Source organism: Corynebacterium sp. CCUG 65737 (genome assembly GCF_024454115.1).
Classification (GTDB): domain Bacteria; phylum Actinomycetota; class Actinomycetes; order Mycobacteriales; family Mycobacteriaceae; genus Corynebacterium; species Corynebacterium genitalium.
The window spans coordinates 1-54,832 of the sequence record NZ_JAGPZB010000003.1 but is presented as its reverse complement, the minus strand read 5'-3'; the positions used below and the strand labels follow the sequence as shown (position 1 = coordinate 54,832).

General features: G+C 62.2%; 56 protein-coding genes and 1 pseudogene (1 of these 57 cut by a window edge). 27 read left to right on the top strand and 30 right to left on the bottom strand.

Annotation, left to right across the window (positions count from 1 at the left end):
* The 4 genes from KBX17_RS03445 to KBX17_RS03430 form a co-directional block, all read left to right on the top strand.
* Window positions 1-483: the 3' portion of an AzlC family ABC transporter permease gene (locus KBX17_RS03445; protein ID WP_005287747.1), read on the top strand. Its footprint begins 192 nt before the window's first position; 483 of the gene's 675 nt are visible here — the last part of the coding sequence; its start codon lies beyond the left edge, outside the window; it ends in the stop codon at window positions 481-483.
* The gene (locus KBX17_RS03440; RefSeq protein WP_255994626.1) at window positions 483-836 is read left to right on the top strand and encodes a branched-chain amino acid transporter permease; all 354 of its coding nucleotides are present in this window, start codon (window positions 483-485) and stop codon (window positions 834-836) included. Before KBX17_RS03445 ends, KBX17_RS03440 begins: the two co-directional genes overlap by 1 nt.
* Before the next feature lie 69 nt (window positions 837-905).
* The gene (locus tag KBX17_RS03435; protein ID WP_255994625.1) at window positions 906-1,385 is read left to right on the top strand and encodes a hypothetical protein; all 480 of its coding nucleotides are present in this window, start codon (window positions 906-908) and stop codon (window positions 1,383-1,385) included.
* Between the two features lie 160 nt (window positions 1,386-1,545).
* Window positions 1,546-3,024, top strand: a complete 1,479-nt coding sequence (locus KBX17_RS03430; RefSeq protein ID WP_256018520.1) for an HNH endonuclease signature motif containing protein — start codon at window positions 1,546-1,548, stop codon at window positions 3,022-3,024.
* 8 nt (window positions 3,025-3,032) lie between these two features.
* Here KBX17_RS03430 and KBX17_RS03425 read toward each other — a convergent pair whose 3' ends face one another.
* The 9 genes from KBX17_RS03425 to KBX17_RS03385 all read right to left on the bottom strand — a co-directional run bounded on the left by KBX17_RS03425 (window position 3,033) and on the right by KBX17_RS03385 (window position 11,556).
* A complete protein-coding gene (locus tag KBX17_RS03425) occupies window positions 3,033-3,338 on the bottom strand; it encodes a hypothetical protein (protein ID WP_255994623.1) in 306 nt (101 codons plus the stop codon).
* Window positions 3,338-3,727: a Rieske (2Fe-2S) protein gene (locus KBX17_RS03420; protein WP_005287758.1), complete on the bottom strand. Its 390-nt coding sequence runs from the start codon at window positions 3,725-3,727 to the stop codon at window positions 3,338-3,340. Before KBX17_RS03420 ends, KBX17_RS03425 begins: the two co-directional genes overlap by 1 nt.
* Window positions 3,724-4,566 carry a tryptophan synthase subunit alpha gene (gene trpA, locus KBX17_RS03415; protein WP_256018518.1) on the bottom strand — a complete coding sequence of 281 codons (843 nt, stop codon included), beginning with the start codon at window positions 4,564-4,566 and terminating at the stop codon, window positions 3,724-3,726. Before trpA ends, KBX17_RS03420 begins: the two co-directional genes overlap by 4 nt.
* Before the next feature lie 2 nt (window positions 4,567-4,568).
* The gene (trpB, locus tag KBX17_RS03410; RefSeq protein ID WP_256018517.1) at window positions 4,569-5,810 is read right to left on the bottom strand and encodes a tryptophan synthase subunit beta; all 1,242 of its coding nucleotides are present in this window, start codon (window positions 5,808-5,810) and stop codon (window positions 4,569-4,571) included.
* A 28-nt stretch (window positions 5,811-5,838) separates the two neighbouring features.
* A complete protein-coding gene (gene trpCF, locus KBX17_RS03405; RefSeq protein ID WP_256018515.1) occupies window positions 5,839-7,272 on the bottom strand; it encodes a bifunctional indole-3-glycerol-phosphate synthase TrpC/phosphoribosylanthranilate isomerase TrpF in 1,434 nt (477 codons plus the stop codon).
* Entirely contained in the window at window positions 7,262-8,290 is a 1,029-nt protein-coding gene (trpD, locus tag KBX17_RS03400; RefSeq protein WP_256018513.1) for an anthranilate phosphoribosyltransferase, read from the bottom strand. The genes trpCF and trpD overlap by 11 nt, the downstream gene beginning before the upstream one ends.
* Window positions 8,283-8,924: a gamma-glutamyl-gamma-aminobutyrate hydrolase family protein gene (locus KBX17_RS03395; RefSeq protein ID WP_255994620.1), complete on the bottom strand. Its 642-nt coding sequence runs from the start codon at window positions 8,922-8,924 to the stop codon at window positions 8,283-8,285. Before KBX17_RS03395 ends, trpD begins: the two co-directional genes overlap by 8 nt.
* On the bottom strand, window positions 8,921-10,423 hold the full coding sequence (locus tag KBX17_RS03390; RefSeq protein WP_255997246.1) for an anthranilate synthase component 1: 1,503 nt from the start codon (window positions 10,421-10,423) through the stop codon (window positions 8,921-8,923). The genes KBX17_RS03395 and KBX17_RS03390 overlap by 4 nt, the downstream gene beginning before the upstream one ends.
* 704 nt (window positions 10,424-11,127) lie before the next feature.
* On the bottom strand, window positions 11,128-11,556 hold the full coding sequence (locus tag KBX17_RS03385; protein WP_255997247.1) for an SdpI family protein: 429 nt from the start codon (window positions 11,554-11,556) through the stop codon (window positions 11,128-11,130).
* 61 nt (window positions 11,557-11,617) lie between these two features.
* Between KBX17_RS03385 and KBX17_RS03380 the strand changes: the two genes are divergently transcribed.
* The 6 genes from KBX17_RS03380 to KBX17_RS03355 all read left to right on the top strand — a co-directional run bounded on the left by KBX17_RS03380 (window position 11,618) and on the right by KBX17_RS03355 (window position 19,614).
* The gene (locus KBX17_RS03380) at window positions 11,618-12,826 is read left to right on the top strand and encodes a dicarboxylate/amino acid:cation symporter (protein WP_255997248.1); all 1,209 of its coding nucleotides are present in this window, start codon (window positions 11,618-11,620) and stop codon (window positions 12,824-12,826) included.
* Between the two features lie 302 nt (window positions 12,827-13,128).
* Window positions 13,129-13,869: a hypothetical protein gene (locus KBX17_RS03375; RefSeq protein ID WP_005287788.1), complete on the top strand. Its 741-nt coding sequence runs from the start codon at window positions 13,129-13,131 to the stop codon at window positions 13,867-13,869.
* A gap of 138 nt (window positions 13,870-14,007) precedes the next feature.
* A complete protein-coding gene (locus tag KBX17_RS03370) occupies window positions 14,008-15,540 on the top strand; it encodes an HNH endonuclease signature motif containing protein (RefSeq protein WP_005287791.1) in 1,533 nt (510 codons plus the stop codon).
* Between the two features lie 11 nt (window positions 15,541-15,551).
* A complete protein-coding gene (gene leuS / locus KBX17_RS03365) occupies window positions 15,552-18,398 on the top strand; it encodes a leucine--tRNA ligase (protein WP_005287795.1) in 2,847 nt (948 codons plus the stop codon).
* The gene (locus KBX17_RS03360) at window positions 18,395-18,931 is read left to right on the top strand and encodes a VanZ family protein (protein ID WP_005287799.1); all 537 of its coding nucleotides are present in this window, start codon (window positions 18,395-18,397) and stop codon (window positions 18,929-18,931) included. The genes leuS and KBX17_RS03360 overlap by 4 nt, the downstream gene beginning before the upstream one ends.
* Entirely contained in the window at window positions 18,931-19,614 is a 684-nt protein-coding gene (locus KBX17_RS03355) for a DUF3800 domain-containing protein (protein ID WP_005287803.1), read from the top strand. Before KBX17_RS03360 ends, KBX17_RS03355 begins: the two co-directional genes overlap by 1 nt.
* A gap of 107 nt (window positions 19,615-19,721) precedes the next feature.
* Here the strand turns inward: KBX17_RS03355 and KBX17_RS03350 are convergent, their stop codons facing one another.
* Entirely contained in the window at window positions 19,722-20,669 is a 948-nt protein-coding gene (locus KBX17_RS03350) for an acryloyl-CoA reductase (RefSeq protein WP_005287805.1), read from the bottom strand.
* Between the two features lie 30 nt (window positions 20,670-20,699).
* Here KBX17_RS03350 and KBX17_RS03345 point away from each other — a divergent pair, with 30 nt between their 5' ends.
* Together KBX17_RS03345 and KBX17_RS03340 are read left to right on the top strand one after the other, a co-directional pair.
* The gene (locus tag KBX17_RS03345) at window positions 20,700-21,077 is read left to right on the top strand and encodes a YidH family protein (RefSeq protein WP_005287807.1); all 378 of its coding nucleotides are present in this window, start codon (window positions 20,700-20,702) and stop codon (window positions 21,075-21,077) included.
* On the top strand, window positions 21,077-21,406 hold the full coding sequence (locus KBX17_RS03340) for a DUF202 domain-containing protein (protein WP_005287809.1): 330 nt from the start codon (window positions 21,077-21,079) through the stop codon (window positions 21,404-21,406). Before KBX17_RS03345 ends, KBX17_RS03340 begins: the two co-directional genes overlap by 1 nt.
* On the opposite strand, the gene KBX17_RS03335 is transcribed toward KBX17_RS03340, so the two are convergent.
* From KBX17_RS03335 to KBX17_RS03325, 3 genes are read right to left on the bottom strand one after another with little or no spacing between them, the layout of a single operon-like run.
* Window positions 21,403-22,212, bottom strand: coding sequence for a plasmid pRiA4b ORF-3 family protein (locus KBX17_RS03335; protein ID WP_255994606.1), 810 nt, complete (start codon window positions 22,210-22,212; stop codon window positions 21,403-21,405). The genes KBX17_RS03340 and KBX17_RS03335 overlap by 4 nt on opposite strands.
* Window positions 22,209-22,796, bottom strand: a complete 588-nt coding sequence (locus tag KBX17_RS03330; protein WP_255994605.1) for a hypothetical protein — start codon at window positions 22,794-22,796, stop codon at window positions 22,209-22,211. The genes KBX17_RS03335 and KBX17_RS03330 overlap by 4 nt, the downstream gene beginning before the upstream one ends.
* A gap of 19 nt (window positions 22,797-22,815) precedes the next feature.
* Window positions 22,816-23,946 carry an MFS transporter gene (locus KBX17_RS03325; protein WP_256018647.1) on the bottom strand — a complete coding sequence of 377 codons (1,131 nt, stop codon included), beginning with the start codon at window positions 23,944-23,946 and terminating at the stop codon, window positions 22,816-22,818.
* A 113-nt stretch (window positions 23,947-24,059) separates the two neighbouring features.
* On the opposite strand from KBX17_RS03325, the gene KBX17_RS03320 reads away from it, so the two are divergent.
* Window positions 24,060-24,809 (top strand): TIGR02206 family membrane protein, encoded by a 750-nt coding sequence (locus KBX17_RS03320; protein ID WP_256018511.1) that lies wholly within the window; start codon window positions 24,060-24,062, stop codon window positions 24,807-24,809.
* On the opposite strand, the gene KBX17_RS03315 is transcribed toward KBX17_RS03320, so the two are convergent.
* The 6 genes from KBX17_RS03315 to aceA all read right to left on the bottom strand — a co-directional run bounded on the left by KBX17_RS03315 (window position 24,757) and on the right by aceA (window position 29,911).
* Complete coding sequence (locus tag KBX17_RS03315) at window positions 24,757-26,328, bottom strand: bifunctional ADP-dependent NAD(P)H-hydrate dehydratase/NAD(P)H-hydrate epimerase (RefSeq protein ID WP_256018509.1); 1,572 nt, start codon at window positions 26,326-26,328, stop codon at window positions 24,757-24,759. The genes KBX17_RS03320 and KBX17_RS03315 overlap by 53 nt on opposite strands.
* Window positions 26,329-26,347: 19 nt before the next feature.
* The gene (locus KBX17_RS03310; protein WP_256018507.1) at window positions 26,348-26,785 is read right to left on the bottom strand and encodes a type II toxin-antitoxin system VapC family toxin; all 438 of its coding nucleotides are present in this window, start codon (window positions 26,783-26,785) and stop codon (window positions 26,348-26,350) included.
* The gene (locus KBX17_RS03305; RefSeq protein WP_256004083.1) at window positions 26,782-27,024 is read right to left on the bottom strand and encodes a hypothetical protein; all 243 of its coding nucleotides are present in this window, start codon (window positions 27,022-27,024) and stop codon (window positions 26,782-26,784) included. The genes KBX17_RS03310 and KBX17_RS03305 overlap by 4 nt, the downstream gene beginning before the upstream one ends.
* A 50-nt stretch (window positions 27,025-27,074) precedes the next feature.
* The gene (locus KBX17_RS03300) at window positions 27,075-27,878 is read right to left on the bottom strand and encodes an Fpg/Nei family DNA glycosylase (protein ID WP_005287836.1); all 804 of its coding nucleotides are present in this window, start codon (window positions 27,876-27,878) and stop codon (window positions 27,075-27,077) included.
* A gap of 10 nt (window positions 27,879-27,888) precedes the next feature.
* Window positions 27,889-28,392, bottom strand: a complete 504-nt coding sequence (gene rraA / locus KBX17_RS03295) for a ribonuclease E activity regulator RraA (protein WP_255994601.1) — start codon at window positions 28,390-28,392, stop codon at window positions 27,889-27,891.
* A 226-nt stretch (window positions 28,393-28,618) separates the two neighbouring features.
* A complete protein-coding gene (aceA, locus tag KBX17_RS03290; RefSeq protein WP_005287840.1) occupies window positions 28,619-29,911 on the bottom strand; it encodes an isocitrate lyase in 1,293 nt (430 codons plus the stop codon).
* 370 nt (window positions 29,912-30,281) lie between these two features.
* Between aceA and KBX17_RS03285 the strand changes: the two genes are divergently transcribed.
* Window positions 30,282-32,498, top strand: coding sequence for a malate synthase G (locus tag KBX17_RS03285; RefSeq protein ID WP_256018505.1), 2,217 nt, complete (start codon window positions 30,282-30,284; stop codon window positions 32,496-32,498).
* A gap of 50 nt (window positions 32,499-32,548) precedes the next feature.
* Here the strand turns inward: KBX17_RS03285 and KBX17_RS03280 are convergent, their stop codons facing one another.
* A complete protein-coding gene (locus tag KBX17_RS03280) occupies window positions 32,549-32,818 on the bottom strand; it encodes a type II toxin-antitoxin system RelE/ParE family toxin (RefSeq protein ID WP_005287846.1) in 270 nt (89 codons plus the stop codon).
* Between the two features lie 8 nt (window positions 32,819-32,826).
* On the bottom strand, window positions 32,827-33,039 hold the full coding sequence (gene relB / locus KBX17_RS03275; RefSeq protein WP_005287849.1) for a type II toxin-antitoxin system RelB family antitoxin: 213 nt from the start codon (window positions 33,037-33,039) through the stop codon (window positions 32,827-32,829).
* 87 nt (window positions 33,040-33,126) lie between these two features.
* On the opposite strand from relB, the gene KBX17_RS03270 reads away from it, so the two are divergent.
* Both KBX17_RS03270 and KBX17_RS03265 read left to right on the top strand, forming a co-directional pair.
* Window positions 33,127-34,620: a DUF1846 domain-containing protein gene (locus tag KBX17_RS03270; protein WP_256018503.1), complete on the top strand. Its 1,494-nt coding sequence runs from the start codon at window positions 33,127-33,129 to the stop codon at window positions 34,618-34,620.
* 73 nt (window positions 34,621-34,693) lie between these two features.
* Complete coding sequence (locus KBX17_RS03265; RefSeq protein WP_005287854.1) at window positions 34,694-35,587, top strand: rhodanese-related sulfurtransferase; 894 nt, start codon at window positions 34,694-34,696, stop codon at window positions 35,585-35,587.
* Here KBX17_RS03265 and KBX17_RS03260 read toward each other — a convergent pair.
* The 3 genes from KBX17_RS03260 to KBX17_RS03250 all read right to left on the bottom strand — a co-directional run bounded on the left by KBX17_RS03260 (window position 35,575) and on the right by KBX17_RS03250 (window position 37,620).
* Window positions 35,575-36,060 (bottom strand): hypothetical protein, encoded by a 486-nt coding sequence (locus KBX17_RS03260; RefSeq protein ID WP_005287856.1) that lies wholly within the window; start codon window positions 36,058-36,060, stop codon window positions 35,575-35,577. The genes KBX17_RS03265 and KBX17_RS03260 overlap by 13 nt on opposite strands.
* Window positions 36,061-36,092: 32 nt before the next feature.
* Window positions 36,093-37,061: a universal stress protein gene (locus KBX17_RS03255; protein ID WP_005287859.1), complete on the bottom strand. Its 969-nt coding sequence runs from the start codon at window positions 37,059-37,061 to the stop codon at window positions 36,093-36,095.
* Between the two features lie 100 nt (window positions 37,062-37,161).
* Window positions 37,162-37,620, bottom strand: coding sequence for a MarR family winged helix-turn-helix transcriptional regulator (locus KBX17_RS03250; protein ID WP_005287862.1), 459 nt, complete (start codon window positions 37,618-37,620; stop codon window positions 37,162-37,164).
* Window positions 37,621-37,729: 109 nt separating this feature from the next.
* Here KBX17_RS03250 and KBX17_RS03245 point away from each other — a divergent pair, with 109 nt between their 5' ends.
* The 7 genes and pseudogenes from KBX17_RS03245 to rplI all read left to right on the top strand — a co-directional run bounded on the left by KBX17_RS03245 (window position 37,730) and on the right by rplI (window position 44,308).
* The gene (locus KBX17_RS03245) at window positions 37,730-38,092 is read left to right on the top strand and encodes a DUF5318 family protein (protein WP_040423453.1); all 363 of its coding nucleotides are present in this window, start codon (window positions 37,730-37,732) and stop codon (window positions 38,090-38,092) included.
* A gap of 152 nt (window positions 38,093-38,244) precedes the next feature.
* A pseudogene (locus KBX17_RS03240) lies at window positions 38,245-40,472 on the top strand (transglycosylase domain-containing protein).
* A 10-nt stretch (window positions 40,473-40,482) separates the two neighbouring features.
* Window positions 40,483-42,021: a glycosyltransferase family 87 protein gene (locus tag KBX17_RS03235; RefSeq protein WP_005287870.1), complete on the top strand. Its 1,539-nt coding sequence runs from the start codon at window positions 40,483-40,485 to the stop codon at window positions 42,019-42,021.
* Window positions 42,022-42,164: 143 nt separating this feature from the next.
* A complete protein-coding gene (locus KBX17_RS03230; RefSeq protein WP_156774794.1) occupies window positions 42,165-42,638 on the top strand; it encodes a hypothetical protein in 474 nt (157 codons plus the stop codon).
* A gap of 165 nt (window positions 42,639-42,803) precedes the next feature.
* Entirely contained in the window at window positions 42,804-43,094 is a 291-nt protein-coding gene (gene rpsF, locus KBX17_RS03225) for a 30S ribosomal protein S6 (RefSeq protein ID WP_198002210.1), read from the top strand.
* A 125-nt stretch (window positions 43,095-43,219) separates the two neighbouring features.
* Window positions 43,220-43,813, top strand: a complete 594-nt coding sequence (locus tag KBX17_RS03220; RefSeq protein ID WP_005287876.1) for a single-stranded DNA-binding protein — start codon at window positions 43,220-43,222, stop codon at window positions 43,811-43,813.
* Between the two features lie 42 nt (window positions 43,814-43,855).
* Window positions 43,856-44,308: a 50S ribosomal protein L9 gene (gene rplI, locus KBX17_RS03215; protein ID WP_005287879.1), complete on the top strand. Its 453-nt coding sequence runs from the start codon at window positions 43,856-43,858 to the stop codon at window positions 44,306-44,308.
* 129 nt (window positions 44,309-44,437) lie between these two features.
* Here rplI and KBX17_RS03210 read toward each other — a convergent pair whose 3' ends face one another.
* Window positions 44,438-45,214: a hypothetical protein gene (locus KBX17_RS03210; RefSeq protein WP_005287883.1), complete on the bottom strand. Its 777-nt coding sequence runs from the start codon at window positions 45,212-45,214 to the stop codon at window positions 44,438-44,440.
* Between the two features lie 424 nt (window positions 45,215-45,638).
* On the opposite strand from KBX17_RS03210, the gene dnaB reads away from it, so the two are divergent.
* Entirely contained in the window at window positions 45,639-47,111 is a 1,473-nt protein-coding gene (gene dnaB / locus KBX17_RS03205; RefSeq protein ID WP_005287885.1) for a replicative DNA helicase, read from the top strand.
* Between the two features lie 5 nt (window positions 47,112-47,116).
* On the opposite strand, the gene KBX17_RS03200 is transcribed toward dnaB, so the two are convergent.
* The 4 genes from KBX17_RS03200 to KBX17_RS03185 all read right to left on the bottom strand — a co-directional run bounded on the left by KBX17_RS03200 (window position 47,117) and on the right by KBX17_RS03185 (window position 51,478).
* Entirely contained in the window at window positions 47,117-48,427 is a 1,311-nt protein-coding gene (locus tag KBX17_RS03200) for an MFS transporter (protein ID WP_256018501.1), read from the bottom strand.
* Window positions 48,428-48,481: 54 nt separating this feature from the next.
* A complete protein-coding gene (locus KBX17_RS03195) occupies window positions 48,482-50,692 on the bottom strand; it encodes a cation-translocating P-type ATPase (RefSeq protein ID WP_256018645.1) in 2,211 nt (736 codons plus the stop codon).
* A 319-nt stretch (window positions 50,693-51,011) separates the two neighbouring features.
* On the bottom strand, window positions 51,012-51,209 hold the full coding sequence (locus KBX17_RS03190; protein ID WP_256018499.1) for a heavy-metal-associated domain-containing protein: 198 nt from the start codon (window positions 51,207-51,209) through the stop codon (window positions 51,012-51,014).
* A 65-nt stretch (window positions 51,210-51,274) separates the two neighbouring features.
* Complete coding sequence (locus tag KBX17_RS03185; protein WP_005287897.1) at window positions 51,275-51,478, bottom strand: hypothetical protein; 204 nt, start codon at window positions 51,476-51,478, stop codon at window positions 51,275-51,277.
* Window positions 51,479-51,573: 95 nt separating this feature from the next.
* Here KBX17_RS03185 and trxA point away from each other — a divergent pair, with 95 nt between their 5' ends.
* A complete protein-coding gene (gene trxA / locus KBX17_RS03180; protein WP_005287900.1) occupies window positions 51,574-51,948 on the top strand; it encodes a thioredoxin in 375 nt (124 codons plus the stop codon).
* Window positions 51,949-52,080: 132 nt separating this feature from the next.
* Window positions 52,081-52,941 carry a PspA/IM30 family protein gene (locus tag KBX17_RS03175; RefSeq protein WP_256018497.1) on the top strand — a complete coding sequence of 287 codons (861 nt, stop codon included), beginning with the start codon at window positions 52,081-52,083 and terminating at the stop codon, window positions 52,939-52,941.
* Window positions 52,942-52,948: 7 nt separating this feature from the next.
* Here the strand turns inward: KBX17_RS03175 and KBX17_RS03170 are convergent, their stop codons facing one another.
* Window positions 52,949-54,157, bottom strand: a complete 1,209-nt coding sequence (locus KBX17_RS03170) for an NYN domain-containing protein (protein WP_256018495.1) — start codon at window positions 54,155-54,157, stop codon at window positions 52,949-52,951.
* 206 nt (window positions 54,158-54,363) lie between these two features.
* Here KBX17_RS03170 and KBX17_RS03165 point away from each other — a divergent pair, with 206 nt between their 5' ends.
* Window positions 54,364-54,738, top strand: a complete 375-nt coding sequence (locus KBX17_RS03165; RefSeq protein ID WP_256018493.1) for a GntR family transcriptional regulator — start codon at window positions 54,364-54,366, stop codon at window positions 54,736-54,738.
* Window positions 54,739-54,832 lie beyond the last annotated feature (94 nt).

The following is a 54,832-nucleotide window of genomic DNA, read 5'->3' as shown; positions in this document are numbered from 1 at the left end:
GGCTTCATGGTGAACTTCCGGCACATTTTCTACGGCCTCACGTTCCCCCGCCATCTCATCGACAGTCCCGCCGGCAAGGCCTACAGCACCTATTCGCTTACCGACGAGTCCTACGCCATCACCTCCACCACCCCCCACTCCGAACTCACCGGCCGGCACGTCCTGGCCATCCAAGCCTGCTGCCAAGCGATGTGGGTCATCCCCGGCATCATTGGCGCGCTCGTCGGGCAGGTCATTCCGGACAGCGTGCAGGGAATGGACTTCGCCCTGACCGCCCTGTTCATCGTGTTGACGTACGAGGCGTTCCAATCCAACCGCGACTTCTCCCTGCCTCTGACCGCCGCCGGGATCGCAGTGCTCGTGGCCGTGCTCGCCCCGTCGGCGATTCTCATGGCGGGGTTGTCAGCCTACTTCGTGGTGCTGTTGCTGCGGTACGGGTTTCCGGGCGTCGATAAGCGCCTTGAGCTGCGAGGGAACACATAATGGGTGATTCTTTGGGGCTTCCCGACGGCGTGACCCTCACCATGGTCGCAGCCGTCCTGGTGCCCGTCGCAGTGGTGACGGTGTTGCTGCGCGCGCTCCCCTTCGCGTTTCTGCGCGTGCTCAAGGGCAGCGCGCTGATTGAGTTCCTCGGTGCGACGATGCCGGTCGGCGTCATGACCGTGCTTGTCGTGTACACGCTGGCTAGCGCGCTGGATGCCCCAGGTGGACTGGTCCCAGCCCTCATTGCTGGAGTGGTCACCCTTTTTCTCCACGTGTGGAGGCGCAGTGCCGGCCTCTCCATCCTCACCGGCACCGCCGTGTACATGCTGCTGGTGAATGTGGTGGTCGGCTGAACCTGGTGCTCGGGTGAACAACGCGTTAATGCGCTGCTGAAAAGCCTGTGGGGTTTTAGGCTTCGCAGTATGAAGCGCATCCTCCGCACAGCTATCGCATCCGCCGCCGCCGTCTCTCTCACGCTTAGCCTTGCTACGCCTGCCGACGCCCAGGTCAACCGCCCCGTTGACGACACGAGTTCCATCAAGCCGATGTTGGAGTTCAGCTCGCCGTCCTACATCCAGGAGAACTCCAGCACCGCGACCGACGAGGAACTGCGGCAGAAATGGGAGGAGGCCGTGCGCATGGGGCACATCGCTCCCCTCATCGAGGCGATTTACGGCCTGGACATCAACGACGATCAGTTTCTTGAGGACCGCGTAGCCGCCAACGCCGGCAAGTTCGAGCAAAACCACTCCGCAAATGCCGTGCTCGGCAGCTCTATGAAATGGGACGCTGCTCGCGGTTACGAGCTGGGCAACACGCTGAACTGGTTGATCGCGCTTGGCGTTATCACGGCTGCGGTCGGCGGCGCCGTTGCTGCCTACACGTCAGGTGTCTTCGGTTAAGGCACCGTTCGGAGAATGTACTTTTTGAGCCAGCTGACCTGCTCGTTAGCGTGAGCGTTCGAACACAGAGGCTAATGGTTCATGCAAGTTAAGCGTGAGTGTCCACCCCATATGCAATGATGTGTGCATAGCATTCGAACACAACTGCTAAGGGGGAACAATGACGAAGGAGCGCAAGAAGAAGTCGGCCTTTTTTGCAACCGACAATCCGAGCGATCCACTCGCCGCTGCGGGGAGGCAGTTCCGGGAGGGCGAGTACGCGATGTTCGGCAGGTACGCGTCCAGTGACGGTGAGGAGGGGCCGGTCTGTTCGAAGGACTTCGACCGGGAGATTGCGGGCCTGTGCACGTACACGGGCCTACGCCGGGCACCGGCCGAGAGGGCCGTGGTGGGTTACATGAGTTTGCGGGATCTGCCCCGCCTCCGCGCGCTCCAGAAGGAGACCAAACTGCTGGACATCGATCGTCTCGATGCGATTGCCGTCCGCATAGCGGAGCTCGGTATCAACGCCACGGAAGAGGTCTATTCCACTATCGACGAGCTGTTGGTCACCCTATTCACCCCGACACGGATGAATCAGCCCCTCCCTACTCGTACAACTATCACGCGGCGTCTGCGTGAATTCATCGCAGAGCTCGATTCCAAGGTGGCATACAACGAGCAGAAGCGGGAAAAGCGCGAGAAGAAGGATCCTCCCCCGCCGGGTGAATGCGAGATCTCTTTTCAAGAAGCGATGGCAGGCACGGGCACTGCGGGCCTCACCATGGTCGGCGACAATGCGACCATCGCCGCCACCAAAGCATCTATCGACGAGACCGCCCGCGCCCACGGCCTGACCCAATCCGATGCGGCCCTCAAGCTCCTGAATGGTGAGATCACCCCGGCTCCCGGGGCCAAGATCTACGCGTACACTCCCCTGACCGAGGATGGTTCGTTGAACTCGGCGGCCCCTGCCTACTTCCCCGGATTCGGCTGGACCACAGCGCCCGGCACAGAGATGTTCAACCACATGCTGTCTAGCGCCGACAAGAACTCGGTCAAAGTTGTGAATCTCGACGATGCCGCCACCCGCACCGTGAACAGCTACTCCCCACCGGAGGACATCAAGGCGTACGTCCGCGGCCGCGACGGCACGTGCCGCTTCCCCGGTTGCACGGTGTCGGCCTGGAAGTGCCAGATCGACCACCGCGTTCCCTTCGATTTAGGCGGGGAAACCACTGCATCGAACCTTTTCAGCCTCTGCGCGCACCACCACAACATGAAAACTGACCGCAGGGCGTATTACATCCCCGATCCCGTGACCGGCGAGCTTGTCTGGCTTTTCCCCGACGGGACGTACCAGCGCACCGACCCCGAAGGCTTCATTCACTCTCAAGTCACGCCAACGGCCCCAAAGTGGCAGCACTCGCTAGAAGACATCTTGGGGTTGCACCGAAAAAAGACCCGTTTTTTCGCACTCGGGCACAAGCTTATCGACGACTACGACACCGGAACCTCAACCCTCGACGAGTGCCTCACTGCCATCGCCGGTTTGGAGAAAGAGTTCGGCCGGGAGTTCCCGTTCCGACCTAAGGAAGCGCACAAAGACACACTCAAAGAATCGGCCCAAGTTCATGCGGAGGACGCGCCACCGTTCTAACGCTGGTTCTAAAGCTCTGGGAACTTGGCCCGCGCTTCGGCCCACAGACCCTCGAAGTGCTCGGCGGGAAGTCTCTCCGCCTCCAGTCCTTCGTACTGGTCGTAGGTGTCCGGGTGAGGGACGGTGTCGAGGGGTTCGTTGGCCTGCCCGGCGATCTTGCCGTCGATAAATGCGCCCATGATCACGTGGTCTGGGGTGAGCTCGATCATGCGCACCATGCGGCACTCGTGGTCGTTGAGCTCGGCAAGTTCAGCAACGTTGACCACGGATCCCGCGCCCAGGACGGTCAAGGTGGTGCGGACGTAGATCGCCATTATTCCCCGCCCGCCACGACAGTGTCGCCTTCTTGGCGGACGGGCGCGGGGGTCATACCCGATTGGGCCGGGCCCTCGACAGGCTCTCCGGTGGCGATGTCGAAGCTGGACCCGTGCGCCGGGCAGCGCACGGTATCGCCATTGACCTGCGAAATCGGGTTTCCCTGGTGCGGGCAGACCGTCGAATACGCGAGGAATTCGCCCTCCGTCGGCTGCGCGATGATGAGCTTATCGACGATCACAGCGCTCCCCACCGGAACCTGCGTCGCCGCGATCTCAGCCGTGGCGGGCTTGCCGCACGCGGCGAGGAACGCGCCCGCGACGGTAGTGGCGGAGCCGACGAGGAACAGACGGCGTGAGCAACGGGGGGTCTGGGAGTTCTCGGTCATGCCTTAACAGTAGCTGCCTTCATGGAGGCGACGTAGTCCTTCAGCTCGGCGCGGAGGCCATCCATGTCGGTGATGTGGACGGGTTCGTCGTGGTCGCCGCCCACCCACTCGTCAATGATCTTGGCGATGGCGGAGCCGGTGATGGCGCCGGCAGCACCCGCTGCGATCGCGTCGGACACGTGGTGCGGCTCGGAAATGCCGAAGCCCAGCAGGATCGGAGCGCCGCCATACATCGCCACGTTGTTGACCACGTCGGACAGACCGAGGGTCTGGGACTCCCGCTCGGTGCCGGTCACACCGGCGCGGGACGCGCCGTAGATATAACCGCGGGAATTCGCGGCGATGCCCTCGAGAACCTCCGGGGTTGCCCTCGCCGGGGCAATGAAGACCGGGTCAACACCAACCGTGGTCGCGGCGGCGACGAAGGGTGCGGATTCGCGGACGGGGACGTCGGGAAGCAAAATGGCGTCGGCGCCTGCCTCCTTGAACTCGCGGTAGAACTGCTCGTACCCGCGGACGTAGGCGACGTTGGAGTACATGAGCATGCTGATCGGCACGTCCGGGTAGCGGCGGCGGACCTCACGAATCTGGTCGAGCGCCTTGGCCACGGTCGCGCCGGAGACAAGCGCGCGGTGGTGCGCGTTCTGGATCGTCGGGCCGTCGGCAACCGGGTCGGAGAAGGGAACGCCCAGCTCAAGTGCGTCGGCGCCGCCCTCGATGACGGCAGAGATGATGTCGATGGCATCTTCCGGGTTCGGGTCGCCGAGCATCACGAAGGGGACGAACGCGCCCTCGTTTTTCGCCTCGAGGTCAGCGAAGAGTTGTTCAAAACGCGACATGGTTATTTGCCCTCCGTGGCTGCATCGGTGGTGAAATCGACAACGAGATCCGGGTTGTCTTCCAGGGTCTGCTGCACATGCGTGACATCCTTGTCGCCGCGGCCGGACAGGGAGACGAGGATGTCTGTGGGGGTGCGGGTGCTGGCGGCTTCGTCGGCGCGTCGTAAAGCGTAGGCGAGCGCGTGGGAAGACTCGAGCGCGGGAATGATGCCCTCCTTCCGGGAGAGGATCTGGAACGCAGCGACCGCCTCGCTGTCGGGAACGGCGACGTAGGACGCGCGGCCCGTCTGGGCGAGGTGCGAGTGCTGCGCGCCGACCGCCGGGTAGTCCAGGCCGGCGGAGATGGACAGGGAGTCGGTGATCTGGCCGTCCTCATCGCGCATGACGTAGGACTTGGAGCCGTGCAGGATGCCGATCGTGCCTGCGTTGATGGCCGCGCCATGGCGGCCGGTCTCCATGCCCTCGCCGCCAGGCTCAGCGCCGACGAGCTCGACGCCGTCTTCCTCAATGAAATCGGCGAACATGCCGATCGCGTTGGAACCGCCGCCGACACACGCCGTGACCACATCCGGCAGCTTGCCAGTGCGCTCGAGCATCTGCTGCTTCGCCTCCACCGAGATCACCTTGTGGAACTCGCGCACGATCGTCGGGAACGGGTGCGGGCCAGCAGCGGTGCCCAGCAAGTAGTGAGTGTTGTGGAACGTTGCGGTCCAGTCGCGCAGTGCCTCGTTGACCGCGTCCTTGAGCGTGCCAGAACCAGAGTCGACTCCGACGACCTCCGCTCCCATGAGACGCATACGCCACACATTCGGCGCCTGGCGCTCCATGTCCTTCGTGCCCATGTAGATGGTGCAGTCCAAATCCATGAGCGCGGCAGCGAGCGCGGTCGCGGTGCCGTGCTGACCGGCGCCCGTTTCGGCGATGACGCGGGTCTTGCCCATCTTCTTCGCCAGCAGGGTCTGCCCGATCACCTGGTTGGTCTTGTGGGCACCACCGTGAACGAGGTCCTCGCGCTTGAGGAAGATGCGCGCATAGTCGTTGCCCGCGGTGAGGTTTTTCGCTTCCGTCAGCGGCGTCGGGCGGCCGAGGTAGTCGCGCAGCAGAGCGCGGTACTCGGTCATGAACTCCTCGTCGTTCCACGCGTCGACAAACGCCTGCTCCAGCTGGTCCAGCGCCGGGAGCAGCGATTCGGCGACGAATTGTCCGCCGAACTCACCGAAATACGCGGGTAGGAGTGTGCTCATGGGTGTTCCCTTTCGTATTGAGTCAAACTCAGTAATGGAAATTCCTGATTGTGGTGAACGCTTGACGGATCTTGCCCGCATCCTTCCTGCCGGACCACTCTACCCCGGAGTTCAGATCGACCCCCGCGCAGCCCACGGCCAGCGCATCCTCGAGATTATCCAGGCCGATTCCGCCGGCGAGGAGCGAGCGAGACTTGATTCCTTCGGGGATCTGGCTCCAGTCGAAGGTGGTTCCGCTACCGCCGGCGCCAGCGTCAAGCACGAGAGCATCAAGCTTATCGACGACTCCTTCCGCCCACTCTGGGTTTCCATCCGTCATGGAGACAGCGCGCCAGATCTTTAGCTGTGGGTCAATTGAGTGGCATTCAGTACGGACACGATCGATCAGGTCGAGTTCCGCGCCGACACTCCCCTGGTAAGGCGCATGGATCTGCACGGCGTGGATGCCCGGAAAGACGAGTTCCGCCCAGTTCTCGGTACGGCGGCTCACGGCCACATAGTGCAGACCGGGTTCGTGGCAAATGATGTCTTCCGCTGTTTCACGTGAAACATTCCGCGGCGATGCTTCCTCGAAAATGAGGCCGCCGTAGACAGCGCCAGCCGCACGGGCAGCCTGGGCGGCCGACCACGATGTAAGGCCGCAGACCTTATTGGGGCCGTACACGAGCATGCGGGCAGCCCAGTCAATGTCTGGTTCGCCCGTGAGCTGGGATCCGACGAGGAATCCGTCCGAGTGTCCACCGAGCTGGCGCACCGTCTCCACATTACGGATGCCCGACTCGGAGACGACGAGGGCACCTTCGGGCGCGAGCGGAGCCAGGCGGGCTGAGCGGCCCAGATCGATCGAGAGATCGTGCAGGTTGCGGTGGTTGATGCCGAAGATCTTCGCGCCGAGCTTGGTGGCGCGGGCAGCTTCCTCCTCATCGATGACTTCAGTGAGAACGTCAAGGTTGAGGCGATCTGCCTCAGCGTGAAGGCGGGCGTAGGTGTCGTCGTCTAGCACGCTGAGCATGAGCAGGATCGCGTCGGCGCCGAAATAGCGCGCGGCGTGGATCTGGCACTCGTCGATGATGAAGTCCTTGCACAGCACTGGCAGGTGCGTGGTCGAAGCGACGGTGGCCAAATGGTCGTAGTCTCCCCCGAACCGGTCTGGCTCGCACAGTACGGAAATGCCCGCGGCGTAACGGGAGTAGATCGAGGCGATAGCACCCGGCTCGTAATGCGCGCGGATCGTACCGAGCGAGGGCGAGGACGCCTTGCACTCCATGATGAACTGAGCGCCTGGGCGGGCGAGCGAATCGGAAAGGGAGCGCTCGGAGCGGGGAAGGGAGGCGGGATCGACGTGAGCGATGCGGCCGCGAATATCGTCAAGGTGACGTTTTCTGCCCTCTACAATCCCCTCGAGAACGGTGGGGAGACCGTCAGATTGGCTAGGATCGCGTTGTTGCAGGTCAGAGGGCATAGTTTGCACCTTCGTGGGTGGAGAGCCAGTCGCGGACGGTGCCGTCGTTAAGCAACTGCAGTGCGCGCTCGGTTCCTGCCTTGAAATCTGGGGCTTCCCCATAGAGGTAGAACATGGCGCCCGCAGTGGCGGCGACAGCGTCGCGGTGAGCATCTGGGGCGGTGCCGTCGAAGATCGCGCGGATCGCGGCGGCGTTCTCGTCCCCGTTGCCACCCTCGAGATCGGTGAGGGTGTAGGTGGGCAGGCCGAAGTCGGACGGTTCGACGGTGTAGTGCTCGATGTTGCCCTGGCGGTCGAGCTCCCAGATCTCGGTGGGGCCGTGGACGGCGATCTCATCTGTGCCGGAACCGTGGACGATCATGGCGCGGCCGCGGCCCAGCTCGCGCATCGTCTCCGCGATCGTCTGGCCGAGGGCCGGGTTAGCGATGCCCATGATCTGGTACTCCGGACGGCCGGGAGAGAGCAGCGGGCCGAGCGTGTTGAACAGCGTGGAAATGCCCAGCGACTTGCGCACCGGCTGGACGTGCGCGATCGCCGGGTTGTACGCAGGGGCGAACAGGAAGGTGAAGTTGGACGCTTCGAACTGGCGGACAGCGCGCTCCGGGTCGAGGTCGAGGGGGATGTTCAGCGCTTCGAGCACGTCGGCCGAGCCGGACTTGGACGACACTGAACGGTTGCCGCACTTGATCATCTTGATGCCTCCGGCGGCGGCGACCAGGGAGGAGGCGGTGGAGATGTTGATGGTGTTCTTGCCGTCGCCACCCGTGCCGGCAGAGTCCATGAGTCCCTCCCCCGTGATCGGGAACGGACGGCCGGCCGCGAGGAAGGCCTTGGCGGCACCGGCAATGTCGGCGAACGTCTCGCCGCGGGTGCGCACCGCTGCCAGCAGCGCGGCAATGTGCACATCGTCGTAGTCGCCGACGGTCAACGGGGTGAAGACGGCTACAGCCTCCTCCAAGGTCGGGTCCTTCTTATCGATGAAGGAGCGGAACGTCTCCAATGCCTTGTCACTAGCCATCATTGCCACCTTTCTTGGATTTGCCCAACAATTGTTTCACACACCGTTCCAGCAGGATCGGTCCACCGAGAGTAAGAATCGACTCGGGGTGGAACTGCAGCCCGATCGACATACCGTCCTCCGACTCCGCTGCCATGACGACGTCGCCGACCTGTGTTTCCGTGCGCGCCAGGGCGACTAACCCGTCCGGGATATCTACCGTCCCAAGGGAGTGGTACCGCGCTACGGGGACGAGGCGGCCCTCTTCGAGGTGCTCGGGTCCGCCGTCGATGACGAGACCGTCGAAAAGCGAACTCTGCAGCCCGTCATCCGTGAGCCGCATGGGAATGGACACACCGTGGACGGGTCCGCACGGCGAGACGGTGCCGCCGAAGTGCTCGATGAGTGCCTGGTAGCCGAGGCAAATGCCGAGAATCGGGATGCGTCCTAGTGCGCGTTCGATGAGCTCCATCATGCACCCAGCGTCGGCCGGGTAGCCGGGGCCGGGCGAGAGGATGATGACGTCCGGGTCGGCGCCCAACACCGCGTCGACGGACACGGTGTTGCGGAAGACCGTTGCGTCGAAGCCGGAGAGCGCGTCGACCAGGTTGTAGACGAAGGAGTCCTGATTATCCAGGAGAACGAGCTTGCTCATCGGATGACCTCCAATCGGGCGTTCTGCGCGAGACCAATCGCGTTGAGGACGGCATAGGCCTTGTGGAGCGTCTCATCGGCTTCGGCCTGAGGGTTCGAGTCGCGGACGACGCCAGCGCCGGCTTGGACGGTGGCAACCCCGTCTCGGACGTAGGCAGAGCGGATGACGATGCAGGTGTCGAACTCCCCGTCCCCACGCAGGTACCCGACAGCGCCACCGTAGGACCCGCGGCGGGAGCCCTCGATCTCGCGGATGAGCTCCGTCGCGCGAAGCTTCGGCGCACCGGTTAGTGTTCCCATGTTCATGGACGCGCGGTACGCATCGAGCGCGTCGAGGTCCTGCGCGAGAGTCGCCGTTACACGTGAAACAAGGTGCATCACGCGCGAGTAGCGGTCCACTTGCAACAGCTCGCGCACGCGGCGGGTGCCGGGCTCAGCTACGCGGGCCATGTCGTTGCGGGCCAGGTCGACGAGCATGGTGTGCTCCGCGATCTCCTTCGCGTCGGTACGCAGCTCAAGCTCCATGCGCGTGTCCAGTTCGTGAGTTGCCCCGCGCGGCCGTGTGCCCGCGATCGGGTAGAGTTGCACCTCGCGCGTCTGTGCAGAGAACTTCAGGTTGGACTCGGGCGAGGCGCCGAAGAGTTCGTACGGCTCGCGGTTGCGGTCGAAGCCGCGCACGTAGAACATGTACGGCGACGGGTTCGTCTCGCGCAGGCACTGATACGCAGCGAACGCGTCCGGGCACTCCGCCGTGAACGCGCGAGCCGGCACGACCTGATAGATGTCGCCGTTGTAGATATTGTCCTTCAGCTTGTCCACATCGCGGCGGAATTCCGCGTCATCCAAGCTCGTCGTCACCGTGAGCGTTTTCTCTTCGCCGGCGATCTTGGATCTCTCGGTGGAGGCGGCGCGAATCAGGTCTTCGTACTTCCGCAGTTGCTTATCGACGTCCCCCATCCCCGTCAGCTTCGCCGTCTGATTCCTGTGGTCAATCGTGAGGACAATCTCCGCGAGAATGAACTGGAAATCGGGGTAGGTGTTCGTGCTCTCCCCTACCTCAGGCAGTGTCTCGAACGTGGCCAGATAGTCGAACGCAAACCCGCCAACGAGCATCGACTCCGGGCGTTGTGTCAGCGCGCGCAGAACCTCGACGGTGCTGGGGGCGGTGAGACGCTCGCGCTCGTCGTCAGCTGACGACGGCGGGAACGTGAACGTGTTGTCCCCGCTAGCAAACTCCGCCAACTGTTCGCCCAGGTCGGCGGCGATCCTCTCCCCTTCCGGGCTCAGCGGCTCCACCACGACGTTGTAGTCGTTACACGTGACGCGCAGTGAAGCCGCGAGCACCGCCATCGACTGCAACCCCGACTTCGTGGTGATGTCGGCGCTCTCCAGCAGCACCGTGTCCGACAGTTCGGTGCCGCCGATGTGCTGGAAGAGGACGGAGGCGTCCTCGTGGTACCGGACGTCAATATGCGTCACGCGTGGAGGGGATGTGCTCATGGGGGTGTTTCTGACTCGCTGTGGTGGTTGTGCTGGATACAAAAAGGCCCGCTGCGCTTGGAGGGTCAAGCTTGCGGGCCGAGAGGGGTGACTGACTACGGCGCGCAGCTATGCGCGCCACCACCACTGATTCTGGGCGTTGAAGGAAGTCACAAGATTCAGGCTAAGGCAGGGGCGGGCCGGCTGCAACTGGTTTAGGAATATTGCTCGTTTCGGAACGATGTTTCGGAAAACCGGTGTATTTGGACGCATTAGTCTCGCGCAGGCCAGATTCCGACAGATATTTCCGAATTGGTACTGCGGGGTACATGCTGGCCGCTAGAACACCGAGTTTCGGAAGGATTGGAAGGCCATAAAGACTTCCCTTGACGACGAGCTCTCCCTCCTCCTCGCCATCGGTAACGATCTCCCCGGTGACGTTCAAGTTGTTTCACGTGAAACAGCGCCGCCTGTTGCCCCGCCCCTTCTGCGCGGGAACTTGGAGGAACTCGATTTCCGGGCGGCGATGACGGAGGTCGATGGTCAAGGTCGCGGCACTGGGACGAATTCGCGGACTCTATCGGCCTTCCGCTCAAGGCGGCGCACAGCGCCAACCAGATAGCTCTTAAAGCAGCGGCTGAGATCGATTTGTCTGTACTGCCGTTAACGGGATCGCCGCTCAACGGTGCGCTCCGCGAGCTTGAGTCGCGGAGAGTGGAACTCGTCTAATTCTCGTCGGCTTGCTTAGCGGCATTGCGCAGTGCGTTGAGGTTGACGTTCGGGGTGGGTTCGGGCTCGGGGGTTTGAGTGCGGGCTTCGTCGACAAGTTGGGCTGTACGCGCGCCCTGATTGCCGCCGACGGCAACCGCGACCACCGCGGCGATGATCAACAGAACCGGAGCGGCCCACAGCCACCCGTGCGCGATGAACGAGAACGCGGCCCCGAAGGCGAGTGTCACACCGGCGAGAATGAGGAACGGGCCCACGACTTTGTGCGCGGTGTCCCAGACCTCTTCATCCTTGCGGACCTCTGGCACGCGCAGCCCGACGACCGAGTTGCCGGGCAGGCGGCCCACTGTCGCCAGCACTCCGGGAATGAGGAGGGCGAGGGCCGCGATGATGAGCAGAATTCCGATGATTACGCCAGCTGACATGCTTGCATAGTTTACCGGGACGCGATTTTTTCTCGTGGTCCGGGTGGTGGAGAATGAAGGCATGAACACAAAGTCGATCACGAGGTCGCTGCTGTTCTGGATTGTCGTGGCCATCGTGGCCGGCATCGCCTGCAGCTTCTTCTTTCCCGAATGGCTCGCCCGCATTTTTGTCACTTTCAACGGGTTCTTCTCTAACTTCCTGGGCTTCTTCGTTCCAGTGCTGATCTTCGCGCTGATCACGCCCGCGATCGCTAGCCTCGGCCAAGGTGCCGGTAAGTGGCTCGGCATCACGGCCGGTATCGCGTACAGCTCCACGGTGATCTCAGGGCTTACTGCCTGGGGGGTCTCCGCTGTCCTGTACCCGTGGCTGCTGGGCGGCCAGTCGTTGCAGACCGATATTGAAGACGTTGATGAAGGCGCCCTCTCCCCCTTCTTCGAGGTGGAGATCGATCCTCCGTTCGCAGTGATGACCGCTCTGGTCCTGTCGTTCTGCGTGGGCTTGGCTATGACTGCGGTGAAGTCCGACACTCTCTACTCCTTCACCAAGGATCTTGAGCGCGTGATCATGAAGGTGGTCACGTCCTTTGTCATTCCGCTGCTCCCGGTCTTCATCTTCGGCATGTTCTTGAACTTGGGCATGAACGAGAACATGGCCTCCACCATGGCGGCTTTCGGCAAGGTGCTGGTGCTGTCCGTCATCATGACCGTCATCTTGCTGGTACTCCAGTACTTGATCGCCGGAGTCGTCGCGGGCGTCAATCCGTTCACCGCTCTGCGCAACATGCTGCCCGCGTACTTCACCGCCCTGGGCACTTCCTCGTCTGCGGCGACGATTCCGGTCACGCTGAAATCCACGTTGAACAACAAAGTCGATGAGAACGTCGCCGGTTTCGTCGTGCCGCTGTGCGCGACGATCCACCTGTCCGGGTCGATGATGAAGATCGCGCTCTACGCCTTCGCCGTCATCTACATGGCGGGAATGGATGTCAACCCGGGCCTCTATCTCGGCTTCATCCTCCTGCTGGGCGTCATGATGATCGCTGCGCCGGGCGTCCCGGGTGGCGCCATCATGGCAGCCACTGGCCTACTCGCCTCCATGCTTGGTTTCGACGAGAACATGGTCGGCCTCATGATCGCGGCCTACATCGTCATCGACTCCTTCGGTACCGCCGCAAACGTCACCGGCGACGGCGCCATTGCCCTCGTGGTCGATCGCTTCGCCAAGGGCCAGTTTGAGTCCAGGGATGAAGAGGTCAAAGAGCTCGCCTAGCCCTCCCCCGCCTTGAGGCCGATGTTTCACGTGAAACGTCGGCCTTTTTCATTTTCGGATTACGATGCAGTCATGGCCATATCAAAGCGCGCCGCCGTCGCTACCGCAGTTGCGCTCCTTCTGGGTGCTGCAGGTGCAGCATTCGGCTTTTCGACGGTCGACGTACCCACCCAATCCGACGCCGCTGTTTCCGTCGGTGAGTCCTCAAGCACGACCCCGGGCGTTTCTTCGTCCGGATTCTCGTCTGCTGGAAGTTCATCGAGATTCTAAAGCACACTTGTCACAAGAACCTTGGAAGAAAAATGGCCAGCCAAACCGACGTCCGCCTTGTCACCACCACATTCATTTGCAGACCGGAGGATGTCGATTCCGCGTTCCAGCGCTACCGGGAGAGGGTTGAGGGGTTGGGTGAGAGCGTCGTCACGCATTCGCTCGCACCGCGCCGATGCGCCGACGCTGACCGCGCGTTCGAGCTGTGGAACTTGCGCACTGAGGCCGCGTACGAGGGCGAGCGCGACCCGGAGAGCATGGACCTCTACCAGCTGCGCACGATTGTGCGCGTTGATCCAGCAATTGACGACGACGAAGAGCTCTCGGAGCAGCTGGCCAACCATTTCTTCCTCAGTGATCTTGAGGATAATGACCCCTACCCCAGCACCCTTGATGGGTTCGAGCCGCTGAAACTGCGCCATGCGCCGGCCGACGGGATGCGCGTGGCCAACGTGTACTTCTTGTCGCGGTCCGACAACGAGCCTCGAGTGGCCGCGTTGTACCAAGGTGCGATCGAGCGACTCGACCCAGCCGCTCACACACGGTTGGAGCCCTTCGACGTTCTGTCCAACCCTGGCGTCATCGGCCCGCTGTGGATCCGCGATGCTGCGCTCAACGTCTCCGGGGATGGCGACGGTTGGTTCTCCCCGGGCAAAGATGCGTGGGTGGGACACATCTTCACGAGCGCGCCTGACGACGCTATCAACGCCGCTCTCCAGGAAAGCTTGGGCACCAACGCGATTCTCGCGCGGGTGGATATTCGCCCGTTCTAAGACTGTCCCCCTGACCAGCGTTCATTGACAATCGATTCGAACATGCAAGCGAACGAATAGGTTCTTTCGAGCGGTGTTGTTGGGTCCGTATGCAAGTATGTTCGCATACACGTTGAACGCACCTGCAGGGGGGGAACCATGGCTGCACGAACGAGACCTGAACCGTATTTCCTGACCGAGAAACCCGATGATGACGTCGCGCTGGCCGGAGCGGAAGCGCGGGCCGCTCAACTCAAGATCTTCAAGCAGTATTGCTTTGACCCGTCTGAAGTCGAGGGTGGAGAGATCCTCGGCAACCGTGACCACGACCGTGAGACGTCTCGTCTAAGCCAACTGGCCGGGATCAACAAGCGGGCGGCGGAAGAAGGGATCTACGCGTATCAGACGCTGCGCCGCTTGCCCCGTCTACGAGAGATGCAACTCGCAACGGCGCGGTTGGATCTGGACCGCTTATCCGCTGTAGCCGCCGCGATCGGATGCTTGGGGCCCGATGCCCCGGCCGAGGCGTACGAAGCCTTCGACGATGCACTTGTGGAGATGTTCACGCCCGTCAAGACGCGGCAAGCGTTGCCGGCGCGCAACACGATCACGTTGCGGCTGAACAAGATGATCGGTGACTTCGACACCGAGGCCGCATTCGACCTGGCGAAGAAAAAGAACCGAAAGCGCACCACGCCGGGCGCTCCTCAGATCGACTTCGGGCCGGGGGCAGCTGGGTCCGATGAAGCATGGATGACGCTCTCCGCTGACAATGCCTCCATTGCAGCACTCCGCTCCAACATAAATGAAGCAGCGCGAAAAGAGAAGGTCACCCAAGCGGAGGCCGCAATCAAGCTGCTCACCGGTGACATCACCCCAGCCGCGACAGCGACGATCTACGCGTACACGCCAAAAGGTGCTGATGGCGGCGTGGACGAGTCCTCGGCCTCCTTTATTCCGGGGTTCGGGTACACGGGGGCGTCGGGAAGCGCCATGCTTCATCTTTTGGCCGAAAAGTTCGGCACAACCGTGATCGACCTCGACGCAGCAGCCACGAAAGTCGTGGCGGGCCATGATGCACCGGCGGATATGGCTGCGTTTGTCCGCGGGCGCGACGGAACCTGCATCTTCCCGGGATGCACACGGCCCGCGACGAACTGCCAGCTTGACCACCGGATCCCCTCGGACGAAGGCGGCCCCACCACCGCGAGCAATCTCTTCTGTCTGTGCCAACATCACCACAACTGCAAAACCGATCGCGGCGCCTTCTATGTCCAAGACGCACTGACTGGAGAAATCATCTGGTTGTACGACGACGGGACCTACCAGCGCATCGACCCCGACTCCATTACCGGGGCGAACCTCACCCCCACCAACCCGCGGTGGCGCCGCACGCTCGACGACGTAGAACGGTTGAGGAAGAAGGCGACCCACTTTCACGCAAAAAGTCACACCATTCTTGACGGTTACGAAAATAAGGTGGTGGCGTATGACCCCTATCTCGGTGCGGAGCGGGAAGCTGCGTGGTCCGCATACCGCCAGTGCCAAGCGGATTTGGAGAAGTTGGCGGCCCAGTATGACCTGAAGTTCCCGTTCGATCCCGTGCCGCCGAGGTGGATCCCAGATGATGAACTTGATGCACCTGAACCGGAGGCCTACACGATGCCTGAAGAGACGGAGGCCGCCTATTAGACTGACTAACCATGACTAGCGCGACTGGACCGGCGTTCCGCTACACAGCGGGCCTTGCCAACGACATTGAACAAAAGTGGCAAAAATACTGGATCGACAACGGGACGTTCAACGCCCCGAACCCAGTCGGCCCCCTCGCTGACGGTGGCGAACTTCCCGCCGACAAGCTCAACGTCCAGGACATGTTCCCCTACCCCTCCGGTGCCGGTCTACACGTCGGCCACCCGCTGGGGTACATCGCCACGGACGTGTTCGCTCGCTATAACCGCATGCTGGGCAAGAACGTCCTGCACACCCTGGGCTACGATTCCTTCGGGCTGCCCGCGGAGCAGTACGCCATTCAGACAGGCACGCACCCGCGCACGACCACGATGGCGAATATCGAGAACATGACCCGCCAGCTGGACGCGCTGGGTCTCGGCCACGATCGCCGCCGCTCCGTCGCCACGACCGATCCAGAGTTCTACCGCTGGACGCAGTGGATCTTCTTGCAGATCTTCAATTCATGGTTCGACGAGGATCAGCAGAAGGCACGCCCCATCGCGGAGCTTATCGACGAACTGACCTCCGGCAAGCGCACCACGAAGGATGGGCGTGACTACAACGGGCTGGATGACGTCGAAAAGCAAAAGGCAGTAGATGAGTTCCGCCTGGTGTACCTGTCTGATTCGATGGTGAACTGGTGCCCCGGCTTGGGAACGGTGCTGGCGAACGAAGAGGTCACGGCCGAGGGTCGGTCGGAGCGCGGCAACTACCCGGTGTTCCGTAAGCGCCTGCGCCAGTGGATGATGCGCATCACCGCGTATTCGGACCGCCTGCTCGATGACCTTGAGCTGTTGGATTGGCCCGACAAGGTCAAGGCGATGCAGCGCAACTGGGTCGGTCGTTCGCGCGGTGCGGAGGTCGCGTTCCAGTCTGAGGCTGGCCCGCTGGAGGTGTTCACCACCCGCCCCGACACGCTGTTCGGTGCGACGTATATGGTGCTCGCGCCCGAGCATGAGCTTGTCGACGCACTGACGGCCGATTCCTACCCCGCAAACGTGGACTCCCGCTGGACGTACGGAGAGCAAACCCCTGCAGAGGCTGTCGCAGCGTACAAGCGCGCGATCGCGGCGAAGTCCGACGTGGAGCGACAGGAGAACAAGGAGAAGACGGGTGTCTTCCTTGGTTCCTATGCCGTGAACCCGGTCAACGGCGAGCAGGTGCCGGTGTTCATCGCGGATTACGTTCTCACCGGTTACGGCACCGGCGCCATCATGGCGGTGCCGGCCCACGATGAACGCGACTATGAATTCGCCACCGTCTTCGGCCTGCCGATCATCCCAGTTCTCGAGGGCGGCAATATCGAGGAGGCCGCGTTCACCGAGGACGGCCCGCACATCAACTCCGCCAATGAGTCCGGTCTGGACCTCAACGGCTTGGGCAAGACGGAGTCGATTGAGAAGGCGATTGACTGGTTGGTTGAGCAGGGCTCTGGTGTTGAGCGCATCCAGTACAAGCTGCGCGACTGGCTCTTCGCTCGTCAGCGCTACTGGGGTGAGCCGTTCCCGATCGTGTACGACGACAATGGTGTCGCGCACGCGCTGCCGGAGTCGATGCTGCCGGTCGAGCTTCCGGACGTGGAGGATTACAACCCGGTCTCCTTCGATCCGGATGACGCTGATTCGGAGCCTTCTCCCCCACTGGCGAAGGCGACCGAGTGGGTCGAGGTCGAGCTCGATCTTGGGAATGGCCCTCAGAAGTACACTCGCGACACGAACGTCATGCCGCAGTGGGCGGGGTCGTCCTGGTACCAGCTGCGCTACATCGACCCGACGAACGATGAGGCGCTGTGCGACATCGAGAACGAGCGCTACTGGGCCGGACCGCAGCCGTCCAAGCACGGTGAGAATGATCCGGGTGGTGTGGACCTCTACGTCGGCGGTGTTGAGCACGCCGTGTTGCACCTGCTGTACTCGCGTTTCTGGCACAAGGTGCTCTACGACCTGGGCCACGTGACCTCCAAGGAGCCGTACCGCCGCCTGTACAACCAGGGCTACATCCAGGCCTACGCCTACACGGATTCACGTGGCGTGTACGTGCCGGCTGCTGAGGTTGAGGAGAAGGACGGAAAGTTCTTCTACCAGGGCGAAGAGGTCAAGCAGGAGTACGGCAAGATGGGCAAGTCCCTCAAGAATGCCGTGGCTCCCGATGAGATCGCGCGCGATTTCGGTGCCGATACGCTGCGTGTTTATGAGATGTCGATGGGTCCGCTGGACACCTCCCGCCCGTGGGCGACGAAGGATGTCGTAGGTTCGCACCGCTTCCTGCAGCGCCTGTGGCGACTCGTGGTCGATGAAGAGACCGGTGAGGTCGATGTCTTCGATGAGCCCATGACCGACGAAGACGCGAAACAGCTCAACCGCACGATCGCCGGTGTCCGCGACGACTACGCGAACCTGCGCGACAACACGGTCGTGGCGAAGCTCATCGAGTACGTCAACTACCTGACCAAGGCGCGCGAGAAATCCGGTGCGAATGTTTCACGTGAAACGGTGGAGCCGCTCGTGCAGATGGTCTCCCCGCTCGCGCCGCACATCGCCGAAGAGCTGTGGGCGCGTCTCGGCCACTCCGGCACGATCACGTTCGAGTCCTTCCCCACATTCGACGAGAGCTTGCTGACCGACGACACCGTCGAGATCCCCGTCCAGATCAACGGCAAGGTCCGCGCGCGTGTCGACGTCCCCACCGACGCCTCCAAGGACGACATCGAGGCGATCGCGGTTGCGGACGAGCGCGTCGCATCGCTTATCGACGGCAAGAACGTGGTCAAAACCATCGTCGTCCCAGGACGAATGGTCAACCTCGTGGTGAAATGACGGTGACAAGCCGCCGGGCAGCGGCCGGAGCGCTCGCAGCGTATTCGGGCGTGGTCATTGCGTTGACCATGCTCAAGGCGTTCTTTCGGATTGGGTACCTCTGGGATCCCGCGAACCAGATGCGGAGGGGCGTCTCGCTTGTCCCCTTCTCGGACCTGGTTGAGGCGAAATCGTGGTTCGGGCCGCTCTTCGGATACGGAGGCAATATCGCGTTCTTCGTCCCGGTTGGCGTGCTCGCATTCATTCTTTTTGAACGTGCACGCCGACCGGTGCTCACCGCGACTCTCTTCGGTGCCGGGTTCAGCCTGCTCATCGAGGTGTCGCAGTACGTTTTCGGGCTAGGGTACTCCGATATTGATGACTTCCTCATGAACACCCTCGGCGCGTTCATCGGCGCGAAGATCGCCCAGTGGTTCGGCCCACGGCTGCACAAGGTCTGGATCGGTCTCGCGTACGGTGTCGTTTTCCTGTTCATCTCCCTCGTCCTCGCCGGTGAGAGCTTTGGAGATCCGGAGAAAATTAAGCAGGTTTGATGGATTCAGGTACGAGCACATCGACTCTTTTCGTTTTCATTGACGAGTCGGGGGATATGCAGTTCGGCCCTAAGGCTTCGCAGCATTTCGTGTTGTCCGCGGTATGCCTGCGTGATCCGGTCTACACCGCGTCTGTCATGCAGCGATTGAAGTATGACCTGATGGCTGAGGGAAGCGAAGATCTAGAATTCCACGCGACGGAGAACACTAAAGGGACAAGGAAGCGGGTCGTCGATACGATTTGTGGGCTTGACGGTCTACGGGTCCACACTGTGTGGATCAATAAGGCTTTTGCTGCTCCTAATCTTCAGAATGAGATCGAGTTATTTCGCCTCTTCGGCGCAGCTATGGGGCGCTGGGTGGGCAAAGCCTTAGTGGATGACGGGGATCAGCAAGTAATCATGATCTTCGATTCGGTGCTCACGGGTAAGAAACGCAACGCATTCTTGAAGAAAATCAAGCCGATCCTGGGCGAACTTGGGGTGAAGTACAGGGTGCTTTTCCACCCAGTCAAGCAGGATCTGAACGGGCAGATCGCGGACTACTTCTCCTGGGCTGCATACCGAACGTTAGAGCGTCAGGATTCTGCCACGGAAGATCGCCTTAAAGAGGCCGTCCACTGGGATGACTTCAATCTATTCCAGAAGGGAGACCGCGTGTACTGGCGGAGACCCACAAAGTAGCGACCACCCCGCCTACCGTCCAAGACGGAGAGCCGAGGGGCTCTTCTTAGCGGGGTGGAACCTTTGTGATCAGTTTAACTCGCCTTTAGGCCCGAGTCCATGCTGATTTAGATCTTCACAACGGTACGGCCGTGGCGGGCGTTACCCTCCAACAGGTCAGCACCAGCCTGGATAGCGCCTTCGAGATCAACGGTCTCGGTGTAGGTGGCCAGCTTGTCGGTGTCGAGGGACTCCGCAAGCAGGTTCCAGGCTTCCTCGCGGTGCTCGGATGGGGAGTCAACGGAGTTGATGCCGACAAGGTTCACTCCGCGGAGAATGAACGGCATGACCGTCGTCTCCAGGTCCGCGCCGGCTGCCAGGCCGCAGGCAGTGACAACGCCGCCCCACTTGGTCTGAGCGAGAACATTGGCCAACGGTGTGGACCCGACAGAGTCGATCGCACCCGCAAAGCGTGCCTTCTGCAGAGGTTTGCCCTGCTCAGAGAGCTCAAAGCGGTCGATGATGTCAGCGGCGCCGAGGCCGCGGAGGTAATCGCCGTACTCGTCGACACGCCCGGTAGCCGCGACGACCTCGTGTCCGCGTGAGGCTAGGAGCTGAATGGCGATGGAGCCAACACCGCCGGTCGCCCCCGTGACAAGGACCGGGCCGGACGGGTTGTTGTGGGCGGAGAAACGCTCGTAGGCCACAACGGACAGCGCGGCGGTGTAGCCGGCGGTGCCGATGGCGGCGGCGGTCCACGCGTCGAAACGCTCAGGCACGCGGGTGATCTTGTCGGCGTCGATACGCAGCTGCTCGGTGTAGCCGCCGTTGCGCTTCTCGCCAATGCCCCAGCCGTTGACGGTGACCAGGGAGCCGTCGTCAAGCGTGCCCACTGCGTCGATGCCCGGAACGATGGGTAGCTCGCGCACGATGGCTTTGTCGCCCGCGAGCGCCATGCCGTCCTTGTAATTGACGGAAGAGTGGGACACGGTGAGCAGCGTGTCGCCCTCCCCTGCATGCTCGGGGGTGGTGTCGACGATTTCGGGGCCATTGTCAGTAATGAGAAGAGTGCTCATGCGCCCCAGGGTAGCCCTACACTGGACACCATGAGCGAGAAGAACCCGGACCAGCGCGGATGGTTCACGCGCACCGTGTTTCCCGACGGGGACGAGCCTGATCCGCGCTTCACGCTGGCCAACGAGCGAACATTCCTGGCCTGGACCCGCACGGCGCTCGCATTCCTCGCGGGCGGTATCGCTCTGGAGGCCTTCGCGCTACCGGGAATTGACGAGGAGTGGCGCCAGATCGCGGCCATCGTGCTCATTCTCGTCGGATTGCTCATCGCGCTGGGCTCCGCGGTGCGTTGGGTCCACTTGGAGCGGGCGCTGCGCCACAAGAAACCGTTGCCGGCGCCTGCGGTGGTTCCGCTGCTCGGAGTCGGCATCGCGTTGGCCAGCTTGGTCGTGCTGATCGGGCTGTTCTGATGGCCCCTTCCCCCATCCCCGTCGCAGACGAAGGGCTCCAACCCGAACGCACAGCGATGTCGTGGACCCGCACGGCGTTGGCCATGGCAGTCTGCTCGCTCACCCTTTTACGCTGGTCGCGGCCGTATTCCGCGCTCGTGTTCGGAGCTATGGGGCTGCTCGCCCTCCTGGCTATGGCCATCATCGTGCGCAACCGCGCCGAGTATCGTGCGGAGGCCGAGGGATTGAGCCACGAGCGTATCGACGCCAACGTGTTCGGCGTCCTCACCATCACCCTAGGAATGACTGTGCTCGGCGGGCTGGGCCTACACCTAGTGGTACAGGCTTAGTCCTTCTCGTCCCGCTCGTCGCTGTCGGTGTCGGTCCCATCGTCTGGCTCTTCCGTCAGTTCGCTCGCCTGGTCGGCGAAGAACTCCGACATGGCGGCAATGAGGGTGGGGTTGCGCTCCGGATTGGGGTCTAAGTCGAGGATCTGCTGCAGGTCAGGGCGGGACTGCACGAAGGAATCGAACCCCTCGATGATCTCAGGGGCGCGGGGGTCATCCATGAGCTCATCGTCGTTGGTGAGGAAGAGGTTCTCCGCGGTGTATGCGATGCGCTCAGCGACGGAGGGGTGATGGGCGTGCGAGAGACGTTCGACCAAGCGCTCCGGACTCATCACCGGCATGAAGCTCAGGAGCAGGGGTGATACCTTCAGGTCCGGTTCGAGACCGGCGGCGAGCCGGAGAGCCTCGGTGTGGAAGGCCGACATCATGTCCGGGCTGCCGCAGGCTTCGAGGACGTCGGGGCCTAAGGCGTCGACAAGCATGGGCGAGGGCATGTCGACGTCGGTGGTGCCCAGCACATCGATGCTGACCGCCCAGGTCGCGGCTGGGTCATAGAAGTACGTCATGCCGTCGATGTCGGCGACGGTGAGGGTGTGCTCGCTCAGTTCCCCGTCGGTCGGTTCATCGGTGTAAAGGGTGCGGGAGCCACCGTCCTCGCTGGCGAAGAAATGGTCGGACGTGCCGCTGAAGCCGAATGCCGCATCAATGAGCGCGGCCATGCCGGAAAGGTCAATAGCGTCCTCGACGTTCAGGACGCGCGTGATTTCGGGGCGCGAACCCTGTACCGTCATGGACAGCGTGACAATCATTGGGGATCCCCACCAAGCAAGATAGCCAGCGCAGATTCATCGGAATCGTTGACGATGTGGAGCGTCTTCACGCCGTCCTGGGTGCAACCAATCGTGGATGGTTCCAAAGGAATGTTCTCGAGTACAAGGCCGTCCGACAGAGCAAGGACAGCGTGCTCGAACTCTGGGGTGACCATGAACACGAACTCAGCACCCGGGTAGATGCGCAGTTCGGCACCGACCGCCGGGTAGGCGGTCTCGACGGGGCTGTCTTGTCCGAAAAGCGAGCCGACGAAGACGCGCGCTTCACCTGCAGACTTGCCGGAGAAGCTCAGTAGTGTGAACGGTTCAGGGACGAAGCTGTCGAAACGGCGCGGGGCACGCTCATCCTCGGGCAGTGCTAGTGCGAGCTGGATGCCGCGGCGGGTGAAGTCCTGCGCGCCGGAGAACAAAGCTCCGTTGTCCCCCGAACCCTCGCCTGAAAAAAGCCAGGTGAAGGTCTGGTTGTTGGTCTTTCCCGGGCGGGACACTCGCCACGGCCCGATGGCAAGCGGCAGGGAGCGCACCTCGACCTCGGCGGCGTTGTCGTATTCCATGCTCGTCATGCAGTTCAGGGTACCTGTGTTAGCGCAGGATCGGGCGAGCTCGCAAACTGAGTTCAGCCATTGCGAGTGCGCCGAGCACTGCGGTGATTAGAAGGGTGCCCGGGAAGAACCCGGCATCCACTGGGATGGCACCCACGGCCGAACCGCTGGCAATGCCCACTTGGAACGTGACCACGTAGATAGACGATGCGCGGTTCTGGTTGTCCTCCCCCGCAAAGAGGAAGATTGTCGTCGCTGCAGTAGGCAACCCACCGCCAGCAGTACCGAGAAAGACGACGACGAGGAGGGCGGGGATGAGGGCGAGGGCGGGGGAAGCACTGATCAGCCCCAGGGCGAGCGCACCGAGGATGCCCGCAACGACAATGAGACCCGAGAAGATGAAGTTCATGCGGATCATGCGGCGGTCGGAGCGGCGGCCCGCAGAAAGAACACCGGCGATGCCGAAGAGGCCGTAACCGGCGAGCCCGAGCGCCACGAAGGTCTCGCCGATCGTGCGCTCGACGAACAGGCCCAGGTAGGTGTAGGAGCAGAACAGCGCCGTGATCACCAGCGTTAAATAGAGCACGAGGGCAGGTAGCGCAGATTTCTGGTTGGCTTCCCCGCTTTTGCCTGCGGGCGGGATGGCGGGCATGGACGGCAGGAAGAACAACAGCGCCGCGAACGAGCCTGCGACAAGCACTCCGAGCAGCCAGGTAGCGTTGCGCCACCCGATCGCACCGCCGACGAGAGTGGTCAGCGGCGAGCCCATGACCAGTGCCATCGTCGAACCCAGCGACACAACGCCTATCGCGCGGCCGGTCATTCCCTTCGGTGCGAGCCGGGCTGCCATGGGGTTGACGAGAGACCAGAACAACCCGTGCGTGAAGGCAGCGCACACGCGCCCGGCGACAAGCATCCAATAGTTCGCCGCGGTGGCCTGCAGCGCGATGCCGGCGAGCAAAAAGATCAGCGTGGCCATGAACAGTGGTTTTCTGTCCAGTTTGCGGGTGATCTCCATGAGCGGAATGGTGACCACGGCGACAAGGCCCGCGTACACAGTCATGAGCAGCCCGATTTGGCCCTCGGTGACCCCTAGGTCCTCCGCCATCGGGCTGATGAGGCCGACGGCGAACATCTCGAAAGTGACGTACACGAAGGCAGCGAAGCCCATCGTCGACAGCGGAAGCACAGGAAATTGTTGTTGCACAGGGCCACGCTAAACCTCTCCCATAAATTTCGCAGTTCAATGTTTTCAGCCCCACACTTGGTGGTAGAACGTTAAACATGCCGATTCAGCCGCCAGACTGGGAGTCGCGCCACACAGGCCAGTCGTACCCCACGATCACACAGTACGACCGGAAGCACCTGTCGATTCTGGTGCTGTTCATCTTCCTCTGCGGCATCCTGGTCATGGCTGTGAAGAAGCTTCCCGGCTCAGTGGTGAAGGCCTCTCGCAAGGTGGCCTCCGCCATCATGCTGCTGATCTCCACGGCGTATTTCGTGTGGGTGCTCAGTCCGTCACGCATCGTTTGGGACGAGACAGCTCCGTTCCATGTCACCGACCTACTGCGTTACATCACGCCGCTGGCCTTGGGGACCGAAAACCCGACAGCCACAGCGCTGTCGTACTACTGGGGTTTCTTCCTCAACCCGATGGCCATTTTCTTCCCGGACATGGCGTACGTGCAGGACAATTGGCGCCTGCAAGAGCTCGGCTACTGGTACTTCCACCTAGCGGCGACGATCGTTCCTGTCGTGCTCACCTTCGGGCTGGGCTACCGGCCGTCATGGAAGGACTGGCGTGTGGTTTCCGGTATCACCATGGCGTGGGCAGGCCTCTCCGGCGTGGTGAACAAGCTCACCGGCGGCAACTACTTCTTCAGTGCCGGCCACCCGCGCGGCTGGTCCCCGCTGCACTGGTTCGGCCCATGGCCCTGGTACCTGCTCATATGCGTACCCGGTGTACCGGTCGTCTTCTCGCTTATGACCATCGCCTGGCCCGGTAACCGGCGGGAACTCCTTGTAGCACGTTGAGGTTCGCAGTCGCGGCGGGTATTGCCTGCGCAATTTTCGACGCATGCGTCGGCCCCGCCCCGTATTCCGTCTGCGCCGAGATCCACGCCGCCACCGCGTGAACAGTGACCGATTGGTAGATGCCGTACATCCCGTCGCGCGCCATCCGTGCACCCATCAGCCCGGCCAGCACGTCACCTGATCCAGGTGTGGCCGCCCACGAGGTTCCGCAGTCCACAACGATGGCGTGGTCCTGATCCGGGTTGGCGACGATGGTGCTCCTCCCCTTTCGCACAACAGCGCAGTTCAACGTTGTTGCAAGAGCTTTGGTCTCGGTGAGCCGGTCAGCGGGTGCGATTCCGAGCGCGTCCCGCAGCCGCTCGAACTCTCCGTCGTGCGGGGTGAGCACTGTTTCTGCCTCTCTCTGTTCCAGCAGGTCGCGTAGTTCTGGGTCGCGGGTCAGGAGGGTGAGGCCGTCGGCGTCGATAAGCAACGGCTCCTCACGTCCGAGAAGCAGCGCGAGCTCGCTGCTGGCCGCGGAATCTGTGCCAACACCCGGGCCGAACACCCACGCCTGCACGCGCCCGGCGTCTTCGAGCTTGTGCGTGACGACGACCTCCGGCAGCGCCCGCACCACCTCCAACGCCTGAGGCCCGGCGTAACGAACCATCGCCGGTGTCGCATTGACAGCGCCAATAGTGGCGAGGATCGCCGCGCCGGGATATGTATCGCTGCCAGCGCGGATGCCCACGACTCCGCCGCTGTACTTATCGTCCGCCGGGCGGGGCTCCGTGTCCGGTTCATTGTCGGGGCGGAGCGGATCGAGCGCGTCAGGGACGGGCAGCTCGGAGGACACAGCACGGAAGAGGAGGGTGTCGCTCTCCCAAACGCGAAGTTCATCGGCGATCGTGCGGCCGTCATGAATGTGCGGGTGGGCGAGCAGCTGGATGCCGCACTCCGGGGCGAGACCGTGCGCGCGGCGCCATCCGCCGAACGTGACTGTCGCGTCGGCGATGACGTGGACCTCGCCCTTCTCTCCTGTATCCGCGTCAATGCCCGAGGGCACGTCGACCGCCAACACGTGGGCGTACCAGTCGGTGAGGTGGTCGAGCACCTGCTTGACCTCCTCGCCCAGGCTGCCCGCGCCACCGAGGCCAGTGAGCCCGTCGATGGCGAGGCGGTAGTTCTGCTCCTGCATCGGGGCACTATCAAGGACGGTGCCGCCGGCGTTGCGGAAGGCCTCCAAGGCAGGTTCGTGGGCGCTCCCCCACGCCAGCCAGGCGTCCACTTTGTGGCCGGCAAGTGCCAGTTCAGCACCGGCATAGAGAGCGTCGCCGCCGTTGCCGCCCTTGCCCACCAAGAGCACAATGCGGGGGTTCTCGCGGTAGTGTTCCAAGAAGTCCGGCCAGGTCAGCATTGTTTCTGCCGCCAGGAAGACGGCGTGGGCCGCCGATTTCATGAGTTCGTCGGGTTCGCGTTGCGCGTCGAGAAGCGGGCGCTCTGCCGCGCGGATCTGTTCGGCTGTGTAAGCGTGCAGCATGCACCCCAGCGTAGGTGCGTTACGTGTCTTGCGCGTCGAGTGGAGAAAACCAACGCAGGCCCTGAAAGCGAGCAAAGTCGCTATCGAAAGAGCAGATGGAGGTGCCGTGCTCGATAGCGAGAGCGGCAAGATGAGCATCGGTGACAAGGGCCCCACGGGCGTCACTGTCGACGGTGAGGGTGCGCAGGATACTCGCGTGCTGAGGACCAGGTTGGGGCACCCAGGAGTTCGGGTGTCTCAACCAGTTTTCGATGTAGTCACTCGCGCGAGAAGGTGTGAGCGGCATAGCGAACAGTGCAGGGTTCGTGGTGATCCTTTGAAACGCCAGCAAGCAAATCCACGGGAAGCCGACCCGTTCAGGGCCGCGCAGAGCACGATCAAGCCATGACGAGGCTTCAGCGTAATGCGTCGCGTTCTCATCAGACGCGTAGATAAGCACGTTTGCGTCGATGATCATTGCACGCGCCGGCCGAGTCTTTCGCGATCTTCCAGATCCAAGATCTCACTAACTTTGATGCACTCGACCTTCATTCCCATCGGCTCCGACATGGGGATATAGTCCACTGCACTATCTTTTCGGGGCAATCCGGCGCGTGCAAGATCATTGACCGCTTCACCCACGCTGGTGCCTTTCTCAGCTGCGATAGCGCGGGCGGCGGTGTACACCTCTTCATCGAGCCGGATCGTGAGCCTCATGAAACCGACGCTAGCACCAGTGGTGACGCAGTTCAAGACCGGTTTCTAAGTTACTGGCAGCCCGGGCACCAGTAGAGTTTCCGGCCCTCGCTCACCTTCATCTCGATCGGTGTGCCGCAGATGTAGCACGGGTCGCCCGCCCGGCGGTAGACGTAGACCTCTCCGCCATGGTCGTCCTTGCGCGGGTCGCGCCCCATGGTCTCCGGGGTGTGGTCGGGGCGGACGGTGTCGATGCGCCCGTTGTCGACACCGTAGGCCATGAGCTCTACAAGATCGGTCCAGATCGCGTCGAACTGAGCGCGGCTCAGTAGTGTCCCGGGGACCGTCGGATCGATGCCTTGCCGGAAGAGCACCTCCGCGCGGTAGATATTGCCCACACCGGCGAAGAGCTTCTGGTCCATCAGAAGCGAACCGATGGAGCGCTTCGATCGGTGGATTTTCGCGTAGAGCGCGTCCGGAGGGGTCGCCTCCACAATCGGATCGAAGCCAGACCGGGCGATGATCGCGTCGACCTCATCGTCGGTGAGCAGCTTGCAGAACTGCGGTCCGCGCAGGTTAGCGGCAATCGTACCGTTGGAGATGTGGAGACGGATCTGGCCCCAGTTGTCCTCGGCGGGCTCGAAACGCAACGAGCCGATCAGGCCCAGGTGAATGTAGACCACGTGCTCGACGTGGGGCGCGTCGAAGTCGACGAACAGGTGCTTGCCGTGGGCGGTGGCGCGGGTGAGACGTGAGCCGTCGATAAGCGATGCTTGCGTGAAGCGCCCCTGCGGACTGGTCACCTCCACCGGGGCGCTGCGGAAATTCGCGTTGAGTTCGCGGGCGAGACGGTGGAGAACGTGACCTTCGGGCATTGAGCGGAGTTTACTCGGGCTCCACCGGGTTCTCCGAAACGACGACGCCGTCTGAGTCCGCGTAGACGTACTGGCCGGGGATGAAGTCGATGCCGCCCAGGCGGAGCACGATGTTCTCCTCGCCGACGCCGTCTTTGTTGGACTTACGCGGGTTGGTGCCCAGAGCCATGCAGCCGAACTCCATCTTGGCCACCTCCGCGGAGTCGCGGATCGGGCCGTTGATGATCACGCCGGCCCAGCCGTTGTTCACGCCAGCCTCAGCGATCATGTCGCCCATCAGAGCAGTGTGCATCGACGCGTGACCGTCCACCACGAGGACCTTGCCCTCGCCGGGAGAGTTCAGCGTCTTCTTGACCAAGCCGTTGTCTTGGAAGCAGGAAATCGTGTGGATCTCACCGCAGAACTCGATCCTCCCGCCGAAGTTGCGGAACTGGATGTCGCAGCTGCGCACATCCTTGTCGTGGATGTCGGCGATGTCAGCGGTGGCAATGAACTGGATGCTCGAGTCAGTCATGGCGGGATGCTCCTTCGGGTTTGGTGGGTTCTGGTTTACGAGTTTACGCGGTGTCATCCTGCAAAAGATGACAAACCGGATTTCTGTCTGGAACTGTCCTCGCAGGTCACGGTGATGTGGGTGGGTAAATCGAAACCGAGTTTGTCATCTTTTGCAGCGCGCCCGCGCATCGAAAAACCCGCACTGCGCAGCGGCAGTGCGGGTTTAGTCCGTTCAAGCTTTCAGCTTAGAACTGGCCCTCCTCGGTGGAGCCCTTCAGGGCGGTGGTGGAGGAGTTCGGGTCGACGGTGGTGGCAACGCGGTCGAAGTAGCCGGCACCGACCTCGCGCTGGTGTTTCACAGCGGTGAAGCCGCGGTCGGATGCTGCCTGGAACTCGCGGTTCTGCAGGTCGACGAAGGCCGGCATGCCCTCGCGAGCGTAGCCGTAGGCCAGGTCGAACATGGAGTAGTTGAGGGCGTGGAAGCCAGCCAGCGTGATGAACTGGAAGGTGAAGCCCATCTTGCCCAGCTCCTTCTGGAACTTGGCGATCTCTTCCTCGTCCAGGTGGGAGGACCAGTTGAAGGACGGGGAGCAGTTGTAGGCCAGCAGCTGGTCCGGGAACTCCTCGTGGACACCGTCAGCGAACTTCTTCGCCAGCTCGAGGTCCGGAGTGCCGGTCTCCATCCAGATCAGGTCAGCGTACGGAGCGTAGGACTTTGCGCGCGCGATGCAGGGCTCAACGCCGTTCTGGACGTAGTAGTAGCCCTCAGCGGAACGCTCGCCGGTGAGGAACTTCGCGTCGCGCTCGTCGACGTCGGAGGTCAGCAGGGTTGCAGCCTCAGCGTCGGTGCGGCCGATGACAACAGTCGGGACGTTGAGAACGTCTGCAGCCAAGCGAGCGGAGGACAGAGTGCGGATGTGCTGCTGGGTCGGGATGAGGACCTTGCCGCCCAGGTGGCCGCACTTCTTCTCGGAAGCGAGCTGGTCCTCCCAGTGGGTACCAGCGGCACCAGCCTGGATCATTGCGCGCTGCAGCTCGTAAACGTTCAGTGCGCCACCGAAGCCAGCCTCACCGTCAGCGACGATCGGGACGAGCCAGTTGTCCACGGAGGTGTCGCCCTCGACGCGGGAGATCTGGTCAGCGCGGGTCAGGGCGTTGTTGATGCGGCGGACAACGTTCGGCACGGAGTTAGCCGGGTACAGGGACTGGTCCGGGTAGGTGTTGCCGGAGAGGTTGGCGTCACCTGCGACCTGCCAGCCGGAGAGGTACACAGCCTGCAGGCCTGCACGGACCTGCTGAACGGCCTGGTTACCGGTCAGGGCACCCAGGGCGTGGATGTAGGAGCCGTCGCCCTTGGTGATGCCGTCCCAAAGGATCTCAGCACCGCGGCGAGCGAGGGTCTGCTCCTCGACGACGTTGCCCTGCAGGTCAGCAACCTGCTGTGCGGTGTAGTCGCGGGTGATGCCCTTCCAGCGGGGGTTCTCGTCCCAATCCTTCTGGATTTCCTCAGCGGTACGAGCCTGTCCTGTGGTGGTCATATACCTGTCCCCTTTCTATGGGATCTGTTGTTTGAAGCCGCTCACCCAGCGAAAGTGAAGTGAGCCACGCTGTTGGCGTTCAACGACTAGTATCACCATCCGCTCACTAGTCCGTCAATACGGGGCGTGGTTTGCGTTGGTTAGCGGCGTGGCTCGGGGGTCAGGATGACGGGAAAGTCGCAGCTTGAGAGCTTTTTGCTTATCGACGTGCGCGACCAGCCTGACAGTCGTCCGACTTTTGACTAACAATTTCGGGGGTAGCGTGACAGCAATCACTTAATGTTTCGCATAATGCGCACGCAACAATTTAAGGCAACCTAGACTGGTGCCATACATCTTCTGTCTACTTGGCTGAAAGGATCTCTGCCCTATGACTACGCCGCAATTCGAGGACCGCACGGAGCGCGTCGAGGTAGCTGGCCTGCAGGTGGCCCGCCCGCTCTATGACTTTGTCAACGACACTCTGCTGCCGGAGATCAAGCCCGAAACGAACCTGGACGCGGAGAAGTTCTGGGCCGATGTCGCGCAGTACTTCGCGGACCTGGCTCCGAAGAACAAGTCGTTGCTGGCCCGCCGCGACGAGCTGCAGGCCACCATGGATGACTACTACCGCGAGAACCCGGGCCAGCCGGACCCGAAGGAGCACGAGGAGTTCCTGCGTTCCATCGGCTACATCGTCGACCAGCCGACTGACGGTGCAATCCGCACCGAGAACGTCGACGACGAGTTCGCTAACGTCGCCGGCCCGCAGCTGGTGGTGCCGATTACGAATGCTCGCTTTGCCATCAACGCCGCGAACGCGCGCTACGGTTCGCTCTACGACGCGCTGTACGGCACCGATGCCATCCCGACCGACGGTGGTGCCGAGCCAGGCAAGGGGTACAACCCGGTTCGCGGCGACCGCGTGATCGAGTGGTCCCGAAACTTCCTCGATGAGGCTGTGCCGCTCGAGGGCGCATCCCACGCCGAGGTCGACTCCTACGAAATCACCGAGTCCGGCGAACTGAAGATCACCGCTGACGGCAACGAGGTCTCCCTGAAGGAGCCGGAGGTATACATCGGCTACCAGGGTGAGCAGTCTGCTCCGACCGGCATGGTGCTGCGCCACAATGGCCTGCACATCATCATTCAGCTCGACCGCGAGCACCCGGTGGGCAAGACCGACCGCGCTGGTGTTGCTGACGTCGTGCTCGAGTCCGCCGTGACCGCCATCATGGACTTCGAGGACTCTGCCGCCGCAGTTGACGGTGCTGACAAGGCCGCTGCTTACCAGACCTGGTTCGGTCTCAACCGCGGCGACATCTCTGAGACTGTCGCTAAGGGCGACAAGTCCTTCGAGCGCAAGCAGGAAGACGACCTGACCTATACCGCGAAGGACGGCTCCGAGGCCACCCTGCACGGCCGCGCCATGATGCTGTGCCGCAATGTGGGCCACCTGATGACCACCCCGGCCATTCTCTTTAACGGCGAGGAAGTCCCGGAGGGCCTGCTCGACGGCATCATCACTGTTGCCTCCGCTATCCCGGGCCTGCGCAAGGACAACGCGCACGGTAACTCCCGGACGGGTTCTGTGTACGTGGTGAAGCCGAAGCAGCACGGCCCGGAAGAGGTCGCTTTCACTAACGAGATCTTCGACCGCGTCGAGGAGATCCTGAACCTGCCGAAGAACACCGTCAAGGTCGGTGTCATGGACGAGGAGCGCCGCACCTCCGTCAACCTGGACGCGTGCATCATGGAGGCCGCGGACCGCCTGGTGTTCATCAACACCGGCTTCCTGGACCGCACCGGCGATGAGATCCACACCTCCATGCAGGCCGGCCCGATGGTCCGAAAGGCGGACCTGCAGACCGCGCCGTGGAAGCTCGCGTACGAGAACCACAACGTCGACGCAGGTCTGGCGCATGACCTGCCGGGCCGCGCACAGATCGGTAAGGGCATGTGGGCAGAGACCGAGCATATGGCCGCGATGCTGGAGAAGAAGATCGGCCAGCCGCGCGAGGGTGCCAACACCGCTTGGGTCCCCTCCCCGACCGGTGCGACCCTGCACGCTACCCACTACCACCAGGTCAATGTCCACGAGGTGCAGGACGAGCTGCGCGCCGCTGGCCGCCGCGACGCCTACGCTGACCTGCTTACCGTTCCGGTCAACACGGGCGGCGACACCTGGTCCGACGAGGAGAAGCAGCAGGAGCTGGACAACAACTGCCAGTCCATCCTGGGCTACGTGGTCCGCTGGGTTGAGCAGGGCGTCGGTTGCTCGAAGGTGCCGGACATCCACGACGTGGACCTCATGGAGGACCGCGCCACCCTGCGCATTTCTTCCCAGCTCCTTGCGAACTGGCTGGTCCACGGTGTCATCACCGAGGAACAGGTCGTGGAGTCTCTCGAGCGCATGGCGAAGAAGGTCGACGAGCAGAACGCCGGGGACGCCAACTACCTGCCGATGGCCGCCGATTACGACGCTTCTATCGGCTTCCAGGCCGCGAAGGACCTGATCTTCAAGGGCACCGAGTCCCCGGCTGGCTACACCGAGCCGATCCTGCACGCGAAGCGCCGCGAGTTCAAGGCCGCCCACGGGGTTGATTAATCGGGTCTAGATCCGATTGCTAGCGCCGCTACCGTTTCGGTGGCGGCGTTCTAGTCTCCGTAGACCACGCTTCTGTGGCCGACGGTGAAGACCTCAATGGTGACTGTTTCGTCCTTAATGAGTGCGAGAATCCGGTAAGAGCCAACTCGGTAGCGCCATTCCCCGGAGCGGTTCGCTGTCAATGATTTGCCGAATGCGCGCGGGTCAGCGCAGCCGTCGAGGTTGTTTTTGATCCAGGTAGCAAGAATTCGGGCGTCGAATCGGTCCATCTTCTTGAGCTGTTTACGGGCCTTGGCGGTGAGTTCGACTTTGTAGGACATTTGAAGCGTTAGCGCAGCTCGGTGAGCACGTCGTCGATGGTGAAGCGCTCGCCGGAATCGTCGGCGATCGCCTCACGTAGTTCCTGCAGGTCATAAGTATCTTCGATCTTTTCAAGAATGGCGGAGCGGGCGAAATCGGAGATCGTGACGCCGGAGAAGCTCGCGAACTTGCGGACCAGCTCGGCGTCCTCTGCGTTCATGCGGATTGTCATCGTGGCCATGAATACATTGTATTCACTCGGCTTGCGTGAACAAGATTCCCCAGGGCTCTATGTATTCTCTTTAGGGTGCGGCGCTAAGGAGGGCACATGGGGTACACAGTCGGATTCGACCGCGACAAGTACATTGCGATGCAGTCGGAGCAGATTTCGAAGCGTCGTGAAGCAATCGGCGGAAAGCTCTACCTCGAGATGGGCGGCAAGCTTTTCGACGACCACCATGCCTCCCGCGTCCTGCCCGGGTTCACCCCGGACAACAAGATCGCCATGCTCGAAGCGATCAAGGACGAAGTGGAGATCGTCGTCTGCGTCGCCGCGCCTGACCTGGTCCGGCAAAAGGTCCGCGCGGACATCGGCATCACCTACGAGGACGAGGTTTTAAGGCTTATCGACGGCTTCCGCGAGCGCAACTTCCTCGTGGACAACGTCGTGATCACCCAGTACGAAAGCGGCCCTGACCAAGCCGATGCCTTCCGGGACAAGCTGGAGAAACTGGGGTTGACGGTCAATCTGCACCGCGTGATTCCCGGGTACCCGAACGATATTTCGCGGATCGTCTCGGAGGAGGGCTTCGGCCGCAACGACTACGTGGAGACCTCCCGTGACGTGGTGGTGATGACCGCGCCGGGCCCGGGCTCCGGCAAGATGGCCACGTGTCTTAGCCAGGTGTATGCCGACAACAGGCGCGGCATTTCCGCTGGCTACGCAAAGTTCGAGACATTCCCTATCTGGAATCTGCCGCTCGAGCACCCGATCAACCTGGCCTATGAGGCAGCGACGGTCGACCTCGACGACATCAACGTCATCGACCAGTACCACCTGGCCGCGTACGGTGAGCAGGTTTCCAGCTACAACCGTGATGTTGACGCGTTCCCTCTGCTCAAAGCGTTGCTGCTCGAGGCGACGGGGACGCAGCCGTACCAGTCCCCCACCGACATGGGCGTGAACATGGCAGGCTACGGCATCTCCGACGACGCCGCCTGCCGGTACGCCGCCAACCAGGAGATCATCCGTCGCTTCCTTGCCGCGCAGGTCGACGCGCGCCGGGGTGATGTGGCTGAGAACGTGCCGGAGCGCGCCGCGAATGTCATGCGCAAGGCAGGGCTGACTGTGGAAGACCGCCCGGTCGTCGGCCCGGCGCTCGCGATTGCTGACACCACGGGCAATCCCGGCGCGGCGCTGGAGCTTCCCGACGGTTCCATCGTCACCGGCAAGACCTCTGACCTGCTCGGACCATCGGCAGCCGTGCTGCTCAACGCCCTGAAAAAGCTCGCCGGCATTGACGACGAAGTGCACCTGCTCTCCCCCGACTCGATCGAGCCGATCCAGACGCTGAAGACGACGTACCTCGGCTCGCGCAACCCTCGCCTGCACACTGACGAGGTGCTCATCGCGCTGTCCGCTTCCGCCTCGGAAGACGACAACGCCCGGCTCGCGCTGGAGCAGCTGCAGTCGCTGCGCGGTTGCGATGCTCACATCACCACCATCTTGGGTTCTGTGGATGAGGGGATCTTCCGCTCGCTCGGTGTGCTGGCAACAACGGAGCCGGAGTACTGGCGCAAAACTCTGTACCACAGGCGTTAACACGCCTGTCCCCCTGAGGGGACAATCCCGCGTTTGATTTCACCGTTCCCCGCTGACTCCATACACTAGTGGTGTGACCAGCAAAATCCTGCTCTACTACCAGTTCCGCCCGATCCCGGACCCGGAGGCGATCCGGCTCTGGCAGCGCGACCTGTGCGAGGGGCTGGGCCTCAACGGCCGGATCATCATCTCCCCTGACGGCATCAACGGCACCGTCGGCGGGGACATCAACGCGTGCAAAGCGTACGTCCGCAAAACCAAGGAATACTTCCGCGGCATCGAGTTCAAGTGGTCCGAGGGCGGCAAGGAGGACTTCCCCAAACTGTCGGTCAAGGTGCGCGACGAAATTGTCACCTTCGGCGTGCCCGAGGAATTGCGTGTCGACGACAACGGGGTCGTCGGCGGAGGCACGCACTTGAAGCCGGAGGAGGTCAATGAGCTCGTCGAAAAGCGTGGCGACGATGTCGTGTTCTTTGACGGCCGCAACGCGTACGAAGCGGAGATCGGCAAGTTCAAAGGCGCTGTCGTGCCCGATGTGGAGACCACCCACGATTTCATCGCGGAGCTCGAGTCAGGCAAATACGACTGGATGAAGGACAAACCAGTCGTGTCCTACTGCACGGGCGGAATTCGCTGCGAAATCCTCTCGTCGCTGATGAAGAACCGCGGGTTCGAAGAGGTCTACCAAATCGACGGCGGCATCGTGCGCTACGGGGAGAAGTACGGAAACTCGGGTCTGTGGGAAGGCTCGCTCTACGTGTTCGACAAGCGCATGCACACAGAGTTCGGCGCGGGTGCGGACGATGACCCGGAGTTTGTGCAGCTCGGCCACTGCGTGCACTGCGGCGCGCCGACGAACCAGCACTACAACTGCGCGAATGAGCCGGAGTGCCGGCAGCAGTACTTGAGCTGCGAAGCGTGCCGGGCGGAGAACCCGTACTGTGCGGAGTGCTCTCAGGGCGCGTAATCGGCGGCGAGCATGCCAACCGTCACCGTGAGCCACAGCATGGTGAACGGGACCAGCGGTAGCCAGAACACGCCCATCCACGGCATCCATCGCTCATAACGGTTGAGCTTGCGCACCATGATCACCGCGCAGCCGAGCAGAGCGGCGACTGGGTAGATGGAGCTCAGGGTGGCCCACCACGTGCGGGCGGCTTGGGAACACAGCCACGTGGCCTCTCCCGCTTCGCACAGCGGACCGCCGACGAGACGGAAGATCAGCGCCAAGAACCCTGCGATGAGGAACGTGCCCGCAACGGATGCGACACCGAACCAGATGGCTTGGCGGGTGGACGCCTGGTTGCGCTCGTTGAGCTGGGCGGGATCGGGTTCGTTTGCAAGCTCATCGAAAGAACGCGGTTCCGGGCGCACCTTGTTGTAGTAGTCGGCCGCTCCATGCAGGTCATTCTCCGGATGGTCCGGGCGGTCAGAGGGCATACTAGGCATAGCCTCCACCCTAGACTCCCCTGCTAGCGCTGCGGAAAAATCACGACGGGCACGGGAGCGTGCTCCAAGAAGTCGGTCGCGCGCGGACCAGCGAAAACACAGTTGGTTGTGGCCGGCCGGGACGCGAGGAAGAGCACGTCGCCCTTCTTCCACTTCTGCGAGTCCACCACGGTGTCCCAGCCGTCGCCGGCGCTGACCCGGGTTTCCACTTCGAAGTTCTTCAGGCCCTGCACGCCGAGCTTCTCGGCCATGTCCGAGACGACATCACGGGCCCGGTCGAGGAGGGCCAAGGATGTCTCGTTCCATTCGTCGATAAACGCGCGGTGGGGTGCGATCTGCTCGTTGTAGTCGTAGGTTTCCTCCGGGGAGAACGCCATGATGCGCAGATCGACGTCGAGGATCATCGCGATGGCGGCGGCGCTGGCAATGCCGGTGTTCGCGGCTTCATCGTTCTCATCGAGGAACGCGAAGTTGACCCGCGTGATGCCCTTCTTCGACAACTTCACCGCGCGCGGCGCCAACCCGACGGAGACCGGCGACGAGTGCATGAGCGCGTCCGCGGTGGACGTGGCCTTGAACCGTCCTTTGGCTGCCTTCGGTTTGGAACCGACTAGAACAAGATCGGCGTGAAAACGCTCGACCTCTTGCGTGAGCAGCTCGTAGCGCGGGGAGCCGTCGCGGAATACTGCGTAGTCCTCGTCCCACGCACCGCGCGGGACGTGTTCCTTGAGCGCTTCCCGGATTGCACCGCTGCGCTTCTCCTCAATCTCTTTAAGCCACTTCTTGTACTTCTTGCTGGTCTTGTTGCGCAGATGCGACCAGGGCTGCTTCTCGGTGGAAATCACCCGGATCTGTGCAGGCATGGTGCGCGCAAGCCAGCCAGCGAAGTGCACCGCCTCTTCCCCGGATTGATCCCAGCCCACAGCGATGCGCAAAGGGCGCTCCGGACCGACAGAGGTTAGGAGCTCAGGAGTGAGGGGTAAAGGATTCATAATGGCGCGCGAAAGAAAGGGATACCGTTAACGGAATACTAACGGTTCCCTAACTTTACATGTCTGCGAGGGGGTGTCGCGCGCCGTTGCGCCTGTTCGGCTACTCGACGTTGCCGGTGTTGTAGCTGTCGGCCAATGGGCCCAGGATGCGCGAGGCTTGCTGGAGCAGCGGAAGCAGCTCGTTGTCAAGCGTGCCAATCATCTCCGCGACGTACTTCACGCGCTCGTCGGAGACGCGCTCGTATTCCTTAATGCCTGTATCGGTCATCTCCACACGCACACCGCGGCGGTCGTTCTCGTCGCGCACGCGATGGATGAGGTTGCGCTGTTCCAGCTGGTGCAGGGTATTCGATGCCGTCGGCATGCGGATTCCCTCGTCGGCGGCGAGCTGACTAATGCGCATCGGGCCGGACTCGATGAGCCGTTCCAAAATGGAAAGCTGCGGCCCGGTCAGGTCAGACTGCTCGGAAATGCGGAAATAAGCGACGTAAAGCTTGGTGAGAAAAGGGCGGACATCCTTTGCGATTGCATAGGCGTCTTCGGGATTAATTTGTGACATGCGCTCGAGTGTAGAGGTAGTTGTACAAACAAACGAATATCCGATCGTCCTCAAGGTTGTTGTCTCTGTCACATTTTCGCCGCCGGTGGGGACGGATAAACTCAGCGTAATGTTCCGTTTCGAAGGAGAGGTCTCGCACGAGTGGGAGCGGCGCGCGGTGCTGCGCGACTTTCAGGCTGGTCGCGTGCAGCGCGAGGAGCTTTGCGACGCCGATTTTCTCCTCAAGGCCGCCGGCCGACACCACGGAGTCGACTCTGCCCGACCGTGTCCTATCTGCGAAGCAGTGATGCGGGAGGTCCTGTGGATTTACGGGGATAACGTGGGTCGCCGCTCCGGAACAGCACGCAGTATTGATGAGATTGACGGCATAGTCGCAGAGGTCGGCCCCGTCACCGTTCACCGCGTGGAGGTCTGCGAGCGCTGCGGTTGGAACCACTTGCTGACCGAATCCCAGGCCGTCCCCGAGCTGTGAATCGCGAATGAAGACGGGGGGGATACTGGGTGTTTTGTTGGTTGAGCAAGTACCCTGTCCTAGAGGTTTAAAGATTAGGCAGGGACACCCCATTGGCACGAGACACTGAATCCACCGGTAAGAAGCCGGAGCCCAAGAAGCCGACGCAGAAGATGTCGGCCGATAAGGCGACGGCAGATAAGGCGAGTAGTAAGCCCGGCGCTAAGACGGGCACGAAGCCGTCCGAGAAAGACTCCAGCACCCGTGTGACCAAGAAGAAGCGTCGCCGCGGGCAGTGGCTGGCAGCCCTGGCGTTGGCCGTTGTGTTGCTTCTGCTTGTGCCGCTGACGATCTTCGGTGTCAACTACGCCAAGGCGGACCTGCCTCAGCCGGGCGAGATTGACACCCCCCAGATCTCCACCATCTTCTACAACGACGGCCAGAAAGAGCTGGCCCGCCTTGTCCCGCCGGAAGGCAACCGTGAGCAGATCGCGTTGGACCAAGTGCCGGAGCATGTGCAGAACGCTGTCTTCGCCGCTGAGGACCGCGATTTCTGGGACAACTCCGGATTCTCCTTCACCGGTTTCGGCCGCGCCTTGCTCGGCCAGCTGACGGGTAATGACTCTGCTGGTGGTGGTCAACGATCACCCAGCAGTACGTCAAGAACACCATCGTGGGTAATGAGCGTTCTTATACCCGTAAGTTCAATGAGCTGGTCTACTCCATCAAGATGACCAGGAACTGGTCCAAGGAAGAGATCCTCACCGGATACCTGAACACCATTTACTTCGGCCGCAACGCCTACGGTATTGAAGCCGCCGCCCACGCCTACTTCAGCAAACCAGCCGCCGAACTGTCGGTCGAAGAGGGCGCTTTGCTTGCTGGCCTGATTCAGCTGCCCAGCCAGCTTGACCCGTGGAACAACCCGGACGAGGCGCAGAACCGCTGGGACTACGTGCTCGACGGCATGGTGGATCAGGGCTGGCTCAGCGCGGACGAACGCGCCGGGGCCCAGTTCCCGGACACGCGCGACCCGGAGACGTACTCCGCCTACACGGAGGCCACCGGCCCGAACGGTCTGATCAAGAACCAGGTGATCAGGGAGCTCGAGCAGATCGGTATTTCTGAGGCGGACGTGACCAACCGCGGCCTGCAGATCAAGACCACCATCGACCCGCATGTCCAGCAGCAGATCCTCGATACGGCTGAGACGCAAATGGCGACGCTGCAGGAGGATGCCCGTACCGGTGTCGTGGCGATCGACCCGAAGAACGGTGAAGTGCGCGGCTACTATGGTGGCGACGATCCATCCGGTTGGGACTATGCCGACGCTGGCCTGCAGACCGGTTCGACATTCAAGATCTTCGGTCTTGCGGCTGCGCTGCAGCAGGGCATCCCGCTGTCGGCGCCGTACGACTCCTCCCCCGTCACCGTCGGTAGCGCCTACATCACCAACTCCGGTGGCGGTGGCGGCGGCATGACCTCCATGGCTGACGCGCTGAAGAACTCCTACAACACCTCTTTCATCCGCATTCAGTCCGACCTGGACGACACCACCAACGACACCAAGGAAATGGCGCACGCGCTGGGTGTCGCCCGCCAGCTGCCGAATGTCCCGGAAACGTTGACCGAGCACGGTGAGCAACCACTCGACGGCATCATTCTGGGCCAGTACCAGTCCCGCGTTCTGGACATGGCCACGGGTGTGTCCACTCTGATTAACCGTGGTGTGTGGCACCCGACGCACTTCGTCCAGCAAGTCACCTCCGCCGATGGCGAAGTGCTCTACGAGTTTGATCCGGAGTACAAAGAACGCCGCGTGAACTCCCAGGTGGCAGACAACGTCGTCCAGGCGATGCAGCCGGTCGCTGGCTGGTCCCATGCGGCCCTGGCCGGCGGCCGCCCGTCGGCGGCAAAGACCGGTACCGTCCAGCTGGGCAACACTGGCCTGTCCAAGGACGCCTGGATGGTCGGCGGCACCCCAGAACTCTCCGTCGCGGTGTGGGTTGGTACAGCCGACAACACCACGGCCATCTACAACTCTTACGGCGGCACGATGTTCGGTGCGCAGGCCCCTGCCCAGATTTGGAAGGGCGTGCTCGACGGCGCGCTCGACGGCAAAGAATACGGCCAGTTCCCCGACGCCAAGCCAATCAATTGGGGAGTTGACCCCTACTCCGGCGGCACCTACGGCGGACAAAAGGGCTACTCCAGCCAGGATACCTCGTACAACTACAGCCAGCCTTCGCAGCAGCGGTCCGCTGCACCCGAGCCACAAGCACCGGCGGCATCGGCCCCGCCGCCTGCCCCGGCACCGGCCCCGGCCCCGCCGCAAGCGCCAGAACCGGCACCGGAGCCACCGCCGAGCTTGGGTGAGATTCTCGACGAACTGGTCCAGTAAGGGGGGCGAGGTGAGCGTCGATAAGCGTCGCGCTGTGTGGGCGAACGCCGCTGACCGCGTGCAACCCGGAAAAACGGAGCCGGTTGCGCGCGGGGTCGTGGAAACCTTGGGCGGCCCCATGGGCCGTTTCGCGCAGATTGGCCGTGGCCGTTGGTGGACACCCCTGCGTGCCATCATGTCGGTGGCCTGGGTTTTCATGGCGCTCGGTGCACTGAGCAAGTCCAACTGTGCGCGCGGCAAGCTTGTCGACGGCTCCCTGCAACTCAACTGGGACGGCAACCGCCAATACACCTCTTTCTGCTACAACGACATCGTTCCCCTCTACGGCGGGCGCGGCCTTGACCAGCCAGGATTCGTTTACGACTACTCCTGGCAGGAAGGCGACCTCACCCGGTACATGGAGTACCCGGTACTGGGCGGACTGTTTCAAGGCGCGATGGGCTGGCTCTCTCGCAACACCTATCCCCTGGTCAGCTGGGCACTGCCGGATTCCGGTTGGTACTTCTACGTCACCGCATTCGTCATGGCGGTCATCTGGGTCTTCACCGCCCGCATGGTGGCCGAGCTGGCAGGTAACCGCATTTGGGACACCATGTTGGTGGTGGTCTCTCCCCTGCTCATCATGCACGCCTTCACCAACTGGGACATTCCCTCCATCGCGTTCATGGTCGGGGCCTTGCTGGCCGCCCGGAACAAGAAGTTCTGGCTCGCGGGAGTGCTCATCGGGCTGGGCACGGCGTTCAAGATGTGGCCGCTGTTCCTGCTGGGTGCCTACCTGGTCATTGCGCTACGCAAGAAGAAGGCCATGCCGTTCGTGCAGATGCTGGTAGCCACGGTGGTGTCGTGGCTGGTAGTCAACGTGCCAATCATGCTGTACAACTACGACGCCTGGCACGAGTTCCAGCGCCTGAACACCGAGCGCGGCTGGGAGTGGACCACGATCTACGCCGTGGCCTCCCGCGCCTTCGGGTGGAACGGCTTCGATTCCGGCGACGGCGCGCCGGTGATCCTCAACGCGGTCACCCTCGTGCTTTTCCTAGCAGGCTGTCTATTCGTTCTCGTCGCGGGATTAATGGCACCACAGACTCCGCGCGTCGCGGAACTGTTCGTGCTCATCGTTGGCTTCTTTCTGCTGTTCAATAAGGTGTGGAGCCCCCAGTACTCGCTGTGGCTTGTCATTCCGGCAGTGCTCGCACTCCCCCACTGGCGCCTGTTGCTGTCGTGGATGACGGTGGACATGTTGGTCTGGCCGATCCTCATGTGGCACATGATGGGCACCGACAACCTCGGGTTGCCCGGTGGGATGCTCAACCTCATTGTGGTCACGCGCGACGGTCTGATCATCGCGATCATGGTGCTCACCGTCATGCAGATGTACGGTCGCCGCCGCGACAAGGTGCGCGACGCCCACTTCGGGTGCGACCCGCTGCTGACCACACCCGCGGACTGGGAGGAGGCGAAAAAGACGTGGGAACCGCAACAATCCTCGGAATCTGCTCGATCTTCATCGGGTTCGGACTCTTTGCAGGGTGTTTCTTCGCAGTCGTGAAGAAGAAGCCGATGGCGCTCTCTGTCGCCTTAGGTCTCGCGGCGTTCATCTTCATGACGTTCGTGCCGGTCTTCCTGGCGGTGTTCATCGCAGCGCCCAACGCTGGCAGTTAACTGCCAGAAACCTTCTGTAGGGTGGAAACCATGAACATTAAGAGGGTTTCCGCTGCCATCGCTGCCTCCGCTTTGTCCCTCTCCGCGCTCACTGCGTGCGGTGAGACGGACGACGGCACCACCGGTACCGACGCCGGAGCCGAATCCACGGTGGCCGAAGAGGTTGAGACCGAAGGCGACGATCAAGTTCAGCAAGACGACGTAGCCGGCGATGATGACGCGGACGACGCAGACGACGCAGACGATGCCGATGATGGTGACGACGCTGCTGGTCGTGAACTGCCGAAGGAAGTGACTGGTTACACCCCAGAGGCGGAGTCTGAAATGGCTGACGAAGGCCTCAGCGCAGCTGATGTCGAGCGTGCCCTCGCCGCCGCCAACGATAATGAGCCCGGTGTGGAGACCAGGTGGGAAGACGACGGGTTCTGGGAAATCGCCTCCGGTGAGATCGACATCGATATCGACCCCCAGGGTCTGGTCCTCGACGTAGACAAAGACGACTAGTTAGCGCCGCACGTTTCCTAGCGCCGCAGATACGCCGCATTCTGATTTCTTCGCGGTGAGCTGCTGGGGTACGCTGGTGAGGTTGCTTGACGCAACGACCCTCCTGCCACCGTTAAAGGACGGTGGCCGAAACCATAGAAACGACCATAGGAGGTGATGAGGTCCGTGCGTCACTACGAAGTAATGATCATTCTCGACCCGAGTCAGGATGAGCGCACCGTTGCCCCGTCCCTGGACAAGTTCCTCGATATTGTCCGCCAGGATAACGGCAAGGTGGAAAACGTCGATGTATGGGGCAAGCGCCGTCTTGCATACCCCATCGACAAGAAGGAAGAAGGCGTCTACGTCGTAGTCAACCTCGACTGCGCAGCCGAGACCGTCCAGGAGCTCGACCGCCGTCTGAACCTGAACGACACCATTATGCGAACCAAGGTTCTGCGCACCGATAGCAAGTAAGCGCCGAACGTGAACGGGTAATCCCAGCTCAGGGTTTGTGTCCGGGGCGGACTATAGACTGGTTCGTGCAAGGACAACCCATTCCCGCTCATTCATTCAAGGTTTCAAGGTAAGGACGAAAGAACATGGCACAAGGCGACACTCCTATCACCGTCGTTGGCAACTTGGTTGCGGACCCTGAACTGCGGTTCACCCCGCAGGGCTTGGCAGTAGCCAACTTCCGCATTGCATCCACTCCGCGTACCTACAACAGGGACACGAACCAGTGGGAAGACGGCGAAGCTTTGTTCCTCACCTGCAACGTGTGGCGGAGCGTCGCCGAGAACGTCGCTGAGTCCCTGACAAAGGGCATGCGCGTGATCGTCAACGGCCGCCTCAAGCAGCGTTCTTACCAGAACCGCGAAGGTGAAAACCGCACCGTGTTCGAGGTCGAGGTCGACGAAGTCGGCCCGTCCCTGCGCTACGCCAGCGCCAGCGTCAACCGTAACCCGCGTGAGGGCGGGAACCAGGGTGGCGGCGGCTTCGGCGGCAACCAGGGCGGCAGCTTTGGTAACTCCCAGGGCGGCCAGAACGCCCAGAACACCGGTGGCTTTGGTAACTCCCAGGGCAACCAGGGTGGCCAGAACAGCCAGTCCAACAACCAGCCCGCGAATGATCCGTGGAATTCTGCTCCCCCCGCCGGCGGTTTCGGCGGCATGGACGATGAGCCCCCGTTCTAAAGCAATCGACAAACATCAACTTTCAAACGAAAGGTAAGGATTATGAAGCTGATCCTCACCGCTGCCGTTGAGAACCTTGGTGAGCCCGGCGATATTGTCGAGGTCAAGGACGGCTACGGACGTAACCTTCTGCTTCCGCGCGGCCTGGCCATCCCGGCCTCCCGCGGCGCTGAGAAGCAGATTGAGGACATCAAGCGCGCACAGGAGCAGCGTTCCGTGCGCGACCTGGACCACGCTAAGGAGCTGCGTGACCAGCTCGACCAGCTGCAGGGCGTCACCGTGAAGGTGCGCACCGCTGAGAACGGCAAGCTCTTCGGTTCGGTCAAGCCGGCCGACATCGTCGATGCCGTTGAGGCTGCAGGCGGCCCGGCGCTGGACAAGCGCCGCGTTGACATGCCGAAGGGTCTGGTCACCAGCACCGGCGGCTACCAGGTCAAGGTCAAGCTCCACGATGACGTGGAGGGCAAGGTGAACTTCGAGGTCGTGGGCGCGTAACACACGCCTAACGGCGATTGCTCTATAACAAGCAATCCAACGACAACAGCACGAAGGGCGCGGGCCCCGCTTGTGAGGAGTGGGGCCCGCGCCCTTCTTCTTCTTGCTTTGTTCCTGTTTGTGCGCGGGTTAGCGCAGCCCGGCTGGGAGTGGCAGCGAGGCGTCAATCAGCTCAAACGGCCCAACACCGCCGGAGATGACTCCCACAATGTAGGCGCGGCCGTCGCGGCCGGTGATCCACACCGGGGCACCGGAATCGCCCGTGAAGTTCAGCAGGAGAGCCACGATCTCACCAGTGTGAACGTTGGTGGACACCACAGGACCGCAGGTCCTGCTAGAGCGCGCGCCATCCTTGCAGACAATCTGGCCCGGTGCCACGGCGCTGACCGGAAGGCGTCCACCGATGGCGCGATCCGGGTTAATGGACCGAGCGAACTGTGTGAGGTTGTGGTCCATGCCAGAGTCGAGCCCCAACGTGAGGTTCCCACCGCGCGTCTTGCCGGCATCAGTAACGTGCGGGTCGAGGCGGAACCAGCTGTAGTCACGGAACGAGTCGGATGTGAAGCCCTTCAACCCGACGTTCAGGCCGCCCTGATCGAAGACATACCCGGAATCCGCCATGTTGGAGGCAATGACTGCGCCGTCGGATGAGTAGACACGGATAGGACGGCCACCATCGATGGGCATGAGGCAATGCCCGGCCGTGATCCCGTACTTCGCGCCGTCCCGGTGCGCCACGGAGTTGAGGGAGCACAGTGCTTTAGCCCCGTTACTGTAATGGATCTCGATCTTATCGCCGGCATAAACCGGTGCTGCGGAGGCGGGGGCAACGCCGCACGCAACGGCGACCACTGTGGCCATCGCGGAGATTACCGCGCGGCGGAAACGGGAAAAACGGGAGGTCATAGCAGCACAATAGCAGGTGGTTCCAGCAATCAAGCGCCGCATAACAATCTGGTGTCCACACTGCCTGTGGATAACTAGTGGAAAAGTCCAGTCCAATGAGAGAAATTTACGCGGAGGAGAGCGGTTTATAGCACTTTGGTTACCTTGTCAAATGTGCTGGTGGTCGAGTTATTCACTGTTCGTGGAAGACGCATGACGCGGAATGTATCGGGGTTAAGCAGTCACGATGGGCGAATCTGTGAAAAAGTAACTGAATATTCCACAGAGATTCCACAGCCGTGGGAGGCATGTGGGTCACGAATCAGGGAATAACGGGCTTATTCCACAAGGACCTGTGGATAACTCCAGCGTGATGAGTCCACAAGAGTGGTCCGCTCGTGCCCCGGCGGGGTAGCATCACTTCGATGACTGGAGGGAGTTCACGATGACTGCAGGCAATGTCGCTGGAGGGGACAGCTTCGACGACCGGTTTGAGGACCTTGTTCCTCCGCCGCCTGAGCCGGAGGACGGCGGCGGGTACAGGAGCAACCGTCGCAACGGCCGCGGCTTCACGTCTGAGCGCGAGGACTTGAGCGAGTACCGCCAGCCCCCGCATGACCGGAAAGCTGAGCAGGGTGTCATTGGTGCGATGCTGCTCAGCCCCAATACCGTCACCGATGTGATTGAGGAGCTGCGGGAGGAGGACTTCTACTTCCCAGCCCACCAACTGATTTATCAGGCGATTCTGGACCTGTACTCCCAAGGCTCGCAGATTGACGTCCTCATTGTCTCCGGCCGTCTTGACCGGATGGGACAGCTCGAGCGTGCTGGGGGAGCGCCGTACCTGCACACCCTGATCTCCGAGGTTCCCACCTCTGCTAACGCACGCTACTACGCGGATATCGTTGCCGAGAAGTCCACGTTGCGCCAGCTTGTGGACGCGGGAACGCGTGTTGCCCAGCTCGGCTACGACGGCGGCGAGGGCATGGAGATCGAGGCGCTGGTGGATCGCGCGCAACAGGAGATCTTCGCCGTCGCGCAGACCAAGACGGGGGAGGACTACCAGGCACTCGCTGAGCTGCTCAAGCCTACTGTCGACGAGCTTGCTGCTTATGAAAAAGACGGCGGCCTCGCTGCCGGCGTGCCGACGGGCTTCCTTGACCTCGACCGGCTGACAAATGGCCTCCATGCCGGTCAGATGATCATTATCGCGGCCCGTCCTGGTGTGGGTAAGTCGACCCTCGCCCTGGATTTCGTTAGGTCCTGCTCGATCCACAACGACCTGACCTCGGTGATCTTCTCGCTGGAGATGAGCGCCTCCGAGATTGTGATGCGCCTGCTGTCTGCGGAGACCGAGATCAAGCTCTCCGCGATGCGTTCGGGCCAGATGGAGGAGTCTGACTGGGAGAAGCTCACCAAACGCCTCCGCGAGATCCAGCAGGCGCCGATCTTCGTCGATGATTCTCCGAACCTGACGATGATGGAGATCCGCTCTAAAGCCCGCCGCCTCAAGCAGCAGCACGGCCTAGACCTCGTGGTGCTGGACTATATGCAGTTGATGAGCTCCGGCCGCAAGGTCGAATCCCGCCAGCAAGAGGTCTCCGAGTTCTCCCGCCAGCTGAAGTTGCTGGCCAAGGAGCTAGAAGTACCCGTCATCGCCATCTCCCAGCTCAACCGTGGCCCGGAGTCACGCACGGACAAGCGTCCGCAGTTGGCGGACCTGCGTGAATCGGGTTCATTGGAGCAGGACGCGGACATTGTCATGCTGCTGTACCGTCCGGACTCCCAGGACCGCGACAACGAGCGTGCGGGTGAGGCGGACATCATCATCGCCAAGCACCGTGGTGGCCCGATCGACACGATCGCGGTGGCGCACCAGTTGCACTACTCGCGCTTCGTGAACATGGCGCGGGGTTAAGCCGGTTAAGACAGCACTTTCCCGCGCTGTTCGGGCAGGGTGAGCGCAGCGATGCACGCCACGGCGAAGGCGGCTGCGAACACCCCGAACACAGCCGTGGGCCCGCCGAAGCTGAGCACCGGAGGCACAATGAGAGGCGCGATGATCGACCCGATTCGCCCGAACGACGCCCCGGCACCTGTGCCCGTAGCGCGGATCGAGGTTGGGTAGAGCTCCGGGCCGATCGCGTAGAGGGCACCCCACGCACCCAGGTTGAAAAAGGACAGTAAGCAGCCGGCGGCAATGATCTGCCACGGAGCCCCTGCCAAACCGTACAAAACGGCGGCGCCAGCAGACCCGGCGAGGAAGACCGATAGAGTGATGCGGCGGCCCCAGACTTCAATAAGCCACGCGGCCGCGGCATAACCGGGAAGCTGCGCGATAGTGATGATGAGGGTGAACGTGAACGACCGCACCAGGGTGAAACCTTGGTCCACCAGCAGCGACGGAATCCAGATGAACGCGCCGTAGTACGACAGCGACACCCCGAACCACACGAGCCAGAACGCGGCAGTGCGCTTGCGCATCGCTGGCCCCCATATCCCGCCGCTGACCTCCGGCTCTGAGTCGCCGGGCGGGGAGTGGTCGATCTCAGAGGTGTCGGCGGCGGCCTCAAAGGTCCGCACGATCTCCTCGGCTTCATCGTGGCGGCCTTTCGATTCAAGGAACCGCACTGACTCGGGCAAGCCCATGCGCACGTAGATGGCATAGAGTGCGGGTACAGATCCGAGGGCGAATCCCCAGCGCCACCCGGTGTCACCCTGGCTGACTACGAAGGTTCCGATCACGGCCGCCATGATCCACCCCACGGCCCAAAACGCTTCGAGCAATACGACCATTCGTCCGCGGCTTTTACGGGGCGCGAACTCGCTGACCAAGGTGGACGCCACGGGTAGCTCCGCACCCAGGCCGAGGCCGACGAGGAACCGGAAGACCATGAGGGAGCCGACAGACCAGGCGAGGGCGGAGGCACCCGTCGCTAAGCCGTAGACCAGCAAAGTGGCCGCGAAGACCTGCCTGCGCCCGATCTTGTCCGCGAGCAGCCCGCCTAGGGATGCCCCGATGGCCATTCCGATGAAACCAATCGACGCGATCCATGACGTCGTGCCCTTATCCAGGTCCCAGTGCACGGCGAGCGCGGCGAGGATGAACGACACAAGGCCGACGTCCATCGCGTCGAGCGCCCAGCCCACGCCCGAGCCGACGAGCAGCCGACGGTGCTGGGAAGTGACCGGGAGACGGTCGAGACGCTCGTTGCGGGTCAGAGTATTGTCCATGGGCAGTGAGCATAGCTCCTGCCCGGGCAGGTCAACTACTTTAAATTCACTTTTCTAGCGCTCGCTGACCGAAGTGAACCGGTTGAGCCGTAGCGAGTTGCTCACCACGAACACTGAGCTGAACGCCATGGCGATGCCGGCGAACATGGGGTTGAGCAGGCCGATGGCCGCCACCGGGATGAGCAGCACGTTGTAGGCGAAAGCCCAGAACAGGTTGCCCTTGATGATGCTCAGGGTGCGCCGCGACAAGCGGATCGCGTCTGCCGCAGAGCGCAGGTCGCCGCCCATGAGGGTGATGTCGGCGGCCTCAATGGCCACGTCCGTGCCCGACCCCATGGCTAGGCCCAAGTCGGCGGTGGCCAAGGCAGCGGCATCGTTCACGCCGTCGCCGACCATCGCGACAGTGTTGCCCTCTGCCTGCAGCTTTTCGACGACACGCACCTTGTCCTCCGGCAGCACCCCCGCCGTGACATTATCCGCATCGATGCCGACCGCAGTGGCTGCCGCGCGGGCAGCCCCTTCGTTGTCACCGGTGAGCAGGTGCGGGGTGAGCCCCAGCTCGCGCAAGTCCTCAATGGCTTGTGCAGAGGTGTCTTTGACGGTGTCGCGCACAGCGATCGTGCCGGCGGGGGAGCCGTCCACGGTCACGGTGACAGCCGTGGCGCCGTCAGCCTCGAAGGCTTCCGCCTCGGGTCCGCGGCCGCGGCCGACGGTGACGGAGGTGCCGTCGATAAGCGCGCGGACGCCCTGGCCGGCCTCGTTGCTGAAATCTGTCGCCTCGGGGATGTCGCCGTCTGCGGCGGCGACGATGGCGCGTGCAATGGGGTGCTCGGAGCCGGCCTCGACAGCGGCGGCGAGCGACAGGACCTGCTCTTCGGTGAAACCGGATTCAGGCGCGACGGCGTCGACCGCCATTTCACCGGTGGTGACGGTGCCGGTCTTGTCCAGCACAATCGTGTCCACGCGCTGGGTCGACTCGAGGATTTCCGGGCCCTTGATCAGCAGACCCATTTGTGCGCCGCGTCCGGTGCCGACGAGGATCGCCGTGGGCGTAGCCAGGCCGAGCGCGCACGGGCACGCGATGATGAGCACGGCGACTGCGGCGGAGAATGCCGCCGGCGCGTCGTGGCCGATCGCCATGTGCACGGCCAGCGTGATCAGCGCAACCACGATGACGGTCGGGACGAAAATGCGGGAAATACGGTCCACAAGCTTTTCGACGGGCGCTTGCCCCGCCTGCGCCTGCCGCACCAGTTCGCTCATCCGCGACAGGGTGGTTTCGGAACCCACCCGCGTGGCCTCGACGATGAGGCGGCCAGTCTGGTTGACCGTGGCGCCCGTGACGGTGTCGCCGGGAGCGACGTCGACAGGCACGGACTCGCCGGTGATCATCGAGTTATCCACGGCGGATACACCGTCGATCACGATGCCGTCCGTGGCGATCTTCTCACCGGGGCGGACCACGAAACGGTCACCGACAGCGATCTCGGAGGTGGGTACGCGGATCTCTTGGCCGTCACGGATAACAGCGGCGTCTTTGGCGCCCATTGTCGCGAGGTCACGCAGAGCTTCAGAGCTGCGTCCCTTCGCCTTGGTTTCGAACCACCTTCCCAGCAGCAAGAACGTGATCACCACGGCGATGGTTTCCAGGTAGATCTCATCCATCGCATGACCAGCGTTCGCACCGGGGGAGAGGCTCATGTCCATCGTCATTCCGGGTTCGCCGGCGTTGCCGATGAACAGCGCCCACACTGACCACAGGTACGCTGCCGTCGTGCCCAGGGTGATCAGGGTGTCCATGGTGACGGCACCGTGGCGCAGGTTCGCGATTGTCGCCTTGTGGAACGGCGCGCCGCCATTGATGTAGATCAAGGTGGTGAGCGTGAAAACGAGCCACTGCCAGTTCGTGAACTGGAGGGCCGGGACCATCGAGATTACCGTCACCGGCACGGCGAGAATCGCTGACCAGATGACTTTCCACTTGAGGTCGCTTGCTTCAGCTTCGCGGGCGGCTTCAATGCGGTCGGTGTCGGAAGCGGCGTCGTCGGCTGTACCTTCGGAGCCCGCGGTATCGCCGCTGCCGCCGCCGAGCGCGAATGCGTCGTACCCGGCGTCTTTGACAACCTGGATGAGCTGCTCGCGGTCAGTTTTGGACGGATCGTAGTCGACCGTCGCCGTCTCAGTGGAGTAGTTGACGTTGGCTTCCACCCCGTCAACCTTGTTCAGTTTGCGTTGGATGCGGTTGGAGCACGAGGTGCAGGTCATCCCGGTCACACCCAGTTCGAGGTGCTCCAAATAGTTGGTGCTTGTCTGTGGTGTGGGGGCGGGTGCGGGGGCGCTCACTGTAGATGTATCTCCTCCCGGGTAGCGCGGCTTGAACCTTTCTCACCCTATGGAACGGCGAGGTAAGGGAAGATATTCCGAGAGGCGCGCAACGTGGTGCACCTCACCAGAGCGGTCCAAATGCAGAAAAGTTGACAAACCCGATTTCGCTCTAGACCTGAACGTGCAGGTTGGCGAGTTTTCGCCGGTTAAACCAGTGTCGAGTTTGTCAACTTTTCCGCAAGGGATACCGCGGGGGCCTCTAGACCAGCTTGTAACCAGCCTCGGCAACAGCGGCGGCGACGGCGTCGCGGTCGAAGCCTTCGCCCTCAACGATCACGGTGCCAGCTTTGTGGTCGGCGGTTGCGCTGGTCACGCCGGAGACGTCGCTGACCTCTTCGGACACGCTCATTTCGCAGTGTTCGCAGGTCATGCCTTCTACAGTGAATGTCTGTGCCATGGGAGTAGTCACCTTCCAAAAGGAACTTGGTTGTTGTTACGGTTCCCATGGTAGGACGGTTGGCATTAAGCGTCGATAAGCGAAAAGCCTGCGTACTCGACGGCGTACTCGATCTGCTCGTCGGTGAAGCCTTCGCCTGTGACCCGCATGACCTTCGTTTCTGCATTGATGTCGACGCCTTGGGTGCCCAGCACCTGGCTCACTTCAGCTTGCAGAGTATCCACGGAATTGGTGTCTGTCGGGCCCTCGAACCGGTAGTTCTTGGTCACGCTTGCTCCTTTTCTCGCTCGCGGGGAATGTCCGCGCCCTTGATAAGGTTGTACTCATCGACAGACGTTACTAGAGCAGACTCAGGAGAATAAAAATGAGCACCATCAATGTAACCGAGGACACGTTCACCGAGACCGTCGAGAACAACGACATTGTGATCGTTGATGCGTGGGCTGACTGGTGTGGCCCGTGCAAGGCGTTCGCCCCGACTTTCGAGGCTGCGTCTGAGAAGCACGAGGACGTGACCTTTGCCAAGCTGGACACCGAGGCTAACCAGGGTCTTTCCTCTGCGCTGCAGATCCAGGCGATTCCGACGCTCTTCGCGTTCCGCGAGGGCATCTTGCTGGGGCAGACCTCCGGCGCTATGCCGCCGGCTGGGCTGGAGGAGTTCATCCAGGCTGTGCGCGACGTTGACATGGAGCAGGTCCGCGCTGACATCGCAGAGCAGAACGAAAAGACTGAGGGCTAGTCGCTTTTCGACGGCTTCCCGTCACACCGCCCGCGCCGCAGACGGCCGGGCGGTTTTTCGTGCCCGGGTGAGCCGGGAACCGTTCGCGTAGACTCGGGGCACACTTTCCCGACGAAAATCTAAGGAATCACCATGGCTAACCCGTTCAGCAAGGGCTGGAACTACCTGATGCAATCCTTCGACACGGCGATCGATGAGAACGCCGACCCGAAGGTCCAGATCGAACAGGCTGCGAACGCCGCTAGAGAGCAGCACCGCGCTATCACGCAGCAGGCCGCGGAGATCATTGGCCAGAAGAAGCAGCTGGAGATCAAGCTGGGTCGTGTCCGCGAACAGCAGGCGTCTTTGCAGGACAAGACCAAGACTGCGTTGCAGATGGCTGACCAGGCAACCGCTGAGGGTGACACCGCCAAGGCCCAACAGTTCAACACAACCGCAGAGACGCTCGCAGCTCAGCTGGTGGCTACGGAGCAGGAGCTCGAGGGGCTGACCACGCAGTACGGCGCCGCAGAGCAAGCCGCCGCGCAGGCCGAGCAGCAGCAGAAGCAGTCTGAGGCCCGTCTGCAAGAGCAGATGAATGAGGTCAACCGCCTGCGCCAGCAGGTCGACCAGGCCAAGATGCAGGAGCACACTGCCCAGACGATGGACACCATGGGGCAGTTCAGCCAGAACGACAACGTGCCCACGTTGGACGGGGTGCGCGAGAAGATCGAGAAGCGCTACGCTACGGCACTCGGTCAGCAGGAACTGGCTGAATCTGGTGCGAGTGCCGCGATGGCTGAGATCGAGTCCGGCCAGACCGATGTCGCTGCATCATCCAAGCTTGCGGAGATCCGCGCGTCGATGCAGGCGGAGTCCGCTGGGGAGCTGACCCAGGGGTCGGCCCAGGGTGCTGCAAGCGATGATGCGGAGCAGCACCAGGAGGCCCTTGAGCGTTTCGACGATGAAGCCCCGCAGGCTCCGCTCAACGCAGAAGAGGCCGACAACCGCTAGTGAGTGCTTAGCTCTGGGTCCGGCGGATGTTGATCAGAACTCCGCGGATCCCGGAGTGAAAGCCGTCGCGCAGGTTGACGCGCTGGCTCTCGCTGAGCGTGTACTCATGAAGGGTCTCGCAGGCGAACTGCAGTAGCGGCCTGTCGATTTCGGGGGGAAGGCCGCCTCCCGAGAGAATGTGCGCTTTGTCGCGCTGCTCGGAAGAGGCGGCGTTGTCGAACCACCACGTTGCGTACTGCTGGCCCACATCGAACGGCGTTTGGAACCCGGAGGAGGTCCATACTTCTTCCGGCAGCGGAACGTAGCGGGAGCGCAGTTTCCGGCGCGGCGCCATCATCGAGGGTTTCGGCGAGCTGGCTGCTAGTTGGGCTGGCGATGGCGGGCCAGGTGTGGGGCGGGGCTTGGGCGCCACGTGGTCTGTTGGCTCGTGGGCAGCCTCGCGCTTGCCGCGCCCCTGCTCGGGCTTTTGTTCAGGTTCGGCGTGGTCTGCCTGCTCCACCTTCTGTTGCGCGAGTTCCTCAGCGGCGGTATCCGCCTCCGCCTGCGCGACGTGGGAGGATAGGGGCTGTTCGCCGTCGGGGCGGGGAACGCCGCACATGCCGTCTTGGGTGTCGGTCTCGTCGATCGCGTCGACAAGCGGGCGCTCGCGAATGGTCGGCGGAAGCGGGCCCTCGAGCACCTGGAGCTGCATTGCTTCGGCGAAGTCCTCGCGCGGATCGAGGATGGTGGTGGAGTCGCACGCGTGGCGCAGAGCTGAGGACATAGAGTCCCAGCCAAAGCCGTAGAGGTGCATGCGGACGCCTGCGTTGGTAGCTTCCTCGACACCGGGGATCATGTCGGCGTCGCCGCTGACCAGAACGAAGTCGCTGTATTGGCCGCGCATGGCGTTGGCCACGATGTCAGCGACAAGGCGGGTGTCCACGCCTTTTTGGGTGCGCCGCTCGCCCCATTCGATGAGCTGGCCGGTGCGCAGCTGCACGCCGTCGCACGTGCGTAGAGCGCGCTGGTAGCGGTGGGGGCCAGAGTCTGGGATGCCGTCGTACCAGAACTGGCGGTGGATGGGTTGGTGTAGTTGCTGGGTAATCATGGTCCCGAGGTTGGCAACGACCTCGGGGAGATCAATTTCTAATTGTGATCTTGCGCCTGTTTCCCACGAGTTGTAGAAACTCGCAAGTAAATATGACGTATCAACGAAAACGACTGTGCGCTCAAGCATGGCTCCTAAATCCGTATCTATTCATGTAGCTAATAACTTTTGTCGGTATCCAGTCTGCCTTAACTTGGATGAGCTTGTCAGACGCGCGCCGTCTACCTGCATGAATCTGTGAATTCAGGAATTGCTCGATGGGGACCGTTGCCATTTTGTTCCGATGGTTGTACGGTTAGTTACACCACTAACGAACCGACGAACCGGAGGTCGCGATGGGCAACGACACAGAGCCGCTGTTCATGCAGATCGCACGCCTTATTCAGGACCAGATAGTGGATGACCACCTAGAGGCCGGGGCCCGCGCTCCGAGCACCAACGAGCTGGCGGCGTTCCATGAGATCAACCCCGCGACCGCGCGCAAGGGGCTCACGCTCCTTGTGGATGGCGGGGTGCTGGAAAAACGACGCGGGATCGGCATGTTTGTCACGCCCGACGCGCGCGAACGCATCCTCGCGCAGCGCCAAGCGGAGTTTGCGGGCGCGTACATCGCCCCGCTTATCGACGAAGCCCTTCGCCTCGGCCACGACCTACCCACTCTCCACGACCTTATTGACCGCGTTGCAGAAAGTAGAGGAATGTACAAGTGATAATCGCACATGAACTAGGACCTGACCCCTTTTTGGTGGACACCTGATATCCAGCCCGGTTGGGCTGGGAAGAAAGGTAATCTACCACCATGTC

Excerpts from the sequence above, each read along its gene's own strand:
- KBX17_RS03425 (WP_255994623.1), bottom strand. The coding sequence starts at position 3,338 with ATGGCGATCTACGTCCGCACCACCTTGACCGTCCTGGGCGCGGGATCC.
- KBX17_RS03320 (WP_256018511.1), top strand. The coding sequence starts at position 24,060 with ATGCCGATTCAGCCGCCAGACTGGGAGTCGCGCCACACAGGCCAGTCG.
- KBX17_RS03285 (WP_256018505.1), top strand. The coding sequence starts at position 30,282 with ATGACTACGCCGCAATTCGAGGACCGCACGGAGCGCGTCGAGGTAGCT.
- trpD (WP_256018513.1), bottom strand. The coding sequence starts at position 8,290 with ATGGCTAGTGACAAGGCATTGGAGACGTTCCGCTCCTTCATCGATAAG.
- KBX17_RS03315 (WP_256018509.1), bottom strand. The coding sequence starts at position 26,328 with ATGCTGCACGCTTACACAGCCGAACAGATCCGCGCGGCAGAGCGCCCG.
- KBX17_RS03170 (WP_256018495.1), bottom strand. The coding sequence starts at position 54,157 with ATGCTTGAGCGCACAGTCGTTTTCGTTGATACGTCATATTTACTTGCG.
- KBX17_RS03380 (WP_255997248.1), top strand. The coding sequence starts at position 11,618 with ATGAACACAAAGTCGATCACGAGGTCGCTGCTGTTCTGGATTGTCGTG.
- trpA (WP_256018518.1), bottom strand. The coding sequence starts at position 4,566 with ATGTCGCGTTTTGAACAACTCTTCGCTGACCTCGAGGCGAAAAACGAG.
- KBX17_RS03190 (WP_256018499.1), bottom strand. The coding sequence starts at position 51,209 with ATGGCACAGACATTCACTGTAGAAGGCATGACCTGCGAACACTGCGAA.
- KBX17_RS03390 (WP_255997246.1), bottom strand. The coding sequence starts at position 10,423 with ATGAGCACATCCCCTCCACGCGTGACGCATATTGACGTCCGGTACCAC.
- KBX17_RS03355 (WP_005287803.1), top strand. The coding sequence starts at position 18,931 with ATGGATTCAGGTACGAGCACATCGACTCTTTTCGTTTTCATTGACGAG.
- trpCF (WP_256018515.1), bottom strand. The coding sequence starts at position 7,272 with ATGCCCTCTGACCTGCAACAACGCGATCCTAGCCAATCTGACGGTCTC.
- KBX17_RS03300 (WP_005287836.1), bottom strand. The coding sequence starts at position 27,878 with ATGCCCGAAGGTCACGTTCTCCACCGTCTCGCCCGCGAACTCAACGCG.
- KBX17_RS03310 (WP_256018507.1), bottom strand. The coding sequence starts at position 26,785 with ATGATCATCGACGCAAACGTGCTTATCTACGCGTCTGATGAGAACGCG.
- KBX17_RS03245 (WP_040423453.1), top strand. The coding sequence starts at position 37,730 with ATGTTCCGTTTCGAAGGAGAGGTCTCGCACGAGTGGGAGCGGCGCGCG.
- KBX17_RS03165 (WP_256018493.1), top strand. The coding sequence starts at position 54,364 with ATGGGCAACGACACAGAGCCGCTGTTCATGCAGATCGCACGCCTTATT.
- KBX17_RS03345 (WP_005287807.1), top strand. The coding sequence starts at position 20,700 with ATGAGCGAGAAGAACCCGGACCAGCGCGGATGGTTCACGCGCACCGTG.
- KBX17_RS03325 (WP_256018647.1), bottom strand. The coding sequence starts at position 23,946 with ATGGGCTTCGCTGCCTTCGTGTACGTCACTTTCGAGATGTTCGCCGTC.
- rplI (WP_005287879.1), top strand. The coding sequence starts at position 43,856 with ATGAAGCTGATCCTCACCGCTGCCGTTGAGAACCTTGGTGAGCCCGGC.
- KBX17_RS03350 (WP_005287805.1), bottom strand. The coding sequence starts at position 20,669 with ATGAGCACTCTTCTCATTACTGACAATGGCCCCGAAATCGTCGACACC.
- KBX17_RS03335 (WP_255994606.1), bottom strand. The coding sequence starts at position 22,212 with ATGATTGTCACGCTGTCCATGACGGTACAGGGTTCGCGCCCCGAAATC.
- KBX17_RS03195 (WP_256018645.1), bottom strand. The coding sequence starts at position 50,692 with ATGACCTGCACCTCGTGCTCCAACCGCATCCAACGCAAACTGAACAAG.
- KBX17_RS03385 (WP_255997247.1), bottom strand. The coding sequence starts at position 11,556 with ATGTCAGCTGGCGTAATCATCGGAATTCTGCTCATCATCGCGGCCCTC.
- KBX17_RS03435 (WP_255994625.1), top strand. The coding sequence starts at position 906 with ATGAAGCGCATCCTCCGCACAGCTATCGCATCCGCCGCCGCCGTCTCT.
- relB (WP_005287849.1), bottom strand. The coding sequence starts at position 33,039 with ATGGCCACGATGACAATCCGCATGAACGCAGAGGACGCCGAGCTGGTC.
- KBX17_RS03250 (WP_005287862.1), bottom strand. The coding sequence starts at position 37,620 with ATGTCACAAATTAATCCCGAAGACGCCTATGCAATCGCAAAGGATGTC.
- KBX17_RS03420 (WP_005287758.1), bottom strand. The coding sequence starts at position 3,727 with ATGACCGAGAACTCCCAGACCCCCCGTTGCTCACGCCGTCTGTTCCTC.
- KBX17_RS03280 (WP_005287846.1), bottom strand. The coding sequence starts at position 32,818 with ATGTCCTACAAAGTCGAACTCACCGCCAAGGCCCGTAAACAGCTCAAG.
- KBX17_RS03255 (WP_005287859.1), bottom strand. The coding sequence starts at position 37,061 with ATGAATCCTTTACCCCTCACTCCTGAGCTCCTAACCTCTGTCGGTCCG.
- KBX17_RS03340 (WP_005287809.1), top strand. The coding sequence starts at position 21,077 with ATGGCCCCTTCCCCCATCCCCGTCGCAGACGAAGGGCTCCAACCCGAA.
- KBX17_RS03260 (WP_005287856.1), bottom strand. The coding sequence starts at position 36,060 with ATGCCCTCTGACCGCCCGGACCATCCGGAGAATGACCTGCATGGAGCG.
- trxA (WP_005287900.1), top strand. The coding sequence starts at position 51,574 with ATGAGCACCATCAATGTAACCGAGGACACGTTCACCGAGACCGTCGAG.
- KBX17_RS03305 (WP_256004083.1), bottom strand. The coding sequence starts at position 27,024 with ATGAGGCTCACGATCCGGCTCGATGAAGAGGTGTACACCGCCGCCCGC.
- KBX17_RS03230 (WP_156774794.1), top strand. The coding sequence starts at position 42,165 with ATGAACATTAAGAGGGTTTCCGCTGCCATCGCTGCCTCCGCTTTGTCC.
- trpB (WP_256018517.1), bottom strand. The coding sequence starts at position 5,810 with ATGAGCACACTCCTACCCGCGTATTTCGGTGAGTTCGGCGGACAATTC.
- KBX17_RS03200 (WP_256018501.1), bottom strand. The coding sequence starts at position 48,427 with ATGGACAATACTCTGACCCGCAACGAGCGTCTCGACCGTCTCCCGGTC.
- dnaB (WP_005287885.1), top strand. The coding sequence starts at position 45,639 with ATGACTGCAGGCAATGTCGCTGGAGGGGACAGCTTCGACGACCGGTTT.
- KBX17_RS03270 (WP_256018503.1), top strand. The coding sequence starts at position 33,127 with ATGGGGTACACAGTCGGATTCGACCGCGACAAGTACATTGCGATGCAG.
- KBX17_RS03330 (WP_255994605.1), bottom strand. The coding sequence starts at position 22,796 with ATGACGAGCATGGAATACGACAACGCCGCCGAGGTCGAGGTGCGCTCC.
- aceA (WP_005287840.1), bottom strand. The coding sequence starts at position 29,911 with ATGACCACCACAGGACAGGCTCGTACCGCTGAGGAAATCCAGAAGGAT.
- KBX17_RS03395 (WP_255994620.1), bottom strand. The coding sequence starts at position 8,924 with ATGAGCAAGCTCGTTCTCCTGGATAATCAGGACTCCTTCGTCTACAAC.
- KBX17_RS03440 (WP_255994626.1), top strand. The coding sequence starts at position 483 with ATGGGTGATTCTTTGGGGCTTCCCGACGGCGTGACCCTCACCATGGTC.
- KBX17_RS03430 (WP_256018520.1), top strand. The coding sequence starts at position 1,546 with ATGACGAAGGAGCGCAAGAAGAAGTCGGCCTTTTTTGCAACCGACAAT.
- KBX17_RS03210 (WP_005287883.1), bottom strand. The coding sequence starts at position 45,214 with ATGACCTCCCGTTTTTCCCGTTTCCGCCGCGCGGTAATCTCCGCGATG.
- rraA (WP_255994601.1), bottom strand. The coding sequence starts at position 28,392 with ATGACTGACTCGAGCATCCAGTTCATTGCCACCGCTGACATCGCCGAC.
- KBX17_RS03175 (WP_256018497.1), top strand. The coding sequence starts at position 52,081 with ATGGCTAACCCGTTCAGCAAGGGCTGGAACTACCTGATGCAATCCTTC.
- KBX17_RS03370 (WP_005287791.1), top strand. The coding sequence starts at position 14,008 with ATGGCTGCACGAACGAGACCTGAACCGTATTTCCTGACCGAGAAACCC.
- KBX17_RS03360 (WP_005287799.1), top strand. The coding sequence starts at position 18,395 with ATGACGGTGACAAGCCGCCGGGCAGCGGCCGGAGCGCTCGCAGCGTAT.
- KBX17_RS03375 (WP_005287788.1), top strand. The coding sequence starts at position 13,129 with ATGGCCAGCCAAACCGACGTCCGCCTTGTCACCACCACATTCATTTGC.
- leuS (WP_005287795.1), top strand. The coding sequence starts at position 15,552 with ATGACTAGCGCGACTGGACCGGCGTTCCGCTACACAGCGGGCCTTGCC.
- KBX17_RS03220 (WP_005287876.1), top strand. The coding sequence starts at position 43,220 with ATGGCACAAGGCGACACTCCTATCACCGTCGTTGGCAACTTGGTTGCG.